Genomic DNA, 42,875 nt, shown 5'->3' on the forward strand with positions numbered 1-42,875 from the left:
CGTGGGTGCCGTGGGGTCTCGGCTTGGTGCTGGAAGGCGGGGTTGCGGCGGTGCCGGGGGTCGGGGCTTGGGCGGGCTGGCGGGGCTTGGGCGGGCTGGCGGGGGCTGGCTGCGGTGGGGCTCGGCTGGCTGCGGTGGGGTGGCGGTGTTCGGTTGGGGCCGGTGGGCGAAGTGGGTTCTGCCGTTGTCCGCGCTCCTTGTTTACGGGACGCGCGAGGTCGGGTTTGGTCGCGGATCCTGTATGTCGCACGATGGGGTGAATGGGGTTGTTGCTGTGAGTGAGGGTGTGCGGATCACCGGGAACACCGTCCTGCCCGCTCGGCGGGAGGTCGTCTCGTTGGTCACCTCGGACGGGTTGCGGCTGGTCGGGGAGTTGGCGTTGCCCGAGGACCGTGCGCCGCGGGCCACCCTCGTGATGTTGCACCCGTTGCCCACGCACGGGGGCATGATGGATTCCCACCTGCTGCGCAAGGCGGCATGGCGGTTGCCCGCGTTGGCGGGGGCGGCGGTGTTGCGGTTCAACACGCGAGGCACGGCCAGCGAGGCCGGCCGTAGTGAGGGCAGCTTCGACAACGCCAGGGGCGAGCGACTGGATGTCGCCGCCGCACTGGCGTTCGTCGCCGACCGCGGACTGCCCGACGTCTGGCTGGTCGGGTGGTCCTTCGGCACGGATCTCGCATTGATGCACGGGTGTGACCCGCGGGTTGTCGGAGCGATCCTGATCTCACCCCCCTTGCGTTGGAGCACGCCGGAACACCTCGTGCGTTGGGTGGACAAGAGGGTGGTGTGCCTCGTGCCGGAGCACGACGACCACCTCCCCCCGGCCGAGGCCAGGCGGCGGTTCGGTGCGGACCTCCCGACCGCGGACGTGATCGACTTCCCCGGCGCCAAGCACCTCTTCGTCGGGCAGTCCGACGAGGTGCTCGACGCGATCGTGTCCACGGCCCTGCCCGAGGTGCCCACACCGCTGCCGCGCACCTGGTCCGGCCCTTGCGAGAAGCGTCAGGCTGTCATCGCCACCACCCCCTGACGCCGGTGGACCAGCACCGGACCCCCGGCGGTGACGCTGTCGCCCACGTGCGCGAAGCCCAGCTTCTCCGCGACGCGCTGGGAGGGCCTGTCACCGGGGTCGGTGATGATCACCACCGGACGGTGCGGACGCTCGCGCCGCGCCCACTCGACGGCCGCGCGGGCCACCTCGGGCGCGTAGCCCCGGCCCCGGTGGCGGGGCCGCAGGCGGTAGGACAGGTTGAGCGTCCGCTCACCGTCCAGCTCGTGGTGGTGCAGCCCGCCGAAGCCGATGACCTCCCCGGTCTCCGGCAGCACCACCGCCCAGTACCCGACGCCCTCGTGCACCCAGTGCGCCTGCCACCGCGCCAACAGGTCGGCCGTCTCCGCGGCGGACGGCTTACCCGACTGGTCGTGGCGGCTGGTCTCCGGGTCGGACAGGACGGCGATCGCGGCACGCAGGTCACCCGGCCCGACGCGCCTGAGGACCAGGCGTTCGGTGCGGATCTCTTCCGGGTTCGAGGTCATGTGACGAAGGTAGCGAGGGGGACCGACAATTCCGGGCATGGATCATTTGCCGCTGGTGCTGCTGCACGCGTTCCCGCTGGATTCGCGCATGTGGGACGGGGTGCGCGACGTGCTCGACCCGGTCACCCCGGACCTGCGCGGGCGCGGCCGGGAGGCCGATCTGGGGGTCCTCGCGGACGACGTGCTGGGGGAGTTGGACGCCCGCGGGCTGGACCGGGTGGTGCTCGGCGGGTGCTCGATGGGCGGGTACGCCGCGATGGCGCTGCTGCGGCGCGACCCGTCGCGGGTGGCCGGGTTGGTGCTCGCGGACACGCGGTTCACGGCGGACGGCGACGAGGCGCGGGCCAACCGGTTGACGATGGCGCGGCGGGTCGAGGAGGAGGGCGTCGAGTGGGTGCCGGACACCGTGCTCGGCGGGCTGGTCGGGGCCGTGCCGGCGGACGGCGTGGTCGAGCGGGTGCGGGAGCTGATCCTGGCGCAGGAGCCGGCGGAGGTGGCGTGGGCGCAACGGGCCATGGCGGCCCGGCCGGACTCCCGGGACGTGCTGGCGGGGGCGGACGTGCCGGCGTTGGTGCTGGTGGGGGCGCAGGACACGCTGACGCCGCCGACCGCCGCGCGCGAGTTGGCCGACGTGCTGCCCGCGTCGACCTACGTGGAGCTGGCCGACGCGGGGCACCTGACGCCGGTCGAGGTGCCGCAAGCGTTTGCGCGTGCGGTGGACGACTGGCGGCGACGGGTCGGGGTGTAGGGCCGCTGCCTAGCGCTTGCCGGAGCGGGCCTTGGGCGGGGTCGGGCGGGCGATCTTCTGGGTCGGACCGTCCGGGCCCTGCTGGGGCTGCGACTGGGGCTTGGGCTGAGCCGGCTGCGCGGGCTGACCTGCGGGGACCTGACCTGCTGCGGTAGGAGCGGCGGCGGGCTGACCTGCGGCGGGCTGACCTGCGGGGACCTGACCTGCTGCGGTAGGAGCGGCGGCCGGCTGGGCAGCGGGTGCGGCGGGTTGGCCGGCAGCGCCGGGCTGGGCGGCCTGCGGCTGGCCGGCGGCGGGCGGCTGGCTGGCGGCGGGCGGCTGGGCGGCAGCGGCCTGGGTGTCCTTGGGCTGGGTGGGGGCCTCGGTGGACGTCACCGGCTGGGTGACCTGGGTCGGCTGGGGCTTCTCCTCCTCCAGCGGGTCCAGCAGGGGGACGACCTCGTGCAGGGCCGTGCGGACCGAGTGGAGTTGCTGGGACAGGCGGTTGCGCAGCTGGCGCAGGGCCTCGACCTTCTGCGTCGCCTGCGTGACCCGGCGGTTGGACTCCTCCGTCGCCTCCCGCACCCGGCGGTTGGCCTCGTCGGTGGCCTCCTGCACGCGCGCGGTCGCCTCGCTGATCGAGTCGTGCCGGCGGCGGTTCGCCTCCTCGGTGGCCTCGCGGACCAGGCGCTGGGCCTCGGCGTTGGACGCAGCCTGCTCCTGGGCGATCTGGGCGCGCACCCGCGCGGCCTCCTCGGCCGCCTCGCGCACCCGCCGGTCCGCCTCGCCCTTCGACGCCGCCTCCTGCTCGGCGAGCAGCTTCATCGACTCGACGCGCCGGGCGGCCATCGCGATCTCGAAGTCCTCCTCGACGGTGGTCCGCCGCTGCAGGGACTCCTCGTCCAGCTTCGCCGCCGCGTCCCGCGCCTCGCCCACGATCCGGTCGGCCTCGGCGCGCGCCTTCTCCAGCACGCCCCGGTGCTCGGCCTCCATCTCGGTGCGCCGCTGGTCCAGCTCGGCGATCAGCTTCTCGTACCTCGTGCGCAGCACGGCCGCGTCGGCCTCGGCCTTGGCGCGGATGTGCCCGCCCTCAGCCTCGGCGCGCGCCTTGATCTCGTTGGCCTCGTCCTGGGCGAGGCGCAGCATGCGCTGCAGCCGCTCGCTCAGGCCCTCCAGCGTGGTGGGCGGCAGGGACAGGCGTTCGACCTGCCCGCGCAGCTCGGCGATCTCCGAGCGGGCGGCTTCGAGCTGGCGGGACAGGTCGTTGGTCTGCGACACCGCCGCGTCCCGGTCGGCCGCGAGCAGCCGCAGGTCCGCGTCGAGGCGCTCCAGGTGGTCCTCGACCTGCGCGCGGTCGTAGCCGCGTTTGACGATGTCGAAGCCGGATCCCAGGGGGACGAGGTCACGGTCGTCGGCGAGGCCCATGACGTGCACGCTACCCGTTCCGGCCGTGCGAGTGGCACCCCGCCACCCGCACGGCCGGACTTTTCCCTTTAGACGCCCCGGAAACGGTTGATCGCGTCGAGGTGCTGCGCCCGCTTCTCGTGGTTGCGCACACCCAGGCCCTCCTCGGGCGCCAGCGTCAGCACGCCGACCTTGCCCTGGTGGGCGTTGCGGTGGACGTCGTAGGCCGCCTGGCCGACCTGGTCCAACGAGTACACCTTGGACAGTGTCGGGTGGATCTTCCCCTTGGCGATCAAGCGGTTGGCCTCCCACGCCTCGCGGTAGTTCGCGAAGTGCGAGCCGATGATCCGCTTCAGGCTCATCCACAGGTAGCGGTTGTCGTACTGGTGCATGTACCCGCTGGTGGACGCGCAGGTGACGATCGTGCCGCCCTTCTTGGTCACGAACACCGACGCGCCGAACGTCTCGCGGCCCGGGTGCTCGAACACGATGTCCGGGTCCTCACCGCCGGTCAGCTCGCGGATCTTCGCGCCGAGGCGCTTCCACTCCTTCGGGTCCTGCTCGTGCTCGTCCTTCCAGAACCGGTAGCCCTCGGCGGACCGGTCGATGATCAGTTCGGCGCCCATCTTGCGGCAGATCTCGGCCTTCTCCGGCGAGGAGACCACGCAGATCGGGGTGGCGCCGCCGTTGAGCGCGAACTGGGTGGCGTAGGAGCCCAGGCCGCCCGACGCGCCCCAGATCAGGACCGTGTCGCCCTGCTTCATGTTCGCGCCGTTGACCGACACGAGCTGGCGGTAGGCGGTGGAGTTGACCAGGCCCGGGGAGGCGGCCTCCTCCCAGGACAGGTGGTCGGGCATCGGCATCAGCTGGTTGGCCTTGACCAGGGCGATCTCGGCGAGGCCGCCGAAGTTGGTCTCGAAGCCCCAGATGCGCTGCTCCGGGTCGAGCATGGTGTCGCTGTGGCCGTCCGGGTGCTCCAGCTGGACGTCCAGGCAGTGCGCGACGACCCGGTCGCCGGCCTTCCACGCGTTGACGCCGGGGCCGGTGCGCAGCACGACGCCCGCCAGGTCGGAGCCCACCACGTGGTAGGGCAGGTCGTGCTTGGCGGCCTCGGGCGAGCTCTTGCCGTAGCGCTTGAGGAACCCGAACGTGGACAGCGGCTCGAAGATCGAGGTCCACACGGTGTTGTAGTTGATCGCGGACGCCATGACGGCGACCAGGGCCTCGCCCGGGCCCAGCTCCGGGACGGGGACCTCGTCGACGTGCAGCGACTTGCGGGGGTCCTTGTCCTTGGTCGCCAGGCCCTGGAACATCTCGACCTCGTCGGCGTGCACGGTGACGCCGCGGTAGGTCTCCGGTACGTCAAGCGATCCGACCGCGTCCAGTTCGTCGGCGAGGATCGCGTCGAGGATCTTCTGCACGGCGTGTGCCTCCCAATGGGTGATGCTCCGGGATTGTGGCGTTGGACGCAGGTCCACGCAGGTTGCCGGAGGTTACCCACCGGTAACCGATTCAGAACCGGACCTGTGAGGCATTGCACTGGGGTTGCACCCGATCGGTCCATCTTGACCGGGCGGCCAACCAAGCGGAGCATCGGTGCTGTCCGCTTCACAGGACGGAGGTGCAGGTCATGACCAAGGCGTGGACCAGGTGGCAGGACTGGGCCGAAGTCGCAATCGGCGCGCTGGTGCTGCTGTCGCCGCTCGTGGTGGAGACGTCCACGGCGGCCATGTGGACGATGATCGTGCTCGGCGCGCTCATCGCCATCGACGGCCTCGCGTCGCTCGCGATGCCCGCCATGGTGTACGGCGAGTGGTTCCAGATGCTGCTCGGTGCGCTGCTGTTCATCTCCCCGTGGGTGATCGGCTACAGCGACCTGATGGCGGCGTCGTGGGTGTCCTGGGTCGGTGGTGTGTTGACCGTCGCGATGGGCGCGATGGCGATGCCGGCGGCGAACGCGGCCCACTCGGGCCTGGCGGGTTCGCACTAGGTTGGAAACGCGCGAGGTCGCCCGCCGGGCGGCCTCGCACGCTCGATCCCGTGAAAGGCGGCACGCGTTGGCAGAGGACTCGTCGGCCAGGGAGAGGATCTTGGACGCGGCCGAGGAGTTGTTCGCCGAGTCGGGCTTCGACGCCACGCCGACCTCCCGCATCGCCGAACGCGCCGGGGTCCCCAAGGGTCTCGTGCACTACTACTTCCGCCGCAAGAAAGACCTGCTGGCCGCGCTCGTGCAGCGACTGCCCGACGGCGCCGTGGACCAACGGCGGGTGGTGGTCGTGGGTGACATCGCGGAGAGCCTGCGCCGGCTGGTGGCCGCGCTGGACGCCCGGTTGAACGCGTCTCCGCTGCTCAGCCACCTGCTGTGGCGCGAGGCGGACACGCACCAGGACGTGCGGGACGCCCTGCACGCCCGCTACCAACTCGTCGCCGCGCAGATCCGGCAGGTGATCCTCGCCGCCGGTGGGGCGGCGGTGGCCAAGAAGGACGTGGACAGCGCGTCCGCGCTGGTCGCGCTCGCCGTCAGCTACCGGCACTCGGTCGCCCGGCACGCGCCGGAGGACGACCGGATGGACCAGGAACTCGCCTTCGTGGCCACCGCCCTTCAGTGAGCTTCCGCCGGTTCGACCAGTTCGACCAGCACGCCGCCCGCGTCCTTCGGGTGAATGAAGTTCACCCGGGAGTTGGACGTGCCGCGCTTGGCCGTCTCGTACAGCAACCGCAGGCCCCGCGCGCGCAGGGCCGCCGCGGCGGCGTCCACATCGGACACCCGGTAGGCGAGCTGCTGCAGGCCCGGACCCGAGCGGTCGATGAACTTGGCGATCGTGGATTCCGGCGTGAGCGGGGCCAGGAGCTGGACGGCCGTCCCGGAACCGGTGTCGCCCGGCGCGCGGAGCATGGCCTCGCGCACGCCCTGCTCCTCGTTGACCTCCTCGTGCGCCACCTCCAGGCCGAGGTTCTCGCGGTGGAACGCGATCGCGGCGTCGAGGTCCGGCACGGCGATCCCGACGTGGTCGATGGCGGTGACGAAACCGCGGAGTTGTTCTTGCATGGCAACGAGGGTAGGACCGGAATCGGTGCAGGGTGGGCTGTGCCTCGTCTCACAGACTTACCCTCGGGTAACCCTGGGTATCGTGACGAGTTAACAACCGCTTACACATGCTCGTGGAGGCCGATGTGTCCGGTTCCGTCATCGTCGCCGGGGCCCGTACCCCGATGGGGCGACTGCTCGGATCGTTGAAGGACTTCTCCGGCGCCCAGCTCGGCGGCGTCGCGATCAAGGCGGCGCTGGAGCGGGCCGGCGTCGCGCCCGAGCAGGTCCAGTACGTGATCATGGGCCAGGTGCTCACCGCGGGCGCCGGCCAGATCCCCGCCCGCCAGGCCGCGGTCGAGGCCGGCATCCCGATGTCGGTGCCCGCGCTCACCATCAACAAGGTGTGCCTGTCCGGCATCGACGCCATCGCGCTGGCCGACCAGCTCATCCGCGCCGGCGAGTTCGACATCGTGGTCGCGGGCGGCCAGGAGTCCATGACCCAGGCCCCGCACCTGCTGCCCAAGTCCCGCGGCGGCTTCAAGTACGGCGACGTCACCGTCCAGGACCACATGGCCCACGACGGCCTGTTCTGCGCGTTCGACCAGGTCGCGATGGGCGCCTCGACCGAGAAGTACAACTCCCGCTACGGCCTGACCCGCGAGGAGCAGGACGCGTTCTCCGCGCGCTCGCACCAGCTCGCCGCCAAGGCCATCGCCGACGGCACCTTCGCCGAGGAGATCGCCCCGGTCTCCATCCCGCAGCGCAAGGGCGACCCGGTCCTGTTCAGCACCGACGAGGGCGTGCGCGGCGACACCACCGCGGAGACGCTGGCCAAGCTGCGCCCGGCGTTCGCCTCCGACGGCACCATCACCGCGGGCTCGGCGTCGCAGATCTCCGACGGCGCGGCGGCCGTGGTCGTGATGAGCAAGGCCAAGGCCGAGGAGCTGGGCCTGACCTGGCTGGCCGAGATCGGCGCGCACGGCGTCGTCGCGGGCCCGGACGCGAGCCTGCACGAGCAGCCCGCGAACGCCATCAAGGCCGCGTGCGCCAAGGAGGGCATCGACCCGGCCGACCTGGACCTGGTCGAGATCAACGAGGCCTTCGCCGCGGTCGGCCTGGTCTCCACCCGGCAGCTCGGGATCTCCGAGGACAAGGTCAACGTCAACGGCGGCGCGATCGCGCTGGGCCACCCGATCGGCATGTCGGGCGCCCGGATCGCGCTGCACCTCGCGCTGGAGCTCAAGCGCCGCGGCGGCGGCGTGGGCGCGGCGGCCCTGTGCGGCGGCGGCGGTCAGGGCGACGCCCTGATCGTGCGCGTGCCTAAGGTCTAGGGGTGTGACCCGCACCGTTGACGTGGCAGAGCTGGTCGACCGCGCGCGTGAGGGCCAACCGCGCGCGGTCGCCAGGCTGATCTCGCTGGTCGAGGACGCCAGCCCGCACCTGCGCGAGGTCGCCGCCGCGCTGTCCCCGTTCACCGGGAACGCCCAGGTCATCGGCCTGACCGGTGCGCCGGGCGTGGGCAAGTCCACCTCCACCTCCGCGCTGGTGCGGGCCTACCGGGAGCGCGGCAAGCGGGTCGGGGTGCTGGCGGTGGACCCGTCGTCCCCGTTCTCCGGCGGCGCGTTGCTCGGCGACCGGGTCCGGATGGGTGAACACGCCACCGACCCGGGTGTCTTCATCCGCTCGATGGCCACGCGCGGCCACCTGGGCGGGCTGTCCTGGGCGACCCCGCAGGCGCTGCGCGTCCTGGACGCCGCCGGCTGCGACGTCGTGCTGGTCGAGACCGTCGGCGTGGGCCAGTCCGAAGTCGAGGTGGTGTCGCTGGCCGACACCACGGTCGTGCTGCTCGCGCCCGGCATGGGCGACGGCATCCAGGCCGCCAAGGCGGGCATCCTGGAGATCGCGGACGTGTTCGTGGTCAACAAGGCCGACCGCGACGGCGCCGACCAGACCGCCCGCGACCTCAAGCACATGATCTCGCTCGGCCGCCGCGAACGCGCCGAGGCCCTGTGGCGGCCCCCGGTGGTCAAGACGGTGGCCGCGCGGGGCGAGGGCGTGCGGGACGTCGTGGACGCCATCGACTCCCACCGCGCCTGGCTGCACGAGAAGGGCGAGCTGGACCGGCGGCGCGCCCGGCGGGCGGAGGCCGAGATCGAGGCCATCGCCCTGGAGGGCCTGCGCTCCCGCATCGGCGACCTGCACGGCGGCAGCGCGCTGACCACGCTGGCCAAACGGGTCGTGGCGGGTGAGCTGGACCCCTACGCCGCGGCTGACCGACTGGTCGAGGGGGTGGGTGGGTGACTCCGGTCGTCATCGACATCGGCACCCGGGACACCCGGCGGTGCCGTGGCCGGACCTGGCCGCGGTGCGCATCTCCCGCACCCGCGAACAGGCTGTGCGGCTCTCCGACGCCCTGACCCGCCGCACGCTGGTCCGCCTCGACCCGCTGCCCGCCCACCCGCACGCCTTCGCCACCCCGGCCTGGCGCCGCCGGCCAGGCCGGACGGCGCCTACCGGCTGCCGCTGGGCGACGCCGCCAACCTCGTCCCGGTCATCGAGCGGGCCATGACGACCTTCGCGCCCCGGCTCTACCGGGGCATCCAGGACGAGGGGTTCACGGTCGGCTTGAGCTGACGTGCGCCTCGTGCTGCGCCAGCGCCTTGGTCCACAGCACGTCCCGCTCCTCGGCGGTGAACACCAGCCCGAACACGTCGGCCAGCGCCGCGAACCAGTCGCCGGGCGTCTCCAGCACGGTCTTCTTCGTCGTCTCCTCGACCCGGGACAGGGTCAGCGCGCGCATCGAGTCCCAGCCCGAGCCGTCGGTGCGCTGGGCGCAGAACGTCCGCACGAACCCCGACTCCGGCGACGTGGACAGGTGCAGGTGCCGGTCGGCGAACGTGGACAGCTCCACGGGTTGCGGGTCGAAGTCCACCCCGTGCAGGCTGCCCCGCGGGTCGTGGTCCAGCCGCCAGCCGCCGGGCGCGAGTTCCGAGGGCCGCAGCCCGATGGTGAACGGGCCCTGCGCGTAGGCGCCGGTGCGCAGCGGCAGGGGCGCGTGCAGGCCGTCGCCCAGGCCCACGTCGACCAGCCACAGGCAGTCGTCCAGGTCGTGCACGAACAGGCCCACGTGGTTGCGGTTGATCACCGGCTCGTCCTCGGGCCGCATCTGCACGCCCGCCCGGTGCCTGGTCACCCGGTACCCGAGCGCCTCCAGGGCCGCGCCGAACACCCCGTTCAGGTGAAAGCAGTAGCCGCCGCGGCCGGCCAGGACCCGGTCCAGCGAGTCCACGGGGTCCAACGACGTCACCCGTCCGAGTTGGACCTCCACGGCCTCGTAGGGCACGTGCTCCACGAAGGCCTGGTGCAACCGCGTCAGCGCGGCCGGGCTCGGCGGCTCGGCCTCGGCGCCGATGCGGCGGAGCAGGGCGGGTACGTCGAGCGTGCGCATGGAAAAAATCCCCCATCCGGGTCGGACGTCGAAGCCGGGACTTCCGACTCTAGGCAACGACGATCACGAGGAAGAACGATTTACTCCGGCAACTGGGGGAATGAAGAGGTGCGATGTACGACTCCGCTGGGCTCCAGGTGCTCCCTCGCGAGGAGTGCCTGCGGTTGTTGGGCACCGCGTCGATCGGGCGGCTGGTCTACACCGACCGGGCGCTCCCGGTCATCCACCCGGTGGTCTACGCGCTCGACGGCGACGCGGTGGTGCTGCGCGTGCCCGAGGGCAGCGCGACGCTGGTCGCCCGCGACACGATCGTGGCCTTCGAGATCGACGAGGTGGAGCCGGACCTGTCGAAGGGCTGGACCGTGATGGCGGTCGGCCACATCAGCGAGGTCGTGGACGAGCAGCGCCTGGACCGGGTCCGCCGCCTGCCGCTGGCCTCCCGCGGGCACGGGGCGCGCGACCACTACCTGGCCGTCGAACTGGAGGTCGTGTCGGGCCGTCGCATCCCCTGACCGGAGGCGCTAACCTCGGAATCCTCCCTGCTTGAGGGGTGGGTTCTCCCTTGCCTGGATCCCCGGACGCGAACGCGGCGCGCCTGGACGGCCTGCTGCGCCAGCTCACCGACCGGACGGCCGAGGTGCTCGTCTCCCAGGAGCGCATGCACCGGCTGCTGGACGCGGTGGTGTCGCTCGCGAGCGACCTGTCGCTGCCCGACGTGCTGCGCCGGATCGTGGAGTCGTCGTGCAGCCTGGTCGACGCCCGCTACGGCGCGCTGGCCGTGGTCGGGCCGAACCGGCAGCTGCTGGAGTTCACCCACGGCGACGAGCCGCACCACGCCGAGTTCGACGGCACCGCGTTCGACCCGGCCTCGGCCCGGTTCCTGGGCGTCCCCGTGCACGTGCGCGGCGAGGTGTTCGGCAACCTCTACCTCACCGACAAGGTCGGCGGCGCGGACTTCACCCGCGGCGACCACGAGGTGGTGGAGGCGATCGCCGCGGCGGCCGGCATCGCCATCGAGAACGCCCGCCTCTACGAGCGGTCCAAGCAGCGCGAGGTGTGGCTGCGCGCGTCCAACGAGGTCACCAACGCCCTGCTCACCGGCACCCCGGACCGGGACGCGCTGCGCCTGGTCGCGGTGCGGGCCCGGCTGGCGGCCGACGCGGTGTGCGCCGCGCTGGCGCTGCCCGACGCCCACGGCGAGCTGGCCGCGCGGGTCGTGGACGGCGAGCTGCGCGGCTTCACCGTGTCCCGGGAGGGCAGCGCGAGCCGCGAGGTGTTCGCCACCGGCAAGACCAAGGTCCTCGACGGCCTGCCCGGCCACTTCGACCGCATCGGACCGGTCGTGGTCGTGCCGCTGGCCGCGGGCGACCGGGTGCTGGGCGTGCTCCTGGTGGCCCGCGCCCGCGACCAGCGGGCGTTCGACGCCTCCGACGTGGCGCTGGTGGAGTCGTTCGCGCGGCAGGCGGCGCTGATCCTGGAGTTCACCCGGGCGACCGGCGCGGGCCGGCGGCTGGCCGTGCTGGAGGACCGCGACCGCATCGCCCGCGACCTGCACGACCTCGTCGTGCAACGGCTGTTCGGCCTGGGCCTGGGGTTGCAGGGCCTCAACGGGCTGGTGGAGCAGCCGCTGGTGGCGCAGCGGCTCGCGGACTTCGTCAACGAGGTCGATCAAACCATCCGCGAGATCCGCCGGACCATCTTCTCGCTGCAGGAACCGCCCGCCGGGCAGGCCGACCTGCGCATGCAGCTCATGCGGGTGGTGCAGGACTCCAGCCGGCTGCTGGGCTTCGAGCCGGTGCTGTCCACCGACGGCCCGGTCGACTCCCTGGTGCCCGACCCCGTCCGCCCGGACCTGCTGGCCACCCTGCGCGAGGCGCTGGCCAACGCGGCCCGCCACGCGTCCGCGCGCAAGGTCGAGGTGGACGTCACGCTGGACCGCGACGGCACGGCGCTGGTGCTGGTGGTGCGCGACGACGGCGACGGCCTGCCCGACGGCCGCGCCCGGCACACCGGCGGCCTGGTGAACATGGCCGCGCGGGCGGCGCGGTGGGGCGGGGAGTGCCGCGTTCAGTCGGAAGTGGGACAGGGCGTAACGGTGACGTGGTCGGTGCCGTTGGTAACAGGGTAGGGAGGGTTCATGTCCATCTCGGTCCTGCTCGTGGACGACCACGAGATCGTGCGCCGCGGCCTGCACCAGCTGCTCGACGTCGAGTCCGACATCGAGGTGGTGGGGGAGGCGGAGAGCGCGGCGGCGGCCATCGCGGCGGCGGTCGAGCACCGGCCCGACGTGGCGGTCATCGACGTGCGGCTGCCCGACGGCGACGGGGTGACGGTGTGCCGCGAGATCCGGTCGACCGTCCAGCCGCCCCCGGCGTGCCTGATGCTGACGTCGTACTCCGACGACGAGGCCCTGTTCGGGGCGATCATGGCGGGCGCGGCGGGGTACATGCTCAAGCAGGTGTCCGGCAACGACCTGGTCTCGGCGATCCGCACGCTGGCCGCCGGCGGGTCGCTGCTGCACTCGGGCGTGACGGCGACCGTGCTGCAACGCCTGCGCGGCGGCCCGGTGGAGGACCCGCGGTACGCGTCCCTGAGCCCGCAGGAGCGGCGCATCCTGGACCTGATCGCGGAGGGGCTGACCAACCGGCAGATCGCGCAGCGGCTGTACCTGGCGGAGAAGACGGTCAAGAACTACGTGTCGTCCCTGCTGCACAAGCTCGGCTTCGACCGGCGCACGGAGGCGGGGGTGTACGCGGCCAAGCGCCGCCAGTCGGGCGCGTCGGGGTACTAGTGCTCGGCGAGCGCTTCGGCGATCGCGATCAGGGTGTCGGCGTCGCCGAGCCGGGCCAGGCGGTCCCGCAGGGCGTCGGAGCCCAGCCAGGCGCGGATCGGGGCCGCCGGGTCCTCGGGGAAGTACCACAGGGTCGGCTCGTAGCCGCCGCCCACGTCGTGGGCCCAGTAGCGGGCCAGGGCGGCGACGCCCGGGTCCGGCAGGGTGTGCAGGTGGTCCAGCCACGGGGTCAGGTCGCGGTCCGCGTGGGCGGCGGCGCAGATCAGGGTGTGCGTGTGGCGTGGGGGCTGGTGGTCGATCGCGCGGGCGATCATGGCGCGGAGTTCGGCGCGCACGGCGTCCTGCTCGGCCCGCGGCCACTCGGAGAAGTGCGCGAAGGTCAGGCCGTGCAGCAGGAGTTCGTCCGGGGACGCCTCCAGGGCCGCCAGGATGCGCGGGGCCAGCCCCCGCCACAGCAGGCCGTACTGGCCCTCCGACCAGTGGTCGGTGACCTCGCGGGCGAAGCTCGTGACCAGGTCGTCCGGGACCAGCGCCGGGTCGCCGCCGAGCAGGTCCAGCTCGTGCTGCGGGTAGCAGTACGTGCAGCCGTCGACCTCGCCCACGCGCGGCACGTCCGCGAACACCTGGTGCAAGTCCATGACACGAACGTTAATGGGGCCGGGGGCGAACCCCCGACCCCATTAACGGGTCACAGCCAGCCGTGCGCCAACGACGGCTTCTTGCTCGCCGGCATCGCGGTCGGGTCCGGCAGCGGCTCACCCGGGCACGTGGTGTCGCGCGGCGGGACCTTGCCGTCCACGATGAACGACTCCACCAGGTCGTTCACGCAGGCGTTGCCGAAGCCGTAGATGCCGTGGTCACCCTCGTCGGCCACGGTGATCATCCGGGAACCCGCGAACCGGTCGTGCGCCCGCTGCGCGCCCTCCAGCGGCGTCGCCGGGTCGCGCACCGACTGCACCATCAGGATCGGCGGCACGCCCTTGCCGGTGGGCGTCTTCAGCTGCAACGGCGGGCGGTTCCAGAACGCGCACGGCGCGAGGATCTGGTAGTAGCCGACCAGCGGGTACTTCGCGCCCAGCTCCCGCGCCTCCCGGTCCAGGAACTCCCGGCCGCCGCGGAACCGGGTGTCGTTGCACGCGATCCCGTACAGCGTGGCGTTGGGCGCGTCCGGGTAGCGGACGTCCAGCGCCGCGAGCGTCTTCTGCTCCGCGTTGAGCTGCGACAGCAGTGCCGCGGCGTCCGCGAACGCCCACTTGCTGTACTGGGCCTGCACCAGCACCAGGTCCAGCAGGACGCCGTCGAGCAGCCGCCCGTCGGGCAGCGGGATCGGGTCGGCGGCCAGCCGCGCCCGCGTCTTCTCGTAGGCGGCACGGACCTGCTCGGCCGTCGTGCCCAGGTGGTACAGGCTGTCGTACTTGGCCACCCACGGCAGGAAGTCCACGTCGAACCGGCGCTGGAAGCCGCGCCCGAACTCGTCGAAGATCTCCTGGAACGTCGTGGTGAACTCGGTGTTCGAGTCGAGCACGAACTTGTCCACCCGGTTCGGGAAGTACGTGGCGTAGTACGCGCCCATCCACGTGCCGCCCGAGTAGCCGATCCAGCTGATCTTGTCCCGGCCTAGCAGGTGCCGCAGCAGGTCCAGGTCCTTCACGGTCTGCTCGGTGTTGACCACCTTGCCGAACTCGCCGGACTTCACCTGGCACGCCGTGGCCTGCAGCTCGGCCGAGTCGTAGAGCAGGTCCACGTTCTCGCGGCTGCGGTCGCGCGGGTCGGTCAGCGTCAGGAAGTCGAACCCGCCGCACGTGACGTTGGTGCTCGCCCCCGTGCCGCGCGGGTCGATGCCGATGATGTCGTGGTCCTGGACGAGCTTCGCCCGGTCCTGGTACAGCGCGGGCAGCGTGCGCCCCGGCCCGCCCGGACCACCCGGGTTGGTCAGGACGCTGGCCTTGGCCTGGCCGCTGCGCGCCTTGAGCCGGCTGATCGCGATGGTGATCGTCTTGCCGTCGCGCGGGGCACGCCAGTCCCGCGGCGCCGTGAAGGTGGCACACTCAAGAACGGGCACGTCCAGATCGGTGCACGCTCCCCAGGTGATCGCCTGGTCGCGCAACGGATCGGCCTGGGCCTGCGCCACGGCGGGCAGGCCGGCCGCGGCGAGCAGGGCGGCGGACACCGTCACTACCAGTCTTCGCATGGTTTCCCCCTCGGATCTCGTGCCCACACCCCATCGGTGTGGTGGGGTGGGAAACAACGGCGGAAAGGCTTGCGTTCGGGTCTACGAAAGAACTACGCCAGTCGGAGTCGAGGGGAAGTAGGGTCGGCAGGGTGGGGATTTTCCGGAGGAAGCGGCCCGCCGCGGTGGCTCGTGAGGTGGTGCGCGACCACACCTACGACGACGCGATCCTGGACATCGCGGCCGAGGAGATGGACGCGGGCCACCTGAGGGCCGCCACGACCGTGCTCGCGGAGTGCCGCGACGAGCCCGAGGTCCGGGCCCTGCGCGCGGAGGTGCTGGGCGAGCACGCCATCGGCCACGCCGACGAGCTGCTGGAGCTGGCGAAGGCCAACTCCGACCCGGACCTGTGGCTGCTGGCCGGCACGGCGTTCATCCGGGAGGCGTGGGCGATCCGCGGCTCGGGCCGCGCGGACACCGTCGGCAAGGACCGGTTCAAGGTCTTCTTCGGCACCCTCCGCAAGGCCGTCGGCCCCCTCCACGAGGCCGCGAAGCTGCTGCCCGGCGACGCCGTCCCCTGGTCGCAGCTGCAGACGGCGGGCCTGGGCCTGCAGGTCGACCGGGACCAGAAGGACGAGGTGTGGCGCGAGATCGTGGCGCGGTGCCCGTCGCTGTACCCGGCGCACTGGACCAGGCTGCAGATCCTGGCCGCGAAGTGGGGCGGCTCGGCGGAGGAGATGATGGCCTTCGCGCACGGCAGCGTCGACGCGGCTCCCGTGGGCGACCCGGTGGTGGCCATGCTGCCGCTGGCCCACTTCGAGATCTTCCTGGAGCAGTTCGAGGACGCGGTGCAGGCGCGCAGCGCGTTCAAGATCGCCACGCTGAAGATGCGCTACTTCAGCCGGGTGCGCGACGAGATCGCCGAGGCCGCCGACAAGTGGGAGGCCCGACCGGGCAAGGCCCACCCGCGCTCGTTGCAGGCCCACAACCTGTTCGCGGCGGCCTTCGCCCTGGCCGACGACGCGCCCCGCGCGAAGAAGCACCTGCTCGGCATGCGCGACCACGTGCACGACGTGCCCTGGTCGTACGTCGCCTACCTGGCCGACGACCTGGAGAAGGAATACTCCGAACTGGCCAACAAGTACCTCGACGCCTGAGGCGCCGCGCGCGCCGGCGGGTGGCGCGCGCGGCGGCCCCGGTCAGCACTTCTGCTTGTAGAAGTACTTCTCGTTGGCGTCCATGTCGGCCTTGGTCAGCGCGACCAGGTTCGTCTCGATGTCCCGCTTGACCGTGCCGCCCTCCAGGGCCGCGATCGCCTGCTCCACCCCGGTCCGGCCGATGGTCGCCGGGTCCTGGGCGATCAGGGCCTGGACCGCGCCGGCGCGCAGGTCCTCCACCTGCTTCGGGCTCGCGTCGAAGCCGACCAGGTTCACCGCGCCCGTCCGGCCCGCGTTGCGCAGGCCCGTCGCCGCGCCCTCGCCCGTGTTCAGGTTGGTGGCGAACACGCCCACCAGGTCCGGGTTCGCCGCCAGCGTCGCCGTCACCTTCGACGCCGCCTGGTCCGGCTCGTTGTCGGTGTACTGCTGGCCCACGTACCTCAGGTTCGGGAACTTCTTGATCTCGTCCTCGAACCCCTTGGCGCGGGCGTCGGTCGTGGACGTCCCCGCCTTGGTGTTCAGCACCAGCACCGAACCCGCCTTGCCGCCCACCAGCTTGGCCAGCGTCTGCGCGGCGAGCTGACCGCCCTGCTCGTTGTTGGACGACACGGTCGAGACGGCGATGGACGTGTCCTCCAGCTTGGTGTCCACCTCCACGACCTTGATGCCGGCGTCCTTCAACTGCTTCATCGGCCCGGCCATCGCCTTGTCGTCGGTCGGGGCGATGAGGACCGCGCCCGGCTTGTTCGCCAGCACGCCCGTGACGATCGGGGTCTGCAGCGTCGAGTCGAACTTCGTCGGGGCCTGGACGTCGACCTCGTAGCCCTTGGCCTTCGCGGCCTCGCGGAAGCCGCACTCCATGGAGATGTAGAAGGGTTCGGCGGCCACGCCCGGGATCAGGACCATCTTCTTGGTGTTCCCGGAGCTGCCCGAATCACCGATCTGGCCGCCACCGCCGCACGCGGTCAGCAGCAGGGTCGCCCCGAGCAGGGCGGCTGTCCTCGTTGACATGTCTCCCGCACCTTTCGCCTAGCGTTGATTGCGCGCCCTTCGTCGTGACTGGTCGAACCACACCGCCGCCACCAGCACGATGGCCACGGCGATGGGCTGCCAGTACACGTTCACGCCGACGATCACGAACCCCTTGCGCAGCACGGCCGGGATGAACACGCCCAGCACCGTGCCGACGACCGAGCCCGAGCCACCGAACAGGCTGGTGCCGCCGAGCACGACAGCCGCGATGGCGTTGAGGTTGTCCGTGTCGTGCCCGGTGATGGACGCGACCCGGAAGTACGCCAGCGCCATGAACCCGGCCAGCCCGGCCAACGTGCCCGCGAGCAGGTACACCTTGACCAGGTGGCCGGTGACGCCGATGCCGACCCGCCGCGCGGCCTCCTCGTTGGAGCCGATCGCGTAGGTGTAGCGGCCGAAGCGGGTGGTCGTGAGGACCAGCGCGCCGATCGCCGTCACGACCGCCGCCAGCAGGACCAGGTTGGGGACGCCGAACCAGGTGCCGGTGCCGAGGCCGTCGCCGAGGACGTTCGGCACGCCGGCGACGTTCGAGCCGTTGGAGAGCAGTTGGGACGCGCCGAGGGCCGCGCCGAACGACCCGAGGGTGACGATCAGCGGCGGGATGCCCGCCTTGGCGACCAGGAGCCCGTTGAGCAGCCCCCAGGCGGCGCCGGAGACCAGGGCGACCAGGAGGCCGACGAAGACCGTGCCCCAGCCGGCGTTGGTGGCGTTGCCGTCGTTGAGGGCGTTCATGGTCATGGCGGAAGTGACGCCGGAGAAGACCAGCACCGACCCTACGGACAGGTCGATGCCGGACGTGATGATCACGTAGGTCATGCCGACGCCCAGGACCAGCAGGACGGACGTCTCGACCAGCGTGGTCTGGAGGGTGAACGTGGTCAGGACGGCGTCCGGCCGGATCGCGCCGAACACCGCGATCAGGCTGACGAGGACCAGCCCGATCCACAACGTGTTCGCGCCGAACAGCCGCTGCTTCACCGTGCGGTCGGTCATGCGTCCTCCTGCGAGAGAGCCCCGGTCATCGCGCCGACCAACTCCTCCACGGTCGTGTCCGCCGCCCGGAACCGCGCCACCCGCCGCCCCAGCCGCAACACCTCGACCCGATCCGCGACCGCCAGCACCTCGGGCATGTTGTGGCTGATCAGCACCACCGCCATGCCCTGGTCCCGAACCCGCCTGACGACGTCGAGCACCCGCTCCCGCTGCACGACGCCGAGCGCGGCGGTGGGCTCGTCCATGAACACCAGCCGACTGGCCCACACGACACTGCGCGCCACGGCCACGCTCTGCCGCTGCCCACCGGACAGCGCGCCGATCGGCACGTCCACGCTCTGCAACGAGACCCCCAGGTCCCGGAACGACTCGGTGGCGCGCCGCCGCATCTCCTTCTTGTCGAGGACGCCGATCCACCCCAGCGGGCCGGGCTTGGTGAGTTCGCGCCCCAGGTAGAGGTTGGCGGCGGGGTCGAGGTCGGGCGCGACGGCGAGGTCTTGGTAAACGGTCTCGATCCCGAGCCGCCGCGCCGCGACGGGAGAGGGCAGGGCCGTCGGGGACCCGTCGAACACGATCTCGCCGTCATCCGGCTGTTCCACGCCGGAGAGGCACTTGACCAATGTCGACTTGCCGGCCCCGTTGTCCCCGATGAGGGCCACGACCTCGCCCGCGTAGGCGGTGAACGACGCGCCGCGCAGCGCTTCCACGCTGCCGTAGTGCTTGACCAGGTTGCGAGCGTCCAGCAGGGGTTGTGCCATGGCGCCTCCCGACGTTCCAGCCGAAGGTTCCAGACGGACGTTCCAGACGACAGAAATTCTTAGTTCAGTTGACTAAAATTTTCAGTGGTGTGGTGGGTGAACGGCGGCAGCTCGGTCGGTGGTGGGTGCGGTGGCCTGGCCGGCGGCTGGCGGCGGTGGATCGAGGCGGGTGCGGCTTGGCGGTTTGGGCCGGGTGGGTGGGTGTGGCTTGGCGGTTGGGGCCTGGGTAGGCGGGGCCCGGCGGCTGGGGCTTGGCGGGCGGGGCTGGTGGGCGGGGTTGGGAGGCGACCAGGGGTGGGTTGCGGCGGGCGGGTTTGGCGGGTGGTGGGTTGCGGCGGGCGGGTTTGGCGGGTGGTGGGTTGCGGCGGGTGGTGTTGGTGGCGGTGGTTGGTCGGGGTGGGTCGTGGAGCGCCTCGCGCCTCGCGGCGGGTGGCGGGTGGTGAGGGCGGCTGCGTGTGGGTGGGTGGGGGCGCAGGCGGTGGGGGGTTAAGGGGTTACGGGTGGGCGGCAGCGGATGGTTGTGAGGGTGCCGGTTAGGGCGCATGGGCCGGCTGCGTGGGGTATCACCACGGTGCTTCCTCGTCGCACCGGTAGCGAGCCCACAAAGCCCTCGCCCTCCAGGACCACCAGCACGGCGAAGGACTCCTCCAACGCCACCCGTCCCGACACGTGCAGCCGATCCGCCCGGAAGAACGGATCCGCCTGCGGCCCCAGCAGGTTGGCCGAACCGTCGGTCCCCGTCCGCAGCACCAGGTCCTCCACCCGCTGAGCCGACCGCTCCACGCAACCCAACGCGGTCTCCTGCCCCAACCCCAGGTGCCAAGCGTCGGGGTTGTCCAGGAAACCCTGCCACTCCAAGGTCACCGAGAAGTCCGTCGGTTGCTGCAACTCGACGATGAATACCCCCTCACCGATCGCGTGCGGCACGCCGGCGGGCACGAAAACCGTGTCACCGAGCCGCACCTCGACGGGGTTCAGGGCCGACAGCATCGCCGAAGAGTCCTGTGTGGACACCCACTCGGACACGGCCGACGCCGGCACGTCCTCGCGGAAGCCGATGTAGACCGTCGGCGCGGGACCGGTCGTCCCGACCACGATCCACGCCTCGGTCTTCCCGTGCCGGCAATCCAGGTGCCGTGCCGCGAACGCGTTGGACGGGTGGCAGTGCACGGGCAGGCGTTGGCCGGCGTCCAACAGCTTCACCAGCAACGCCGTGTCCGCCCCGAACTCCGCCACGTGCGCGGGACCCAGCCACGCCACCGGGTCCGCCCGCACGGCGTCGCGCAGCCACCGCCCGTCGGGCAGGCGGGTCAGGCCGTCCGGGTCCCGGCCGAACAGGGTCGTCGTGGACGCCACCCAGTCCTCGGGCCCGAAGCTGCCCGAGTCCGCGTCCGGCTCGCCGCGCAGCGCCGCGATGGCCGCCCCGCCCCGGTAGAACTGCCGGGGCTGGTTGGCCGGCAGGTCGACAGGTCCCTCGGTCACACCCGCACCTCCCCTGATCCTCGGGCCACCAGCCGCACCGGCAGCACCACGCGACGGGGTGGTGACCCGTCGCCGTCCAAGCGGGCGTACAGCAGGTCCGCCGCCGCCTTGCCCAGCGCGCTCGCGTCGTGCGCGATCACGCTCACCGGCGGCGACAGCAGGTCCGCCAGTTCGAAGTCGTCGAAGCCCACCAGGGCCGGTCGCCGCGCGGCTCCGGCCAGCGCGCGCAGCGCGTGCACGGTGATCCGGTTGTTGCCGGTGACCACGGCCGTCGCCGGGTCCGCGCCGGAAGTCAAGCCGTGCAACGCCTGGCGCACCGACTGCTCGTCGTGCGGACCCATCACGACCAGCGACTCGTGGAACCCGATACCCGCCCGAACGCACCCCTCGCGGAACCCGCGCAGCCGCTCGTTCGCGGTGAAGATGTCCGGCGCGTCGCCCAGGAACGCGATCCGCCGGTGCCCGAACGACGCCAGGTGCCGCACGGCCTCGGTGGTGCCGCCGACGTTGTCCACCAGCACGGTGTCCGCCACGACGTCACCCGCCGGCCGGTCCAGGAACACCACCGGCGTGCCCGCGCGCATCTCCGGCACCAGGTACCCGTGCTGCAACCCGGCGGGCACGATCAGCAGGCCGTCCACCCGGCGCGAGCAGAACTCCAGCGCCAGCTCCCGCTCCCGCACCGGGTCCTCGTCCGACGACCCGGTGATGACCTGCCGCCCGCGCAGCCGCGAGACCTCCTCGACCGCCCGCGTCACGCCCGAGTAGAACGGGTTGCCCACGTCCTCCAGCACCAGGCCGACCGTGCCGGTCGACGAGCCGCGGCGCAGGTTGCGCGCGCTCAGGTTGCGCCGGAAGCCGAGCTGGTCGATGGCCGCGAGCACGCGCTCGGCGGTGGCCGGGTGCACGCCCGCCTCGTCGTTCACCACGCGCGAGACCGTCTTGATGCTGACACCGGCCAGCCGCGCCACGTCGTTCATGGTGGCGCGACGCACCTTGCGGCCGGCGGCTGCGGACAACGTTGTCATAGTGCGCGAATCACACACCCGCCACCGATCAAAGTCAATGATCCGATCTGTCTTGAACGAGACAACCCTCCCCAGCAGCCTTGACGCGGACCTGACACGCTCCGCAAGGATCCGGTTACTGGATGCCTTGGACAGCGTTGTCAACCCGAGGAGGTCTCGTGAAGACGGCACTGGTCGCGGCGGCGGCCGTAGCACTCGCGGTGCTCCACCCGGTCCAGGCGGACGCCCAGTCGGAGGACCCGGCGCGCTGGGTCAACCCGTTCGTCGGCACCCAGCCGGGTGGACCCGACCACGGCACGGGCGGCGGCGCGGGCAACAACTTCCCGGGCGCGGACGTGCCGTTCGGGATGGTCCAGTGGAGCCCGGACACCGTCACCCGCCAGCACGGCGGCTACTCCTACCAGGACAACCGGATCAAGGGGTTCAGCCTCACGCACCTGTCCGGCGCGGGCTGCTCGACCTACCAGGACGTCCCGATCATGCCGTTCGTCGGCGAGGTCACCACCTCCCCGGCGACGGACCCGGCCCGGTACGTCTCGACGTTCTCCCACGCCAACGAGTCCGCGACCCCCGGCTACTACGGCGTCACCCTCGACAGCGGCGCGAAGGTCGAGCTGACCGTCACGCAGCGCACCGGCGTCGGCCGCCTGGCGTACCCCGGTGGGGCGACCTCGACGCTGCTGGTCAACACGTCCGGCTCGATCGCGGGCACGGACGACGCCGAGGTCACCATCGGCACCAACACCATCAGCGGCTGGGCCACCAGCGGCCGGTTCTGCGGCGCGGACCACCGCTACCGGGTGTACTTCCACGCCCGGTTCGACCAGCCCTTCGCCACCCACGGCACGTGGAAGAACGGCGCGGTCACCCCGGGCCGGACGCAAGAACGCGGCGGCTCCGGCGTCCGCGACACCGGTGACGCGCCGAAGACCGTCGAGCAGAAGCGCACGGTCGTCGCGCAGGACACCACGGTCTCCGGCCCCGGTTCCGGCGCGTACGTGACCTTCGACGACCCGGACGTGACCATGCGCGTCGGCCTGTCGTTCGTCTCGATCGACGGCGCGAAGCGGAACCTGCGCGCCGAGAACGTGGGCAAGTCGTTCGACGCCGTCCACGCCGCCGCCCGCAAGGCCTGGAACGACCGGCTCAACCAGGTGAAGGTCACCGGCGGCACGGACGCGCAGCGCACCACGTTCTACACCGCGCTCTACCACTCCCTGTTGCAGCCCAACGTGTTCTCGGACGTGGACGGCCGCTACCCGGGCTTCGACGGCCGCGTCCACACCGCCGAGAAGGGCCACGCCGTCTACACCAACTTCTCCGGCTGGGACGTCTACCGCTCGGAAATGCAGCTGCTGTCCCTGCTCGCGCCGAAAGAATCGTCGGACATGGTCCGCTCGATGATGTTGTTCGCCGAACAGGGCGGCAGCTGGGACCGCTGGACCGTGGCCAACGGCTACACCGGCGTCATGGTCGGCGACCCGTACCACGTGATGGTGTCCAGCGCGTACGCGTTCGGGGCCAAGGACTTCGACGCGTCCAAAGCGCTCCTGCTGATGCTGCGCGGCGCGACGCAACCCACGCAGGGCTACGAGGAACGCCCCGGCCTGACCGACTACCAGACCCTGGGTTACGTCCCGATCGGCGCGCGCAACGTGTGGGGACCGCCCGCCACGACCCTGGAGTACACCACCGCCGACTTCTCCATCGCCGAACTCGCCCGCCGCCTCGGTGACGGCGCGACCTGGCAGACGTTCATGAAACGCGCCCAGTACTGGCAGAACCTCTACAACCCGGCCACCGGCTACCTCCAGGCACGCAACCGCGACGGCTCGTTCGTCGAACCGTTCACGCCCGGCAACCCGGACACGTGGGTCGAGGGCAACGCCGCCCAGTACACGTGGATGGTCCCCTACAACGCGCGTGGCCTGTTCACCGCGATGGGCGGCGACGTCGAGGTCCGCGAGCGGCTGGACTTCTTCTTCACCAAGCTCAACGCCGGACCGCACGAGCCGCACGCGTTCCTCGGCAACGAGCCGATCATGCACACCCCGTGGCTCTACAACTGGGCCGGCGCGCCCGACAAGACGCAAGCGGTCGTGCGCAAGGCCGTGGACGAGCTGTTCGGTCCCGGCCCGAACGGGTTGATGGGCAACGACGACCTCGGCCAGATGTCGTCGTGGTACGTGTGGGCGGCGCTGGGCCTGTACCCGGCGATCCCCGGCCGGGCGGAACTGGTCGTCAACAGCCCGCTGTTCCCCGAGGTCACCATCACCCGCCCGAACGGCAAGCCGATCGTCATCAAGGCGTCCGGCGAGGGCAAGTACGTCTCGGGGCTGACCCTCAACGGCCGCGCGCAGACCCGCACGTGGCTGCCGGAGTCGTTCGTGGCCGGCGGCGGCACGCTGGAGTTCGGCCTGTCCACCACCCCGACCGCCTGGGGCGCCGGACCCGCCGACGCGCCGCCGTCGTTCCGGGACGGCGAGATCGCCCAGCAGTCCTACGTCGAGCCCGGCCGGCTCGTGCTGCCCGCCGGCGGCAGCGGCACGGTCACCATCGGCGCGCAGGACTTCTCCGGCCGCGGCGGCGAGGTGGCCTGGACCGCCCAGCCGCCGCCGGGGATCACCCTGACCCCGGTCAGCGGCGAGGTCACCGTGCCGCCGGGGGAGAAGGCCGGGCAGGCGGTCACCGTGGCGGTGGCCGCGAACGCCGCCGAGCAGACCCACCGCGTGCCGGTGCTGTTCGGCAACGGCCAGCGCAGCACCATCTCCGTGCTGGTCGCCGAACCGGGCAGCCTGCGGGCGGCGTTCAACAACGTCGGCACCTCGCCCGACGACGACCAGGCCATCGGCAACTTCGACGGCGGCGGCTGGAGCTACTCGCGCAAGGCGCTGGCGGAGCAGGGGGTTGAGCCCGGGGCGGTGCTGACCTCGGACGGCATCGGCTACACCTGGCCGTCGTCGCCGGTCGGCGAGCCGGACAACGTCAACGCCACCGGCCAGACCGTGACGGTCAACGCCACCGGCACGAAGCTCGGCCTGCTCGGCAGCGGCGCGGGCGGCCGGTCGTCCGGGCGGCTGACCGTCACCTACGCCGACGGCACCACGCAGACCGCCGACGTCGGCTTCTCCGACTGGGCGTTGGGCGGCAACCCGTCCACACCGCCGTCGTTCGACAACCGCATCGTGGTGACCACGCCGTACCGCAACAACACCAGCGGCGAGGCGCAGCAACTCAAGGTGTTCGTGTTCGCCACCGCTCCCATCACGGTGGAGGGCAAGCCGATCCGGTCGGTGACGCTGCCCGCGTCGGTCACCGGCGGCACGTTCCACGTGTTCGCCATCGGCGTCGCCTGATTGGACCTGTTCGGCGGGCGTGGAATGGACCTGGAACCCCGTCGTGGCCGCCGAGCAGCATGGCGGTCATGACGGAGTTCGAGCGGTGGCTGGGCGAGGAGTTCGTCCGGCTCAACACGGTGTTCGAGGAGGCGTACTTCGCGGCCGGGCGGGAGCACGTGCCCGGCCTGGGGCAGGAGGAGGTCCTGCACGAAGGCGCGAAGCGGCTGCCCGACCCGGACGGCGACCGGTACCGGCTGCTCGGGTCGGTCGGGATGTACCTGGCGGCGTGCGCGCGGCACCGGGTGGAGGACGCTGAGGTGCTGGCCCCGGCGTGGACGTTGGCGACCCGGCTGGGCACGTCCCTGGGCGTCGCGCCGCGGTACGTGTTCGCCCACCAGAGCCTCGCCGGGTTCCGCACGTTCACCTCGCTGCCTGACGAGCAGGCCTTCGTGCGGCAGAACGGGTTGGCGGTGGTCGCCTACGAACGCGCGGCCCACGCGCTGCGCACGATCACCGGCATGGGCGTGGCCGACCCGATGGTGGAGTACCTGTTGCGAGACGCGCGACAAGCCCTTGAGGACGTCCTGGAGTTCAACCGCGGGCTGGCCGAAACCGTTGACCCGCAACGGTTCTACCTCGGCATCCGGCCGTACTTCCGGCCGCACCGCGTCGGCGCGCACGTCTACCGGGGTGTCAACGCCGGTGACTTCGCGGCCGTCAACGAGATCGACCTGCTGTTGGGCCTGTGCCGCGCCGACGACCCCTTCTACCAGCGGATCGTGGCCGACAAACTCCCTTACGTGCCGCCGGACCACCAGGCCCGGTTGCACATGGCAGTCCTGGCCGAACCGCTGCTGCACCGCTTCCTGCGCGAACCCGTCCACGCCCTCCTGTTCCTGGACGTGTGCAAGGCCCACGGCGCCGCCTACGCCCTGCACCACGGCCGGCTGGTCAAGCCGTTCCTGGAGGCGCAGGCGGGTGGGGCGCAGGACGTGACGGCCAGCGGCCCGCCGTTGAGCGTCGTCGTGGCGGAACTGGCCCACTTGGTGGACCTCCGCACGGCGAGGCCGCGGGCGGGCGCGTTCGGCGCGCACGAGGAGCTGCGGCGGCTAGCCCAGCTCGCGTAGCGCCTTGCCGATCGCCGCGACGCCCTCGGCGAGGACGGTCGCCGGGTTGGCCGCGTACCCGAGCACCAGACCGGGCCGGGTGGGGCGTTGGGCGTGCCAGGACAGGGGTTGGGCCTTCACCCCCAGCTCCAGCGCGGCCGCGGCCACCGCGGTGTCCGGCACGTCCCCGTCGAACGTCACGGTCAGGTAGAGACCGGCCGCCACGCCGTGGACCCGTGCGCCCGGCAGGTGCTCGGAGATCGCGCGGGTCATGGCGTCACGGCGGCGGACGTGCCGGCGGCGCAACAGCCGCAGGTGCCGTTCCAGCTCACCGGAGTCCATGAGTTCGGCCAGCACCAGTTGCGGCAGGGCGGTGCTGCCCAGGTCGGCGAACCGCTTGGCCGCCACCGCCGCCTCCCGGTACCGCTCGGGCACCAGCATCCACCCCGTGCGCAGGGCGGGGGCGAGCAACTTGGAGACGCTGCCCAGGTAGCAGACCCGGTCGGGCAGCGCGGCCCGCAGCGCCGACACCGGCGGCCGGTCGTACCGGTGCTCGGCGTCGTAGTCGTCCTCCACGACCAGCCCGCCCCACCGCGCCAACTCCCGCCGCCGGGCCGCGTCCAGCACCACCCCGGTCGGGAACTGGTGCGCGGGCGTCACGAGCACCGCGTCCGCGCGCAGCTCCGACACCCGCAGCCCGAGGTCGTCCACCGGCGCCGGCGGGGTGGCCAGGCCGTGGTGGTTCAGGTGCTGCCGGACGCCCAGCGACCCGGGGTCCTCGACCGCGATCTCCCGGAACCCGTCGCCCCGCAACACCTCGGCCAGCAAGGCCAACGCCTGCGCGACACCGGTCACCACGACCACCTCGCCCGGGTCGGCGGCGATCCCGCGCGTGCGCGCCAGCCACCGGGTGACGGCGACCCGGAGGGCCGGCACGCCACGCGGGTCGCCGTACCCGAGGTCACCGGCCCCGAGGTCGGCCAGCACGGCCCGTTCCGCCCGCAGCCAGGCGGCCCGGGGGAAGGCGGAGAGGTCGGGAACACCGGGCGAGAGGTCGATCCGGGCCGGGGCTTCGCGCAACACGTCGAACACGTCCGCGCCCGGCACCTCGGGGAACATCACCACCCCGCCAGCCACCGCGCCACCCGAACCCCTGATGCCCGGTCGCGTCGCCACCGCGCCACCCGGACTCCCGACGCTCGTCCGCGCCGCCACCGCGCCACCCGAAGCCGCACCCGGCCGCGCGGGCACCGCGACCACCACCGTCCCCGCCCGGCCCCGGCCGGTGACGTGCCCTTCCTCGGTCAGCCGCCGGTAGGCCTCGGTCACCACCCCGCGCGACACGCCCAGTTCGGCGGCGAGGACCCGGGTGGCGGGCAGCCGCTCGCCCGGGGCCAGCCGGCCGTCGGCCAGCGCGGCCCGCAGCCGTGCCGCCAGCCAGTCCGCCAAGCCCCGGGCCGGGGCGTCGGCGGCGTCCAGCTGCAGGAAGTCCGAACCGGTCGCCACCTGGCCAGACTATGCCGCGGGCAAGCGTCGCGTCCTATGGTGGGACGGGTGACGACTGATCCCGTGCGCGCGGTGAACACGTTCATCGGCACCAAGGACGACGGCAACACGTTCCCGGGCGCGTCCATGCCGTTCGGGATGGCCCACTCCAGCCCGATCGGGTCGCACTACGCCGGGTACCGCTACGACGACCCGGTGATCCGGGGGTTCGGGCACTTCTTCCTGTCCGGCGCGGGGTGCTGGGAGCAGGGCGGGCTGGTGTCGGTGCTGCCGGTCGACCGGGTGCCGCGGGTGTTCGACCACCGCCGCTACGGGGCCCGGTACAGCCACGAGGGCGAGGTCGGGGAGGCCGGCTACTACCGCGTCCGCCTGGACGGCGGCATCACGGTCGAGAGCACGGCGACGCTGCGCACCGGGGTCGAGCGGTTCACCTTCCCGGCCGGCGTCACCCCGCACGTCCTGGTGAACGTCGGCCAGGCCAACGACAAGGAGCCGGTGTTCGCCAGCTCCATCCGGGTCGTGGACGACCGCACCCTCGCCGGTTCCGTCACCTCGCAGGCGTTCTGCGGCGGCAAGCCGTACACGACGTACTTCACGACCACGTTCGACCGCCCGTTCACCAGGACCGGCAACTGGGGCGGCGCGTCGGGCGGGTCCGGGCTGCGCGGCCAGTGGGTGGCCTTCGCCGACGGGCCGGTCACCGCGGCGACTTCGTTGTCCCACGTCGACGCGGACGGCGCGGACCGCAACCTCGCCGAGGCGCGGGGGAAGTCGTTCGACGCCTTGCGGGAGGCCGCCCAGGAGTCCTGGCGGACGGAGCTGTCGTCGGTGGAGATCACCGCCGAGTCCGCCGACGACGCCACGGTCTTCTACACCGCCCTCTACCACGTGTTGCTGCAACCGTTGACGGGCAACGACATCGACGGCCGGTACCGGGGCTTCGACGACCGGGTCCACACGGCCGACGGATGGACGTACTACGAGTACTTCTCGCTGTGGGACACCTACCGCGCCCACAACCAACTCCTCGCCCTCCTGCGCCCCGAACGGGCCCGGGACGTCGCCCGGTCGCTCCTCGCGATCCACGAGCAGGGCGGCTGGCTGCCGCGGTGGGCCTACGCCAACCAGGAGACCAACACGATGACCGGCGACCCGGTCACCCCGTTCCTGGTGGACCTGTGGCGGTTCGGCGCGCTGGACGGGCTGGAGGAGCAGGCCTACCGCGCGTTGCTCCAGAACGCCACGCTGCTCCCGCCCGCCGCGTCGCCGTTCGAGGGGCGGGCCGGGGTGGAGTCCTACCTGGCCAACGGGTTCGTGCAGTTCGACCCGCAGCACCGCAAGAAGGGGCAGGACGTGGACCCGCACCACGGCGCGTCCGCCACGTTCGAGTACGCGCTGGCCGACGCGTCGCTGTCCCTCATGGCGGAAGCGTTGGGGCACAAGGAGGACGCCGCGGCACTGCGCCGGCGCGGGCTCAACTACCGGACGCTGTGGGACGCGTCGGTGACCGACCGCAGGTTCACCGGGTTCCCGCGCCCGAGGACCGCCGACGGCCGGTGGCTCGCGGAGTTCACGCCCCAGGGGCAGGACGGGTTCCACGAGGGCACGGCGTGGCAGTACCAGTGGCTGGTGCAGCAGGACGTGCCCGGCCTGGTGGACCTGTTGGGTGGCGCGGAGCGGGCCGCCGCCCGCCTGGACGACTTCTTCGCCTACCCCGACCTGGTGGCCGACCCCGCGCGCACGGTCCGCGAGAAGTGGGTGGTGGGGCCGTACAACTACTACAACCAGTTCCGCTACAACCCCAACAACGAGCCGGACCTGCACGCGCCCTGGATGTACGTGCTGATCGGGCAGCCGTGGAAGACCTCGGCGGTCAACCGGGCCGCGCAGACCCTGTTCGTCAACGCGCCCAACGGGGTCACCGGCAACGACGACCTCGGCACCATGTCCGCCTGGTACGTGTTCAGCGCCCTCGGCCTGTACCCGGCGGTCCCCGGCACCGGCCGGTTCCTCTTGCACGCCCCGCGCTACCCCCGGGCCACCCTCCACCTGGCCGACGGCTCCCTCACCATCACCGCGCCCGACGCCACGCCCACCCGGCTCCAGTACATCCGCGCGGTCACGCTCAACGGGACGGCCCACGACAACACGTGGATCGACCACGAAGACCTGGTGGCCGGGGCGGACGTGGACGTGGCGCTCACCGACGACCCGGCCGAAGCCGACTGGGGCACCCCGCCGCCGTCACCCTGCGCGGGCGGCTGACCGCGCAGCGCGAGCGGCGTCATACGAAAGCATCGCGGACTGATCTACTTTGGTGGTCGGCACGCCGGAAACCCCGTGCGAAGTCGTTCGCCGGGCTTACGGTGCGCGGCATGACTGGGGAGAGAGCGGCGGTCGTGGTCAGCGACATCCGCAAGCACTACGGCGACCTCAAGGCGGTGGACGGCGTCTCGTTCACCGTCGCCGAAGGCGAGTTCTTCGGCATCCTCGGCCCGAACGGGGCGGGCAAGACCACCACGCTGGAGATCGTGGAGGGGCTGCGCAAGGCCGACTCCGGCCGGGTGCGCCTGCTCGACGAGGACCCGTGGCCGCGCAACCCCGCGCTGCTGCCCCGGATCGGCGTGCAGCTCCAGGCGTCCAGCTTCTTCGAGAAGCTGACCGCCAAGGAGCAGTTGGAGACCTTCGGCTCGCTCTACGGCGTGCCCGCCAAGCGCGCCGCCGAGATGCTGGAGCTGGTCGGGCTCACCGACAAGGCCGACGTGCAGGAGAACAAGCTGTCGGGCGGGCAGCGGCAGCGGTTGTCCATCGCGTGCGCGCTCGTGCACGACCCGGACGTCGTGTTCCTCGACGAGCCGACCGCCGCGCTGGACCCGCAGGCCCGGCGCAACCTGTGGGACGTGCTGCGCGCCATCCAGCAACGCGGCAAGACCATCGTCTACACCACGCACTACCTGGACGAGGCCGAGATCCTCTGCGACCGGGTGGCGATCATGGACAAGGGCCGGGTCCTCGCCATGGACGCGCCCGCGACCCTGGTCCGCGGCCTCGACGCGCCCACCCACGTGGTGCTCCAGCGCGGCGCGCTCACCGCGGCCGACGCGCGCGCGATCACCGGCGTGGACCAGGTGCAGGAGGACGAGGTGTCGCTGACCATCGCGACCCGCCGTCCCGCGCCCGTGTTGTCGGCGCTGGCCGAGCGGGGCACGCTCGACGGGCTCCAGGTCCGCACGGCGACGTTGGAGGACGTGTTCCTCGACCTGACCGGACGGGAGTACCGGGCATGACCGCGTTCAAGAGCCTGTCCGCCGCGATGGTGAAGGGCTTCCTGCGCGACCGGATGACCCTGTTCTTCGCCTTCGTGTTCCCGCTGATGTTCCTGGTCGTGTTCGGCCTGCTGTTCCGCGACTCCGGCGCGGACCGGACCAGGGTCGCGGTCGTCGGCGACGGCCCGGTGGTCACCGCGCTGTCCGAGTCCGGCGCGCTGGAGCTGGAACGCCACGACGACCTCGAAGCCGCCCGGCGCAAGGTGGACGACGGCGACCTGCCGGCCGTCGTCGTCGCGCGCGGCGGCGCGGTGGAGCTGGTGTTCGCCGCCAGTGACCAGACCCGGGCGCAGACCGTGCTGGGCATCGTGTCGGGCACGGTGGACAAGGTGAACCTGGCGGCGACGGGCACCACGCCGGCGTTCACGTTCAAGGCCGAACCGGTCGAGGACGCGACGCTCAAGCCGATCCAGTTCCTGACACCGGGCATCCTGTCCTGGGCGGTGTCGATCTCCGGTGTCTTCGGGGCGGCGCTGACGCTGGTGTCGTGGCGCAAGAAGCAGGTGCTGCGCCGGATCCGGTTGGCGCCCGTGGGCCCGACGGTGGTGCTGTCGTCGCGCATCCTGGTCAGCGTCGGGACGGCGGTGGCCCAGGGCGTGGTCTTCGTGGCGGTCGCGCTGACCCCGCTGTTCGGCCTGAAGCTGACCGGCTCGTGGTGGCTGGCCCTGCCGCTGCTGGTGCTGGGGACGACGGCGTTCTTCGCGATCGGCATGCTGGTCGGGGCGTTCTGCCGGACCGAGGAGGCGGCCAGCGGGGCGGCGAACATCGTGATCATGCCGATGGCCTTCCTGTCGGGCACGTTCTTCCCGCTGGAGAAGGCGCCGTCGTGGCTGCAGGTGGTGTCGAACGTGTTCCCGCTGCGGCACATGAACGACGGGATGCTGGACGTGCTGGTGCGCGGGAAGGGCGTCGAGGCGCTGCTGGTGCCGTCGGCGGTGCTGGTCGGCTTCACGCTGGTGGTCGGTTTCATCGCGGCCCGCGTGTTCCGCTGGGAGGACTGAGCCGGGGGCGGAAACGGACCCAACGGACAGGTGACCGGCATCACTCACCACAATGGGTGACATGCTTAGCAGCCCCGTTGGCCGTTTCCGCCTCTTCGCGCTCGCCGAGGCCGTGTCGTGGGCCGGTCTGCTGATCGGCATGTTCTTCAAGTACGTGGTCGTCGGCAACGAGATCGGCGTGAAGGTCTTCGGCCCGATCCACGGGGTGATCTTCGTCGGCTACGTGCTCGTCACGCTGATGCTCGCGCACCGGTGGAACAAGAGCACCACCGTGTGGGCGCTCGTGGCGAGCATCCCGCCGTTCGGCACCGTCCTGTTCGAGCGCTGGGCCGCGAAGAACGGCAAGCTCGACGAAGAGGGCCAGACCGAACAGGTGTGACCCGCGGGGGTCAGACCGCGAACGACCGGGCCAGCGCCAGGTGCTCCTCGGGGTCGCCCCGGTGGTAGACGCGCTCGCTCTCCTCGATGTTGTCGAGGAAGTGCTGGTAGACGCGGGCGCTGAGCAGGTGCGCCGCCGGTCGGGCGTGGCGGAGGGCGCTCGCGGGGTCGCTGTCGGGCCGCAACGCCAGCCACGACTCGCACCAGACCTGTTCGACGAGTTCGCCGACGGTCGGGCCGACGAAGTCGATCAGCTTCGCCGCGTCGAGCGCCGGGTGGCCCCAGTGCGCCTCGGCCCAGTCCAGGACGACGCCGGTGGACCGCCAGTTGCCCGGGTGGAAGTCACCGTGCAGCAGGGTCTGGGGCAGGCCGGACGACGGCACGTCGATCGAGTGCTCGCGCAGGCGGGGCGGGCCGGCGAGGGCGTGTTGCATCGCGACCCAGCGGGGCACCATGTGACGGATCATCTCGGGCGTGGGGGACCAGCAGTCGGCGCCCGGTGCGTCCTCCAGCAGGATGCGGCGGTCCTCGGCGGCCAGGACGCTCGGCACCAGCTCCGGGTCGACGGACCGCACCAGTTCGATGACCGGTCCTTCGGGCGACAGGAACGGCGGCACTTCCTTCGCCCAGACCGTTCCGCCCCTGGTGCGCAGCCGGTAGAGGCACGACAGGTTCCAGGTCTTGACCTGGGTCGGGGGTTCGACGCCGCGCACGTGGCCGTGCGCCCACTCCAGCAACGCGGCCGGCCCGCCCGGTCTGGCCCACGGCACGCGCAGCGGGTCGTCGGGGAAGTCGATCGGATCCACTGTGGACAGTGGAACGGGGGCGTGCGCCTCGACCTGGTAGGTGACCGTTCCGCCACGCATCCCCGTGCCGGTCGCGGAGACGAGCCGGAGCACGCTCGTGGGGACGCCGAGCTGCCGGTCGAGGTGCGCGGTGACCGGTTCGACGTCGTTCCACCAGGGGGACGGCACGGTGAACTCCGGCACGGTTCCCACGTGCCGGCCGCCTGCGGTCACCAGGGCGATCACGGTTCGCACGGCGCACAGGGTGGCCGACCGGGCGGGGTCCGGTCGAGCGGATTACCCGCGGCCGGCCCGCGCCGCGCCGGTCAGTCCTCGAAGTCGCCCACCGCGCGCCGGACCTTGGCGAGCAGGTCGGTCAACTGCTCGGTCTGCCGGTCGGTCAGCCCGCGCAGCCCGAACTCGACCTCCGTCACCGCCTCCGTCGCCGCCTCCCGCCGCGCGTGCCCGGCCTCGGTGATCTCCACCAGGGTCGTGCGCCGGTCGGTCGGGTGGGGGTTGCGCCGGACCAGCCCGTCCGCCTCCAGCCGGTCCACGATGTTGGTCACGCTCGTCGGGTGCAGCTGGAGGCGCTCGCCCATCACCCGCATCGGCAGGCTGCCGGTGCGCGAGAACGTGAGCAGCACCAGCGCCTCGAACCTGGCGAAGGTCAGGCCGTGCGGTTTGAGGGCGGCGTCCACCGAGGACTGGATGATCTGCTGTACTCGCATGACGCTCGTGACCGCCGCCATCGCCGTCGACGGTCCGATCCGCTTCTCCCACAGCTCGGCGGCGCGCGCGATGGGGTCGAACGGCAGCGGTCGGGACGTCATGCCGCCGAAGCTACCAGTGGGTACCCGACCAAGAGGAGGGAACTGTGCTCGTCGCGTTCAGCGTCAGCCCGCTCGGCGGGGAGTCCGACAGCGTGGCCGCGGCCGTCGCCGAGGCCGTGCGGGTGGTCCGCGAGTCCGGGCTGCCCAACCAGACCAACGCGATGTTCACGCTGGTCGAGGGCGAGTGGGACGAGGTGATGGCGGTGGTCAAGAAGGCCACCGAGGTGGTGCAGGCCACCGCGCCCCGGGTGAGCCTGGTCCTCAAGGCCGACATCCGTCCCGGCTACACCGGGCAGCTCACCGCGAAGGTGGAGCGGGTCGAGCAGCACCTGAACCCTTCCGAATAGTCGGACGTCCTACTAATTTGACCGCATGGACCCCCGTGCCCTGTGGTTGCGCTTCGAGACCTACCACGACGTCACGTACTTCACGCCGGAGTCCCGCGCGGTGACCGACGCGCTGGGCTGCAAGGGCGGCTGGATGGGCTACTTCGGCATGCGGGCGGCGCCGCTGGGCGCGGCGGCCCCGCGGACCGTGACGGCCGCGTTCTACAGCTTCCACCCGCGCAAGGTGGCCCGCGCGCTGCCCGACGCGTGGGAGGTGGCGTCGCCGGAACGCTTCCTCGCCGCCCGGCTGGAGGGCGTGGACGGGGCGTTGCGCCGGATGCTGCCCACCCTGGACGTCGGCGAGGCGGCCGAGCTGGCGCTGCGCGCGGCGGCTGCCGCGCCGACGGCCGGACGGGTCATGGGAGCGGCCAACGCCGCCCTGCCGGTGCCCGACGAACCGCACCTGGCGCTCTGGCAGGCGTGCACGACCCTGCGCGAGTCGCGCGGGGACGGGCACGTCGCCGCGCTCGTCGCGGCGGACCTGACGCCCTGCGAGACGCTGGTGCTCTTCGGCGCGGACAAGGGGCTGGACGCGTCCTACCTGCGGGAAGCACGCGGGTGGTCCGAGGAGGAGTGGGCCGGCGCGGAACGCTCGCTCGCCGAGCGGGGGCTGTTCGACAACGGCCTCACGCCGGCCGGCCGCGCCCTGCGCGAGGACGTGGAACGCCGGACCGACGCCGCCGCGGCCCACCCGTGGCGGGCGCTCGGCGCAGCCGACACCGCTCGCTTCGCCGACCTCATGACCCCGCTCGCGCTGGCGCTGGGGCGGCGCAACGACGCCATGCGCCGCAACCCGATGGCGATCGACCCGGTGGCCCAACTGGCGGGGTGACGACGGTCGCGGGCGCGTCCGGCCGGGCTGCCGTCGCGACCGGCCGGAGCCGTGCCAGGATGGGAGCGTGACAAGGCCAGACCCTCGCAAGTCCGCAGCACTGTCCGCCGCGCTCTCCGGGGCGGTCGACCTCGGCGCGCTGAAGGCCCGGGCCGACGCCGCCCGCCAGCGCGCCGCCACACCGCCCCCCGCCGCCGGCGCTCCGGCCGCCGAGGGGCCCAGCCCGTGGGTGCTCGACGTCACCGAGGCCACCTTCCAGTCGGTCGTCGAACGCTCGCTGGACGTCCCGGTCGTGGTCGAGCTGACCGCGTCCTGGAGCCCGGAGGCGGGCCAGTTGTCGCCGGTGCTGGAGAAGGCCGCCCGCGCGGCCGGCGGCGCGTGGCTGCTCGCCCGGGTCGATCTCGACGTGAGCCCGCGGGTGGGCCAGGTGTTCGGCGTGCAGTCGGTGCCGACCGTGGTCGCCGTGGCCGCCGGCCAGCCGGTGGACGCCTTCGCCGGCCCCCTGCCCGAAGCCGAGTTCACCCAGTGGATCAACCGCCTGCTCGACGCGCTGCGCGACCGCCTGCCCGGCATCCGCGCCGCCGAGGCCGGCCGGACCGGCGAGCCCGTCGCCGAGCCCGAGGACGAGCGCTTCACCGCCGCCGAGGACGCGTTCGAACGCGGTGACTTCGCCGCCGCCGAGGCCGCCTACGAGGCGATCCTGGCCACCGAGCCCGGCAACGCCGAGGCCAAGGCCGCCCTCGCCCAGGTCCGGTTCACCGCGCGCGCGGAGAACCTGAGCCCGGACGTCGTGGCCAAGGCCGACGCCAACCCCGACGACCTGGACGCCCAGCTCGCGGCGGCCGACGTCGAGCTGGCCACCCAGGACGTGGAGCGCGCCTTCAAGCGGTTGGTGGACACCGTGCGGCGGGTCTACGGCGACGACCGCGACCGGGTCCGCGAGCACCTGGTGGGCCTGTTCGAGCTGTTCCCGCCGGACGACGAGCGCGTCGCCAAGGCGCGCCGCAACCTCGCCAGCGCCCTCTACTGACCCCTCCCCGCCGTGGGCGCCGCCGTCGCGACGCCCACGGCCGGAGGGCCTACTCGGAGTACTTGCGGGTGCAGAGCCCGCTGCCGTCGAAGAACCCGTCCCGGAACGCCTCCACCCGGGCGAACCCGGACGGCACCACGGTCCCGTTGACGTCCGCCGCGATCAGGCTCCGGTCGGCGAGCAGCTCCGCCACCGCCTCGTCCAGGTCACCCGAGGACAGCCGCAGCTTGGCCTTGGCGTCGGTCGTCGTGCCCGCCCACGCGCCGGTCAGGCAGGCGGTCCGCAGACCCGCCGCGGGCCCTTCCAACGGGTAGCCCGTGGCCTTCTGGATGGACAGCGCGAACCGCGAGGCGATCTCCGCGAACGCCGCGAAGTCGCCGATCCCGCCCTTCTGGCCCCGCTTCGGCGGGGTGCCGATCTTCACCAGGTCCTGCAGGTCGATGCCGACCGTGTTGGTGGCCGGGCAGTAGGTCGCCGGGGAGGTCACCTTGGCGTTCGTGCAGGCCACGTCGCCCTGCTTGAACGTGGGCGGGGTCGCGCCGCTCTGGTTGAAGGCGTCGCGGAGGCTCTCTTCGAGCAGTTGCAGGTACTTGCGGTCATCGACCTTCAGGTTGCCCTTGCCCTGGCCGGTGTCCACGTCCTGCGCGTCGAACTTCTGCTGGGTGATGCGCTCCTTGATCTCCTGCTCGTCGATCTGCGCGCACCGCTTCGGGTCGCCCGCGAACCCGAACTGGAAGGCCGCCACCCGGTCGAACGCGCTGCCGTGCGCGCCCTGCTTCTCGGCGGACGTGCCCGCCGCGTCGCGGATGAAGAACATGGTCGCCAGCACCTGGTTCAGGCCGGGACCGGTGGAGATGCGGAAGTGCTTGGACTTGCCCTCGGCCACCCAGCGGAAGAAGTTGCCCGCGTAGCAGTCGGCCTGCTGCTCCTTGATGATCGACGGCGTGCCCTGGTTGACGCCGCCCTGCGCGCCGAGCTTGTACTGCACGGCGTGGCCCATCTCGTGCGCCAGCACGGTGACCACGGACATCGGGCCGAACGCGTCGTCCAGCATGGGGAGCAGGTCGCCGCGGTCCCAGGCGATGCTGTCGTCCAGCGAGCAGTAGAACGCGTTGGCGACCCCGGCGGTGTTGGTCCGGCAGATCTCCACGCCCGCGCCGGTCGAGTCGTAGGACACCAGGCGCTTGACCGGCTCGAACTTCTTGCCGTCGAAGTGCTCGGGCATCTTCTCGGCCCAGTACTCCTCGACGTCGGCGAGGGTGTTGACGGCGAGCCGGTCCATCTCGCCGCCGTCGGCGTTCTCCACGCGCAGGTCGGCGTCGGGCACACCGGGCTTGGGCCCGCTCTCGCCGGTGGTGATCTCCAGCCCGGCGACCTTGGTGACGTCGGGCTTCACCGCCTTGGCGACCCCGTCCACCGCCTGCGTGCACGCACTGGTCAACGCCGAGACCAGGACGAGCGCCGAAACCCCCACCAGCCGCCGACCCATCCCACGCCCCATCCACCGCCGAGCCGAACCACGAGCCATCCGCCCGAACCCTACTTAACGAGCCCGAGCCGCCGTGGCGGAACCACACCAACCACCCCACCGCCGAAGCGGACCGGACGGTTTTAGAACCCGCAGGCCGTCACGCCGGTGAAGACGCCGTTGCGGAAGACGTCCACCCGCTTGAACCCGGGATCGACGGCGTTCTCCCCGGACGCGTCCCGGGCCGCGAAGTCGTAGGCCAGCAACACCTGCACGGCCTCGTCCAGGTCACCCGGCGACAACCCGAACCCCTGCTGCCGCGTGAACACCTCGCGCGTGTAGGCCCCGGCCAGGCACAGCGCGCCCTCCGCCGCCTCGGCACCCTCGACCCGCAGCCCGGCCGACGACCGCGCCGCCAACCCGTACCGGCTGGCGAGCAACACGCCCGTCGCGTAGTCGCCGATCCGGGCGTGCAGCTCCGGCAGGTCCTCCGCCACGTCGACCTCGACCGACTTGTCCGCCGGGCAGAACGCCACCGGCCCCTGGTCGCCCGAGCACGTCGGCTCCTCGCGGACCGTGGTGGTCCGGGGCTCGGTCCACGTCTTGCCCTTGGCGCCCACCAGCGCCTTGTAGTAGTTGTTCAGGTCCGGCGCGATGGCGTCCAGCATCTCGTCGAACGGCAGGTTCCCGCCCCGCTCGCGGTCGTCGAGGCTGGTGAACGCCTGCTGCGTGAACGGCCGGTTCTGCACGGTCATCGCCGCGCAGAACTTCGCGTCCTTCAGGTAGCCGTCCTGGAAGGCCGACACCCGGTCGAACGCGTTGCCGTGGGCGGAGCTGTCCTCCGCCGACGTGCCGACCGGGTCGCGGAACGTGATCAGCGCGCCCAGGGCCGAGTCCAGCGTGTCCGTGCCGATGTCCAGGTGCTCGGACTTGCCGTCGTTGACCCACTTGATGAACGCGCCGGCGAAGCAGTCGGCCATCGCCTCGGTGAGGATGGTCGGGTACTTGTCCGGGTCGCGGCGCTCGGCCTCGGGGGTGATGCCCATGCGCCGCTGCACCGCGTGGCCCATCTCGTGCGCCAGCACGATCACCACGGCCGCGTCGCCGAACCGGTCCTTGAGCACCGGCAGCAACGCCGCCCGGTCCCACGCGATGGCGTCCGCGCTCGGGCAGTAGAACGCGTTGCCCTCCACGTCGCTGGCCTTCTCCGTGCACGGCGGCGGCTTGGCGGCCGGGTCGGAGGTGTCCACGGAGTAGATGCCGCCCTCGATGGGCTGCCACTTCTCGCCGAACGTGGCCGGGAAGGTCTCCTCCCAGAACTCGTCCACGTCGGTGATCGCGGTGGCCGCGAGCTGGTCGATGGGCCCGCCGTCGGTGCCCCGGATGAACCCGGTGTCCACCGCGCCCCCGGTCACGACCTTGCCCGCGACCGGTCGCCCGTCGACCAGTTGGGTGCACCCGGAAGCCACCAGGGCCACCGCCACGAGCAGGACCAGCCGAGCCGATGCGCGCCGCATCGGACCATTGTGCAGCCTCTCCACCCCTAAGGGGTCGTTACGGCACTTCCCGGTCGCACCGTTGACACCCCTGTTCGGCTCCGGTTAGCCTCCGTAATCGTAAACAACCTTTACGATTAACCGGAACCTTTCGGACCGCCGCCCCGGACCGCGAGGAGACCCCGTGCGCCGAGTCGCACCCTTCGCCGCGGCGGCGGCGCTGCTGCTGGCCATACCGCTGACGGCCGCCAGCGCCCCCGCCGACGTCCTGCTCTCGCAGGGCAGGCCCACCACCACGTCCTCGATCGAGGACCCGACCCTGGCCGGCCAGTTCGCCGTGGACGGCCGCTCCGACACCCGCTGGGCCAGCGCGCCCGGCCTCGACCCCCAGTGGCTCACCGTCGACCTCGGCGGCGCGGCCGAGGTCCACCAGGTGCTCGTGCACTGGGAGACCGCGTACGCGAGCCAGTACAAGGTCCAGCTCTCCACCGACGGCTCGTCGTGGACCGACATCAGCGGCCGGACCACCGGCGACGGCGACACCGACACCCACAGCGGGCTCAACGCCACCGGCCGCTACCTGCGCGTCCTCGGCACCCAGCGGGCCACCGAGTGGGGCTACTCGATCTGGGAGTTGGAGGTGTTCGGCGTCCGAGGCAGCGACGACACCACCCCGCCGAGCGCGCCCACCGGCCTCCAGGTCACCGGCACCACCGCCGGCAGCGCGTCCCTGGCCTGGGCGCCGGCCACGGACAACGTCGGCGTCACCGGCTACGACGTCCTGCGGGGTGGCGTCGTCGTCGGCACGACCACCACCACCTCCTACACCGACACGGGCCTGGCCCCGACCACCGGCTACGACTACACCGTCCGCGCCCGCGACGCCGCCGGCAACGCCTCCGCGCCCAGCAACCAGGTCCGCGCCACCACCGGCGCCGGCAGCGGCTCGTTCGTCATCGCCGCCGCGGGCGACATCGCCGAGCAGTGCACGGCGAGCGACCCGAACTGCGTGCACCCCAAGACCGCCCGGCTCGTCGAGCAGATGAACCCGGTCGCGGTGATCACCATGGGCGACAACCAGTACGACGACGCCCACCTGTCGGACTTCCAGAACTACTACGACACCACGTGGGGCCGGTTCAAGGCCAAGACCAAGCCCACGCCCGGCAACCACGAGACCTACTCCAGCCCGCCGCTGGCCGGCTACAAGGGCTACTTCGGCTCCATCGCCACCCCGCAGGGCAACACGTACTACTCGTGGGACCACGGCAACTGGCACTTCATCGCCCTGGACTCCAACCAGTCCAGCTCGTCCGGCTCGGCGCAGCTTGAGTGGCTCAAGCGCGACCTGGCGGCCAACACCCGCGGCTGCGTCGCCGCGTACTTCCACCACCCGCGGTGGAGTTCCGGCAGCCACGGCAACAACACCAGCGTCACCAACCTGTGGAACACGCTGGTGGCCAACAAGGCCGACCTCGTCCTCGGCGGCCACGACCACCACTACGAGCGGTTCAAGCCGCTGAACGCGTCCGGCAAGGCGGACGCGAACGGAACCCGCTCGGTCATCGGCGGGGGCGGCGGTGCACCGCTCTACAAGGTGTCGGCGAACCCGGCCATCACCGAGTTCGCCCGCTCCACGCACGGCGTGCTCAAGCTGACCCTGACCGACACCACCTACTCCTGGCAGTTCCTGGGCCTGGACGGCAAGCCGGTCGACAGCACCCCGACCTACACCTGCCACTGATGTACATCGCGACCGCACGGCAGGGAGCGGTCACCGGCGGACGGGGCCGGGTCGCGGGGAACGTCCTCGCGCTCGGCCTCGTCAGCCTGGTCACCGACGTCTCGTCGGAGATGGTGACCGCGGTGCTGCCCCTGTACTTCGTGGTGGCCCTGGGCCTGAGCCCGTTCCAGTTCGGTGTCCTGGACGGCCTCTACTCGGGCGTCACGGCCGTGGTGAGGCTCCTGGGCGGCCACGCCGCCGACCGGTGGCAGCGCCGCAAGGCCGTGGCGCTGACCGGCTACGGCCTGTCGGCGGTGGCCAAGCTCGGCTTCCTGACCGCCGCGTCCCCCTTGGCCCTGGGCGGCGTCCTGGCCGTGGACCGCACCGGCAAAGGCCTGCGCACAGCCCCACGAGACGCCCTGATCTCCCTGAGCAGCACCCCGGAAACCCTGGGGCGAGCCTTCGGCGTCCACCGCTCAATGGACACCATCGGCGCCTTCCTGGGCCCTCTGGCAGCGATGTTCGTCCTCTGGGCAAGCCTGGGCGACTACAACGCCGTCTTCGTGACCAGCTTCTGCACAGCCACCCTGGGCGTAGTCCTCCTGGCCGTCCTGGTCAAGGACGACCAATCGAAACCAATCCCTCGCCCACCCCTCAAAACCCTCTGGCACGGTCCCTTCCGTCGAACGGTCGGCTGGGCGGCCCTGCTGGGTGCCGTTGTGGTGGGCGACGGCTTCCTCTACCTGATCCTGCAACAACAACTCAAGCTGGACCCCGTCACCTTCCCCCTCCTGCCGCTGGGCACCGCAGCCGTCTACCTGCTCCTCGCGGTCCCGTTGGGCCGCCTAGCGGACCGCGTGGGCAGATGGCCCGTATTCATCGCCGGCCACGTGGCCCTGGCCGCGGCCTTCACCCTCCTCCTGACCCCGCACCCGAACGTGTTCGCGGTACTGGCCCTGCACGGCCTGTTCTACGCAGCCACCGACGGCGTCCTGATGGCCGCCGCAAGCCCTTTGCTACCCGCCGAACTGCGCACGAGCGGCCTGGCGGTCCTGCAAACGGGCCAGGCGTTGGCGAAACTGGTGTCTTCTGTCCTGTTTGGAGCGTTGTGGACGATCTGGGGAATGCACACGGCAGTGCTCACGTCACTGGCCACTCTGGGACTCGTACTCGCAGGCGCCTGCGTGCTACGGCCGTTGTCGCAGTCGCAACCCTCCTGATCGCGTGCGCGGTCACCTACGTCCTACACGCACGCGGAAGAACAGCCGAAGCCAAATCCTGCGACCGACACTCGCAAGCCCAGAACACCAAAGCCTGCCTAACGGCCCTGCCAGGCGTACCCCCCATGACGGAAATGAGGATAACGAACAACGGCAAAGAACAAACCCACGCGATCCCGGGAATCCCCAGCCGCCTACAGGTGTCGAGGTCGGGCAGAATGGTGTCCTGGACGGTCTTCGTCTCCGGCGACTCCTACAACACGGCAGGCTTCTCCACCCGAACCGGCATCCTGGACACCACCACAGACGAGATCCGGAAGTCGATCGAAGACATCCCCTTGACGATCAACAACACCCGCTACTACGCCCCGGATCTCAACTTCTGGGGCGTAACCTTCGCCCAAGACGACACCACCTTCTACGCCACGGCGGCGAGCAACAACCAAACCCACCTGATCAGGGCCAACTACGAAACCTGGGAAGCAACCGCCCTGAAAACCAACGTGGAATGCCCCTCCCTCTCCCCGGACAACACCCGCCTGGCCTACAAGAAGCGAGTCGAACCAGGCCCCTGGCGCCTACACGTCCTAGACCTGACAACAATGACCGAAACCCCGCTGGCGGAAACCAGAAGCGTAGACGACCAGGCAACCTGGCCAAACAACGACACAGTCGCCTACACCCTGGACAAACAACCCTGGCAACTCCCCGCCAACGGCACAGGCACCCCCACAAAACCCTAAACAACCGCAAACCTCGCTCTTCGGCGCGCAGCGCCGGCGGGCAGTCCACCGGAGGGGACACAACCCAAGCCGGGCTTCTTGCTTGTGTCATCTCCGTATGGCCCGCCCGAAGGGCTACCACACTTTTGGTCGGGTGCAGCCGAATTTTTT

39 protein-coding genes are annotated in these 42,875 nt (G+C 71.7%); 22 read left to right on the forward strand and 17 right to left on the reverse strand.

Going from position 1 to position 42,875, the window contains the following annotated elements; genetic code table 11:
- Positions 1-274 precede the first annotated feature (274 nt).
- Positions 275-1,030 (forward strand): alpha/beta hydrolase, encoded by a 756-nt coding sequence (locus AB0A74_RS31060; protein WP_358255030.1) that lies wholly within the window; start codon positions 275-277, stop codon positions 1,028-1,030.
- Here AB0A74_RS31060 and AB0A74_RS31065 read toward each other — a convergent pair.
- Positions 1,003-1,536 carry a GNAT family N-acetyltransferase gene (locus AB0A74_RS31065; RefSeq protein ID WP_358255032.1) on the reverse strand — a complete coding sequence of 178 codons (534 nt, stop codon included), beginning with the start codon at positions 1,534-1,536 and terminating at the stop codon, positions 1,003-1,005. The two genes, AB0A74_RS31060 and AB0A74_RS31065, sit on opposite strands and share 28 nt — an antisense overlap.
- Before the next feature lie 37 nt (positions 1,537-1,573).
- On the opposite strand from AB0A74_RS31065, the gene AB0A74_RS31070 reads away from it, so the two are divergent.
- Positions 1,574-2,284: an alpha/beta fold hydrolase gene (locus AB0A74_RS31070; protein WP_358255034.1), complete on the forward strand. Its 711-nt coding sequence runs from the start codon at positions 1,574-1,576 to the stop codon at positions 2,282-2,284.
- A gap of 9 nt (positions 2,285-2,293) precedes the next feature.
- Here the strand turns inward: AB0A74_RS31070 and AB0A74_RS31075 are convergent, their stop codons facing one another.
- Positions 2,294-3,688, reverse strand: a complete 1,395-nt coding sequence (locus AB0A74_RS31075) for a chromosome segregation protein (RefSeq protein WP_358255036.1) — start codon at positions 3,686-3,688, stop codon at positions 2,294-2,296.
- 68 nt (positions 3,689-3,756) lie between these two features.
- A complete protein-coding gene (gene ccrA, locus AB0A74_RS31080) occupies positions 3,757-5,088 on the reverse strand; it encodes a crotonyl-CoA carboxylase/reductase (protein WP_343933188.1) in 1,332 nt (443 codons plus the stop codon).
- Between the two features lie 209 nt (positions 5,089-5,297).
- On the opposite strand from ccrA, the gene AB0A74_RS31085 reads away from it, so the two are divergent.
- Entirely contained in the window at positions 5,298-5,657 is a 360-nt protein-coding gene (locus AB0A74_RS31085; RefSeq protein ID WP_358255038.1) for an SPW repeat protein, read from the forward strand.
- A 67-nt stretch (positions 5,658-5,724) separates the two neighbouring features.
- Complete coding sequence (locus AB0A74_RS31090) at positions 5,725-6,276, forward strand: helix-turn-helix domain-containing protein (RefSeq protein ID WP_358255040.1); 552 nt, start codon at positions 5,725-5,727, stop codon at positions 6,274-6,276.
- Here AB0A74_RS31090 and mce read toward each other — a convergent pair.
- Complete coding sequence (mce, locus tag AB0A74_RS31095) at positions 6,270-6,716, reverse strand: methylmalonyl-CoA epimerase (protein WP_358255042.1); 447 nt, start codon at positions 6,714-6,716, stop codon at positions 6,270-6,272. The two genes, AB0A74_RS31090 and mce, sit on opposite strands and share 7 nt — an antisense overlap.
- Positions 6,717-6,841: 125 nt before the next feature.
- On the opposite strand from mce, the gene AB0A74_RS31100 reads away from it, so the two are divergent.
- Together AB0A74_RS31100 and meaB are read left to right on the forward strand one after the other, a co-directional pair.
- Positions 6,842-8,029 carry an acetyl-CoA C-acetyltransferase gene (locus AB0A74_RS31100; RefSeq protein WP_358255044.1) on the forward strand — a complete coding sequence of 396 codons (1,188 nt, stop codon included), beginning with the start codon at positions 6,842-6,844 and terminating at the stop codon, positions 8,027-8,029.
- Between the two features lie 4 nt (positions 8,030-8,033).
- Complete coding sequence (meaB, locus tag AB0A74_RS31105) at positions 8,034-8,999, forward strand: methylmalonyl Co-A mutase-associated GTPase MeaB (protein WP_358255046.1); 966 nt, start codon at positions 8,034-8,036, stop codon at positions 8,997-8,999.
- A gap of 313 nt (positions 9,000-9,312) precedes the next feature.
- On the opposite strand, the gene AB0A74_RS31110 is transcribed toward meaB, so the two are convergent.
- Positions 9,313-10,146, reverse strand: coding sequence for an arylamine N-acetyltransferase (locus AB0A74_RS31110; protein ID WP_358255048.1), 834 nt, complete (start codon positions 10,144-10,146; stop codon positions 9,313-9,315).
- A gap of 113 nt (positions 10,147-10,259) precedes the next feature.
- Here AB0A74_RS31110 and AB0A74_RS31115 point away from each other — a divergent pair, with 113 nt between their 5' ends.
- The 3 genes from AB0A74_RS31115 to AB0A74_RS31125 are packed head-to-tail and all read left to right on the forward strand — an operon-like array spanning position 10,260 to position 12,937.
- Complete coding sequence (locus AB0A74_RS31115) at positions 10,260-10,658, forward strand: pyridoxamine 5'-phosphate oxidase family protein (RefSeq protein WP_358255050.1); 399 nt, start codon at positions 10,260-10,262, stop codon at positions 10,656-10,658.
- 50 nt (positions 10,659-10,708) lie between these two features.
- Positions 10,709-12,274, forward strand: a complete 1,566-nt coding sequence (locus tag AB0A74_RS31120; RefSeq protein ID WP_358255052.1) for a GAF domain-containing protein — start codon at positions 10,709-10,711, stop codon at positions 12,272-12,274.
- A 9-nt stretch (positions 12,275-12,283) separates the two neighbouring features.
- Positions 12,284-12,937 (forward strand): response regulator transcription factor, encoded by a 654-nt coding sequence (locus tag AB0A74_RS31125; RefSeq protein ID WP_358255054.1) that lies wholly within the window; start codon positions 12,284-12,286, stop codon positions 12,935-12,937.
- On the opposite strand, the gene AB0A74_RS31130 is transcribed toward AB0A74_RS31125, so the two are convergent.
- Positions 12,934-13,575, reverse strand: a complete 642-nt coding sequence (locus tag AB0A74_RS31130; protein ID WP_358255056.1) for a hypothetical protein — start codon at positions 13,573-13,575, stop codon at positions 12,934-12,936. The two genes, AB0A74_RS31125 and AB0A74_RS31130, sit on opposite strands and share 4 nt — an antisense overlap.
- 50 nt (positions 13,576-13,625) lie before the next feature.
- Positions 13,626-15,128 carry an alpha/beta hydrolase gene (locus AB0A74_RS31135; RefSeq protein WP_358255058.1) on the reverse strand — a complete coding sequence of 501 codons (1,503 nt, stop codon included), beginning with the start codon at positions 15,126-15,128 and terminating at the stop codon, positions 13,626-13,628.
- A 131-nt stretch (positions 15,129-15,259) separates the two neighbouring features.
- Between AB0A74_RS31135 and AB0A74_RS31140 the strand changes: the two genes are divergently transcribed.
- On the forward strand, positions 15,260-16,264 hold the full coding sequence (locus tag AB0A74_RS31140) for a hypothetical protein (protein ID WP_358255060.1): 1,005 nt from the start codon (positions 15,260-15,262) through the stop codon (positions 16,262-16,264).
- A gap of 42 nt (positions 16,265-16,306) precedes the next feature.
- Here the strand turns inward: AB0A74_RS31140 and AB0A74_RS31145 are convergent, their stop codons facing one another.
- The 5 genes from AB0A74_RS31145 to AB0A74_RS31165 all read right to left on the reverse strand — a co-directional run bounded on the left by AB0A74_RS31145 (position 16,307) and on the right by AB0A74_RS31165 (position 21,509).
- A complete protein-coding gene (locus tag AB0A74_RS31145; RefSeq protein WP_358255062.1) occupies positions 16,307-17,275 on the reverse strand; it encodes an ABC transporter substrate-binding protein in 969 nt (322 codons plus the stop codon).
- Between the two features lie 18 nt (positions 17,276-17,293).
- A complete protein-coding gene (locus AB0A74_RS31150) occupies positions 17,294-18,289 on the reverse strand; it encodes an ABC transporter permease (protein WP_358255064.1) in 996 nt (331 codons plus the stop codon).
- The gene (locus tag AB0A74_RS31155) at positions 18,286-19,047 is read right to left on the reverse strand and encodes an ATP-binding cassette domain-containing protein (protein ID WP_358255066.1); all 762 of its coding nucleotides are present in this window, start codon (positions 19,045-19,047) and stop codon (positions 18,286-18,288) included. The genes AB0A74_RS31150 and AB0A74_RS31155 overlap by 4 nt, the downstream gene beginning before the upstream one ends.
- 486 nt (positions 19,048-19,533) lie before the next feature.
- Positions 19,534-20,529, reverse strand: a complete 996-nt coding sequence (locus AB0A74_RS31160; protein WP_358255068.1) for a mannose-6-phosphate isomerase — start codon at positions 20,527-20,529, stop codon at positions 19,534-19,536.
- Complete coding sequence (locus tag AB0A74_RS31165; RefSeq protein WP_358255098.1) at positions 20,526-21,509, reverse strand: LacI family DNA-binding transcriptional regulator; 984 nt, start codon at positions 21,507-21,509, stop codon at positions 20,526-20,528. Before AB0A74_RS31165 ends, AB0A74_RS31160 begins: the two co-directional genes overlap by 4 nt.
- A gap of 206 nt (positions 21,510-21,715) precedes the next feature.
- Between AB0A74_RS31165 and AB0A74_RS31170 the strand changes: the two genes are divergently transcribed.
- Together AB0A74_RS31170 and AB0A74_RS31175 are read left to right on the forward strand one after the other, a co-directional pair.
- On the forward strand, positions 21,716-24,913 hold the full coding sequence (locus tag AB0A74_RS31170) for a GH92 family glycosyl hydrolase (protein WP_358255070.1): 3,198 nt from the start codon (positions 21,716-21,718) through the stop codon (positions 24,911-24,913).
- Between the two features lie 68 nt (positions 24,914-24,981).
- Entirely contained in the window at positions 24,982-26,022 is a 1,041-nt protein-coding gene (locus AB0A74_RS31175; RefSeq protein ID WP_358255072.1) for a monodechloroaminopyrrolnitrin synthase PrnB family protein, read from the forward strand.
- On the opposite strand, the gene AB0A74_RS31180 is transcribed toward AB0A74_RS31175, so the two are convergent.
- Positions 26,005-27,507 (reverse strand): PLP-dependent aminotransferase family protein, encoded by a 1,503-nt coding sequence (locus tag AB0A74_RS31180; protein ID WP_358255073.1) that lies wholly within the window; start codon positions 27,505-27,507, stop codon positions 26,005-26,007. The two genes, AB0A74_RS31175 and AB0A74_RS31180, sit on opposite strands and share 18 nt — an antisense overlap.
- Positions 27,508-27,555: 48 nt before the next feature.
- Here AB0A74_RS31180 and AB0A74_RS31185 point away from each other — a divergent pair, with 48 nt between their 5' ends.
- The 4 genes from AB0A74_RS31185 (at position 27,556) to AB0A74_RS31200 (ending at position 32,213) form a co-directional block, all read left to right on the forward strand.
- The gene (locus AB0A74_RS31185; RefSeq protein WP_358255074.1) at positions 27,556-29,772 is read left to right on the forward strand and encodes a GH92 family glycosyl hydrolase; all 2,217 of its coding nucleotides are present in this window, start codon (positions 27,556-27,558) and stop codon (positions 29,770-29,772) included.
- A gap of 110 nt (positions 29,773-29,882) precedes the next feature.
- Positions 29,883-30,794, forward strand: a complete 912-nt coding sequence (locus AB0A74_RS31190; protein ID WP_358255075.1) for an ABC transporter ATP-binding protein — start codon at positions 29,883-29,885, stop codon at positions 30,792-30,794.
- Positions 30,791-31,834, forward strand: a complete 1,044-nt coding sequence (locus tag AB0A74_RS31195) for an ABC transporter permease (RefSeq protein ID WP_358255077.1) — start codon at positions 30,791-30,793, stop codon at positions 31,832-31,834. Before AB0A74_RS31190 ends, AB0A74_RS31195 begins: the two co-directional genes overlap by 4 nt.
- A 61-nt stretch (positions 31,835-31,895) precedes the next feature.
- Entirely contained in the window at positions 31,896-32,213 is a 318-nt protein-coding gene (locus AB0A74_RS31200) for a DUF3817 domain-containing protein (protein WP_358255079.1), read from the forward strand.
- A 10-nt stretch (positions 32,214-32,223) separates the two neighbouring features.
- Here AB0A74_RS31200 and AB0A74_RS31205 read toward each other — a convergent pair whose 3' ends face one another.
- The gene (locus tag AB0A74_RS31205) at positions 32,224-33,252 is read right to left on the reverse strand and encodes a phosphotransferase (protein WP_358255081.1); all 1,029 of its coding nucleotides are present in this window, start codon (positions 33,250-33,252) and stop codon (positions 32,224-32,226) included.
- 71 nt (positions 33,253-33,323) lie between these two features.
- On the reverse strand, positions 33,324-33,827 hold the full coding sequence (locus AB0A74_RS31210; protein WP_358255082.1) for a MarR family transcriptional regulator: 504 nt from the start codon (positions 33,825-33,827) through the stop codon (positions 33,324-33,326).
- A 44-nt stretch (positions 33,828-33,871) separates the two neighbouring features.
- Here AB0A74_RS31210 and AB0A74_RS31215 point away from each other — a divergent pair, with 44 nt between their 5' ends.
- The 3 genes from AB0A74_RS31215 (at position 33,872) to AB0A74_RS31225 (ending at position 36,075) form a co-directional block, all read left to right on the forward strand.
- Positions 33,872-34,174, forward strand: a complete 303-nt coding sequence (locus tag AB0A74_RS31215) for an MTH1187 family thiamine-binding protein (protein WP_358255084.1) — start codon at positions 33,872-33,874, stop codon at positions 34,172-34,174.
- A gap of 25 nt (positions 34,175-34,199) precedes the next feature.
- Positions 34,200-35,045, forward strand: a complete 846-nt coding sequence (locus AB0A74_RS31220; RefSeq protein ID WP_358255085.1) for a hypothetical protein — start codon at positions 34,200-34,202, stop codon at positions 35,043-35,045.
- Positions 35,046-35,112: 67 nt separating this feature from the next.
- Positions 35,113-36,075 carry a tetratricopeptide repeat protein gene (locus AB0A74_RS31225; protein WP_358255087.1) on the forward strand — a complete coding sequence of 321 codons (963 nt, stop codon included), beginning with the start codon at positions 35,113-35,115 and terminating at the stop codon, positions 36,073-36,075.
- Between the two features lie 49 nt (positions 36,076-36,124).
- On the opposite strand, the gene AB0A74_RS31230 is transcribed toward AB0A74_RS31225, so the two are convergent.
- Positions 36,125-37,564: a neutral zinc metallopeptidase gene (locus tag AB0A74_RS31230; protein WP_358255088.1), complete on the reverse strand. Its 1,440-nt coding sequence runs from the start codon at positions 37,562-37,564 to the stop codon at positions 36,125-36,127.
- 122 nt (positions 37,565-37,686) lie between these two features.
- The gene (locus AB0A74_RS31235; protein ID WP_358255090.1) at positions 37,687-39,060 is read right to left on the reverse strand and encodes a neutral zinc metallopeptidase; all 1,374 of its coding nucleotides are present in this window, start codon (positions 39,058-39,060) and stop codon (positions 37,687-37,689) included.
- A 163-nt stretch (positions 39,061-39,223) separates the two neighbouring features.
- Here AB0A74_RS31235 and AB0A74_RS31240 point away from each other — a divergent pair, with 163 nt between their 5' ends.
- From AB0A74_RS31240 to AB0A74_RS31250, 3 genes are all read left to right on the forward strand, one after another.
- Positions 39,224-40,783, forward strand: coding sequence for a discoidin domain-containing protein (locus tag AB0A74_RS31240; RefSeq protein ID WP_358255092.1), 1,560 nt, complete (start codon positions 39,224-39,226; stop codon positions 40,781-40,783).
- On the forward strand, positions 40,783-41,982 hold the full coding sequence (locus AB0A74_RS31245) for an MFS transporter (RefSeq protein WP_358255094.1): 1,200 nt from the start codon (positions 40,783-40,785) through the stop codon (positions 41,980-41,982). Before AB0A74_RS31240 ends, AB0A74_RS31245 begins: the two co-directional genes overlap by 1 nt.
- A gap of 218 nt (positions 41,983-42,200) precedes the next feature.
- A complete protein-coding gene (locus AB0A74_RS31250) occupies positions 42,201-42,725 on the forward strand; it encodes a hypothetical protein (protein ID WP_358255096.1) in 525 nt (174 codons plus the stop codon).
- The last annotated feature ends 150 nt before the right edge of the window (positions 42,726-42,875 follow it).

The organism is Saccharothrix sp. NPDC042600 (assembly GCF_040647305.1).
GTDB lineage: Bacteria > Actinomycetota > Actinomycetes > Mycobacteriales > Pseudonocardiaceae > Actinosynnema > Actinosynnema mutabilis.

Excerpts from the sequence above, each read along its gene's own strand:
- AB0A74_RS31250 (WP_358255096.1), top strand. The coding sequence starts at position 42,201 with ATGGTGTCCTGGACGGTCTTCGTCTCCGGCGACTCCTACAACACGGCA.
- AB0A74_RS31110 (WP_358255048.1), bottom strand. The coding sequence starts at position 10,146 with ATGCGCACGCTCGACGTACCCGCCCTGCTCCGCCGCATCGGCGCCGAG.
- mce (WP_358255042.1), bottom strand. The coding sequence starts at position 6,716 with ATGCAAGAACAACTCCGCGGTTTCGTCACCGCCATCGACCACGTCGGG.
- AB0A74_RS31070 (WP_358255034.1), top strand. The coding sequence starts at position 1,574 with ATGGATCATTTGCCGCTGGTGCTGCTGCACGCGTTCCCGCTGGATTCG.
- AB0A74_RS31125 (WP_358255054.1), top strand. The coding sequence starts at position 12,284 with ATGTCCATCTCGGTCCTGCTCGTGGACGACCACGAGATCGTGCGCCGC.
- AB0A74_RS31235 (WP_358255090.1), bottom strand. The coding sequence starts at position 39,060 with ATGCGGCGCGCATCGGCTCGGCTGGTCCTGCTCGTGGCGGTGGCCCTG.
- AB0A74_RS31165 (WP_358255098.1), bottom strand. The coding sequence starts at position 21,509 with ATGAACGACGTGGCGCGGCTGGCCGGTGTCAGCATCAAGACGGTCTCG.
- AB0A74_RS31130 (WP_358255056.1), bottom strand. The coding sequence starts at position 13,575 with ATGGACTTGCACCAGGTGTTCGCGGACGTGCCGCGCGTGGGCGAGGTC.
- AB0A74_RS31195 (WP_358255077.1), top strand. The coding sequence starts at position 30,791 with ATGACCGCGTTCAAGAGCCTGTCCGCCGCGATGGTGAAGGGCTTCCTG.
- AB0A74_RS31075 (WP_358255036.1), bottom strand. The coding sequence starts at position 3,688 with ATGGGCCTCGCCGACGACCGTGACCTCGTCCCCCTGGGATCCGGCTTC.
- AB0A74_RS31230 (WP_358255088.1), bottom strand. The coding sequence starts at position 37,564 with ATGGGTCGGCGGCTGGTGGGGGTTTCGGCGCTCGTCCTGGTCTCGGCG.
- AB0A74_RS31065 (WP_358255032.1), bottom strand. The coding sequence starts at position 1,536 with ATGACCTCGAACCCGGAAGAGATCCGCACCGAACGCCTGGTCCTCAGG.
- AB0A74_RS31190 (WP_358255075.1), top strand. The coding sequence starts at position 29,883 with ATGACTGGGGAGAGAGCGGCGGTCGTGGTCAGCGACATCCGCAAGCAC.
- AB0A74_RS31135 (WP_358255058.1), bottom strand. The coding sequence starts at position 15,128 with ATGCGAAGACTGGTAGTGACGGTGTCCGCCGCCCTGCTCGCCGCGGCC.
- AB0A74_RS31085 (WP_358255038.1), top strand. The coding sequence starts at position 5,298 with ATGACCAAGGCGTGGACCAGGTGGCAGGACTGGGCCGAAGTCGCAATC.
- AB0A74_RS31155 (WP_358255066.1), bottom strand. The coding sequence starts at position 19,047 with ATGGCACAACCCCTGCTGGACGCTCGCAACCTGGTCAAGCACTACGGC.
- AB0A74_RS31200 (WP_358255079.1), top strand. The coding sequence starts at position 31,896 with ATGCTTAGCAGCCCCGTTGGCCGTTTCCGCCTCTTCGCGCTCGCCGAG.
- AB0A74_RS31145 (WP_358255062.1), bottom strand. The coding sequence starts at position 17,275 with ATGTCAACGAGGACAGCCGCCCTGCTCGGGGCGACCCTGCTGCTGACC.
- AB0A74_RS31210 (WP_358255082.1), bottom strand. The coding sequence starts at position 33,827 with ATGACGTCCCGACCGCTGCCGTTCGACCCCATCGCGCGCGCCGCCGAG.
- AB0A74_RS31150 (WP_358255064.1), bottom strand. The coding sequence starts at position 18,289 with ATGACCGACCGCACGGTGAAGCAGCGGCTGTTCGGCGCGAACACGTTG.
- AB0A74_RS31220 (WP_358255085.1), top strand. The coding sequence starts at position 34,200 with ATGGACCCCCGTGCCCTGTGGTTGCGCTTCGAGACCTACCACGACGTC.
- AB0A74_RS31115 (WP_358255050.1), top strand. The coding sequence starts at position 10,260 with ATGTACGACTCCGCTGGGCTCCAGGTGCTCCCTCGCGAGGAGTGCCTG.
- AB0A74_RS31245 (WP_358255094.1), top strand. The coding sequence starts at position 40,783 with ATGTACATCGCGACCGCACGGCAGGGAGCGGTCACCGGCGGACGGGGC.
- AB0A74_RS31175 (WP_358255072.1), top strand. The coding sequence starts at position 24,982 with ATGACGGAGTTCGAGCGGTGGCTGGGCGAGGAGTTCGTCCGGCTCAAC.